The 57,671-nt window shown below is 70.9% G+C and carries 32 protein-coding genes (2 of these 32 running past the window's edge); 20 read left to right on the plus strand and 12 right to left on the minus strand.

What is annotated here, in order from left to right:
• Window positions 1-696: the end of an aminotransferase class I/II-fold pyridoxal phosphate-dependent enzyme gene (locus ACZ6ZQ_RS26350; protein WP_469770977.1), read on the plus strand. Its footprint begins 1,137 nt before the window's first position; only the last 696 of its 1,833 coding nucleotides appear in the window; the start codon falls outside the window, past its left edge; its stop codon occupies window positions 694-696.
• Window positions 696-1,262, plus strand: coding sequence for an NUDIX hydrolase (locus ACZ6ZQ_RS26355; protein WP_469770978.1), 567 nt, complete (start codon window positions 696-698; stop codon window positions 1,260-1,262). Before ACZ6ZQ_RS26350 ends, ACZ6ZQ_RS26355 begins: the two co-directional genes overlap by 1 nt.
• A 73-nt stretch (window positions 1,263-1,335) precedes the next feature.
• Here ACZ6ZQ_RS26355 and ACZ6ZQ_RS26360 read toward each other — a convergent pair whose 3' ends face one another.
• Complete coding sequence (locus ACZ6ZQ_RS26360; protein ID WP_469770979.1) at window positions 1,336-2,361, minus strand: TauD/TfdA family dioxygenase; 1,026 nt, start codon at window positions 2,359-2,361, stop codon at window positions 1,336-1,338.
• Window positions 2,362-2,622: 261 nt separating this feature from the next.
• Here ACZ6ZQ_RS26360 and dxr point away from each other — a divergent pair, with 261 nt between their 5' ends.
• Complete coding sequence (dxr, locus tag ACZ6ZQ_RS26365) at window positions 2,623-3,825, plus strand: 1-deoxy-D-xylulose-5-phosphate reductoisomerase (RefSeq protein WP_469770980.1); 1,203 nt, start codon at window positions 2,623-2,625, stop codon at window positions 3,823-3,825.
• 86 nt (window positions 3,826-3,911) lie between these two features.
• On the opposite strand, the gene ACZ6ZQ_RS26370 is transcribed toward dxr, so the two are convergent.
• From ACZ6ZQ_RS26370 to ACZ6ZQ_RS26395, 6 genes are all read right to left on the minus strand, one after another.
• Window positions 3,912-4,859, minus strand: a complete 948-nt coding sequence (locus ACZ6ZQ_RS26370) for a fatty acid desaturase family protein (RefSeq protein ID WP_469770981.1) — start codon at window positions 4,857-4,859, stop codon at window positions 3,912-3,914.
• Between the two features lie 110 nt (window positions 4,860-4,969).
• Window positions 4,970-6,235, minus strand: coding sequence for a lysine N(6)-hydroxylase/L-ornithine N(5)-oxygenase family protein (locus ACZ6ZQ_RS26375; RefSeq protein ID WP_469770982.1), 1,266 nt, complete (start codon window positions 6,233-6,235; stop codon window positions 4,970-4,972).
• A gap of 94 nt (window positions 6,236-6,329) precedes the next feature.
• Entirely contained in the window at window positions 6,330-7,538 is a 1,209-nt protein-coding gene (locus tag ACZ6ZQ_RS26380; RefSeq protein ID WP_469770983.1) for an ATP-grasp domain-containing protein, read from the minus strand.
• Entirely contained in the window at window positions 7,535-8,296 is a 762-nt protein-coding gene (locus ACZ6ZQ_RS26385; protein WP_469770984.1) for a hypothetical protein, read from the minus strand. Before ACZ6ZQ_RS26385 ends, ACZ6ZQ_RS26380 begins: the two co-directional genes overlap by 4 nt.
• Complete coding sequence (locus ACZ6ZQ_RS26390; RefSeq protein WP_469770985.1) at window positions 8,290-9,513, minus strand: argininosuccinate synthase-related protein; 1,224 nt, start codon at window positions 9,511-9,513, stop codon at window positions 8,290-8,292. The genes ACZ6ZQ_RS26385 and ACZ6ZQ_RS26390 overlap by 7 nt, the downstream gene beginning before the upstream one ends.
• A 76-nt stretch (window positions 9,514-9,589) precedes the next feature.
• Window positions 9,590-10,840 carry a hypothetical protein gene (locus ACZ6ZQ_RS26395; RefSeq protein WP_469770986.1) on the minus strand — a complete coding sequence of 417 codons (1,251 nt, stop codon included), beginning with the start codon at window positions 10,838-10,840 and terminating at the stop codon, window positions 9,590-9,592.
• A gap of 446 nt (window positions 10,841-11,286) precedes the next feature.
• On the opposite strand from ACZ6ZQ_RS26395, the gene gpmI reads away from it, so the two are divergent.
• The 11 genes from gpmI to ACZ6ZQ_RS26450 all read left to right on the plus strand — a co-directional run bounded on the left by gpmI (window position 11,287) and on the right by ACZ6ZQ_RS26450 (window position 29,619).
• Window positions 11,287-12,765 carry a 2,3-bisphosphoglycerate-independent phosphoglycerate mutase gene (gene gpmI, locus ACZ6ZQ_RS26400; protein WP_469771025.1) on the plus strand — a complete coding sequence of 493 codons (1,479 nt, stop codon included), beginning with the start codon at window positions 11,287-11,289 and terminating at the stop codon, window positions 12,763-12,765.
• Window positions 12,766-12,776: 11 nt separating this feature from the next.
• Entirely contained in the window at window positions 12,777-13,619 is an 843-nt protein-coding gene (locus ACZ6ZQ_RS26405) for a TauD/TfdA family dioxygenase (RefSeq protein WP_469770987.1), read from the plus strand.
• A 130-nt stretch (window positions 13,620-13,749) separates the two neighbouring features.
• Window positions 13,750-14,607: an isocitrate lyase/phosphoenolpyruvate mutase family protein gene (locus ACZ6ZQ_RS26410; RefSeq protein ID WP_469770988.1), complete on the plus strand. Its 858-nt coding sequence runs from the start codon at window positions 13,750-13,752 to the stop codon at window positions 14,605-14,607.
• Entirely contained in the window at window positions 14,604-15,728 is a 1,125-nt protein-coding gene (aepY, locus tag ACZ6ZQ_RS26415) for a phosphonopyruvate decarboxylase (RefSeq protein WP_469770989.1), read from the plus strand. The genes ACZ6ZQ_RS26410 and aepY overlap by 4 nt, the downstream gene beginning before the upstream one ends.
• Entirely contained in the window at window positions 15,718-16,872 is a 1,155-nt protein-coding gene (locus ACZ6ZQ_RS26420) for a phosphonoacetaldehyde reductase (protein WP_469770990.1), read from the plus strand. Before aepY ends, ACZ6ZQ_RS26420 begins: the two co-directional genes overlap by 11 nt.
• A complete protein-coding gene (locus ACZ6ZQ_RS26425) occupies window positions 16,872-21,902 on the plus strand; it encodes an amino acid adenylation domain-containing protein (protein ID WP_469770991.1) in 5,031 nt (1,676 codons plus the stop codon). Before ACZ6ZQ_RS26420 ends, ACZ6ZQ_RS26425 begins: the two co-directional genes overlap by 1 nt.
• 38 nt (window positions 21,903-21,940) lie before the next feature.
• On the plus strand, window positions 21,941-23,194 hold the full coding sequence (locus ACZ6ZQ_RS26430) for an ATP-binding protein (RefSeq protein WP_469770992.1): 1,254 nt from the start codon (window positions 21,941-21,943) through the stop codon (window positions 23,192-23,194).
• Between the two features lie 55 nt (window positions 23,195-23,249).
• Entirely contained in the window at window positions 23,250-24,152 is a 903-nt protein-coding gene (locus tag ACZ6ZQ_RS26435) for a hypothetical protein (RefSeq protein WP_469770993.1), read from the plus strand.
• Complete coding sequence (locus ACZ6ZQ_RS26440) at window positions 24,149-25,387, plus strand: MFS transporter (protein ID WP_469770994.1); 1,239 nt, start codon at window positions 24,149-24,151, stop codon at window positions 25,385-25,387. Before ACZ6ZQ_RS26435 ends, ACZ6ZQ_RS26440 begins: the two co-directional genes overlap by 4 nt.
• Window positions 25,388-25,637: 250 nt before the next feature.
• Window positions 25,638-27,167 (plus strand): lyase family protein, encoded by a 1,530-nt coding sequence (locus ACZ6ZQ_RS26445; protein WP_469770995.1) that lies wholly within the window; start codon window positions 25,638-25,640, stop codon window positions 27,165-27,167.
• A 190-nt stretch (window positions 27,168-27,357) separates the two neighbouring features.
• Window positions 27,358-29,619 carry a pyridoxal-phosphate dependent enzyme gene (locus ACZ6ZQ_RS26450; protein ID WP_469770996.1) on the plus strand — a complete coding sequence of 754 codons (2,262 nt, stop codon included), beginning with the start codon at window positions 27,358-27,360 and terminating at the stop codon, window positions 29,617-29,619.
• A gap of 152 nt (window positions 29,620-29,771) precedes the next feature.
• On the opposite strand, the gene ACZ6ZQ_RS26455 is transcribed toward ACZ6ZQ_RS26450, so the two are convergent.
• The 5 genes from ACZ6ZQ_RS26455 to ACZ6ZQ_RS26475 form a co-directional block, all read right to left on the minus strand.
• Window positions 29,772-30,797, minus strand: coding sequence for a MupA/Atu3671 family FMN-dependent luciferase-like monooxygenase (locus tag ACZ6ZQ_RS26455; protein WP_469770997.1), 1,026 nt, complete (start codon window positions 30,795-30,797; stop codon window positions 29,772-29,774).
• A gap of 61 nt (window positions 30,798-30,858) precedes the next feature.
• Window positions 30,859-31,887 carry an isocitrate/isopropylmalate dehydrogenase family protein gene (locus ACZ6ZQ_RS26460; protein ID WP_469770998.1) on the minus strand — a complete coding sequence of 343 codons (1,029 nt, stop codon included), beginning with the start codon at window positions 31,885-31,887 and terminating at the stop codon, window positions 30,859-30,861.
• Window positions 31,884-32,483 carry a 3-isopropylmalate dehydratase small subunit gene (gene leuD, locus ACZ6ZQ_RS26465; protein ID WP_469770999.1) on the minus strand — a complete coding sequence of 200 codons (600 nt, stop codon included), beginning with the start codon at window positions 32,481-32,483 and terminating at the stop codon, window positions 31,884-31,886. The genes ACZ6ZQ_RS26460 and leuD overlap by 4 nt, the downstream gene beginning before the upstream one ends.
• Window positions 32,484-32,516: 33 nt before the next feature.
• The gene (gene leuC / locus ACZ6ZQ_RS26470; RefSeq protein ID WP_469771000.1) at window positions 32,517-33,917 is read right to left on the minus strand and encodes a 3-isopropylmalate dehydratase large subunit; all 1,401 of its coding nucleotides are present in this window, start codon (window positions 33,915-33,917) and stop codon (window positions 32,517-32,519) included.
• On the minus strand, window positions 33,914-35,098 hold the full coding sequence (locus ACZ6ZQ_RS26475) for a LeuA family protein (RefSeq protein WP_469771001.1): 1,185 nt from the start codon (window positions 35,096-35,098) through the stop codon (window positions 33,914-33,916). The genes leuC and ACZ6ZQ_RS26475 overlap by 4 nt, the downstream gene beginning before the upstream one ends.
• Window positions 35,099-35,584: 486 nt before the next feature.
• Between ACZ6ZQ_RS26475 and ACZ6ZQ_RS26480 the strand changes: the two genes are divergently transcribed.
• From ACZ6ZQ_RS26480 to ACZ6ZQ_RS26505, 6 genes are all read left to right on the plus strand, one after another.
• Window positions 35,585-36,352: an ArsR/SmtB family transcription factor gene (locus ACZ6ZQ_RS26480; protein WP_469771002.1), complete on the plus strand. Its 768-nt coding sequence runs from the start codon at window positions 35,585-35,587 to the stop codon at window positions 36,350-36,352.
• Between the two features lie 211 nt (window positions 36,353-36,563).
• Window positions 36,564-38,351, plus strand: coding sequence for a fatty acyl-AMP ligase (locus ACZ6ZQ_RS26485; RefSeq protein ID WP_469771003.1), 1,788 nt, complete (start codon window positions 36,564-36,566; stop codon window positions 38,349-38,351).
• Complete coding sequence (locus tag ACZ6ZQ_RS26490) at window positions 38,348-40,057, plus strand: acyl-CoA dehydrogenase family protein (protein WP_469771004.1); 1,710 nt, start codon at window positions 38,348-38,350, stop codon at window positions 40,055-40,057. The genes ACZ6ZQ_RS26485 and ACZ6ZQ_RS26490 overlap by 4 nt, the downstream gene beginning before the upstream one ends.
• A complete protein-coding gene (locus tag ACZ6ZQ_RS26495; RefSeq protein WP_469771005.1) occupies window positions 40,054-41,769 on the plus strand; it encodes an acyl-CoA dehydrogenase in 1,716 nt (571 codons plus the stop codon). Before ACZ6ZQ_RS26490 ends, ACZ6ZQ_RS26495 begins: the two co-directional genes overlap by 4 nt.
• Before the next feature lie 25 nt (window positions 41,770-41,794).
• A complete protein-coding gene (locus ACZ6ZQ_RS26500; protein WP_469771006.1) occupies window positions 41,795-42,073 on the plus strand; it encodes an acyl carrier protein in 279 nt (92 codons plus the stop codon).
• A 32-nt stretch (window positions 42,074-42,105) separates the two neighbouring features.
• On the plus strand, window positions 42,106-57,671 hold part of the coding region annotated (locus ACZ6ZQ_RS26505; RefSeq protein ID WP_469771007.1) for an amino acid adenylation domain-containing protein (this coding region is incomplete at its 3' end). Its footprint extends 3,173 nt past the window's final position; 15,566 of 18,739 annotated nt are visible.

Below are 57,671 nucleotides of genomic sequence, written 5' to 3' on the forward strand. Positions count from 1 at the left end.
GCGTACGCGGCGTTCATCGAGGAATCCGGTGTGGACACCGCGGTCGTGGTTTCGCCGAACAACCCGACGTCAGTCGGCGTACCGCTCGCGGACCTGCGCCGTCTCGCCGAGCTCGTCGGGCCGGACGTCCTGCTCGTGATCGACGAGTCGTTCGTGGACTTCGCCGAGGCGCCTGTCGCGTCCATCGTGCCGCACCTCGACGAGCACCCCAACGTCCTCGTCCTCAAAAGCATCAGCAAGGTGTACGGGGTCGGCGGAATCCGCCTCGGGTATGCCGTGACCGCCGTCACGGAACTGGCTGCCGAAATGCGCCGGGAGCTGCCGATCTGGGACATCAACGGATTCGCCGAGGAATTCCTTCGGGTGCTGCCGCACTTCCGCTCGGATTTCGCGGACAGCTGCCGGCGGATGCAGGACAACACGCGGGCGCTGGCCGAGGGGCTTTCCGCTGTTCCCGGCATCCGGGTGGTACCGCCGGACGCCAATTTCATCTTCGTGGAGATAACCGCGCAGATCGATGCTCCGACATTGAGCCTCGAACTGTATCGACGGCACCGGATCCTGACGAAGGAATGCTCCGGAAAGTCGATGCCGGACGGCGCGCAGTACCTCCGCCTCTCCAGCCGCAGCATGGCGGAGAACGCGGTCGTCGTGGACGCGGTGGCGGGGATCCTGGCGGAAGCGCGAGGCGCCTGATGGCTCCGGACGACACCGAGCCGGGCCCGGGCACGGCTCGGTGGATCGGTCACGGCGAGCGCGAGGTGCACAAGAGCCGGTGGCTGACGCTCTCGGCCGCCCGGGTCGAATTGCCGGACGGCGAGTTCGTCGACCACCACTTCATCCGGACGCCGTCGGCCGCGATCGCCGTCGCGGCCGACGGGGAGAACCGGGTCCTGATGATGTGGCGCCATCGGTTCGTGCCGGATCTGTGGGGCTGGGAGCTGCCGGGCGGCCTGGTGGACGACGGCGAGGATCCGGCGGTCACGGCGGCGCGGGAGCTGGAGGAGGAGACGGGCTACCGGGCCGGGCGGGTCGAGCCGCTGCTGACGTACCAGCCCATGGCAGGCATGGTGGACGCTCCGCATCACGTCTATCTGGCGCGTGACATCCGCCGGGTGGGGCAGCCCGCGGATGCGAACGAAGCGGAGCGGACCGAGTGGATGACGCCTGAGCGGTGTGCGGAGATCGTGCACGGCGGGCGCACTCTCACCTCGGGCACCGCCATCGGCTTGCTGTCCTTCCTGTCACGCGTCGCACGCTGACAGCGCGGCCCCGCATATGCGGGTGCCACGCCGGATCCCCGGCGTGGCACCCGCGCTGACCGCAATGAGCAGGTCAGTCCTTCTGCTGGACGACGGCCGCTCGCTGCATGCCCCACCGGTGGGTGGACATGAACTCGGGGAACTCCCGGCCGTTCTCGACGTTGATCCACAGCCGCAGCAGGTGGCGGGTGGTGTCCGTGGCGCCGCCCTGGTCGTCGCTGTAGGCCGCGCGGCGGTGGACGGTGGTGTTGTCGTCGACGAGCTGCATGTCACCCGGCTCCAGCCGCATGGACACGTAGTTCTCCTCGCGCGCGGCGATGGCCTCGAACGTGTCAAGTGCCAGCTTCTCGGCCTCCGACTGGAAGAAGCCCAGCTTGGCGGGGGCCGAGTCGGCGAACTGGCGCAGGAAGTAGCGGCAGGTCAGCTTGCCGTCGAAGTAGCCGTAGATGGCGTTCTTGTACGCCGGCGGGGTGCCGGGCGGCTCCTCGCCGCGGTAGTCGTAGAAGACGCCGGCGTAGTAGAGGCCGAGCAGCTCGGGCGCTTCGGCCAGCAGGTCGTTGTAGATCTGCATGGCGCTGGCGACGTAGAACTCACCGCCGTGCTGTGCCTGCTGCAGACAGAGCAGGGCCGCGATGTCCGGGGCGTCGCTGTGGAAGGGGAGCGCCTCGTTCGTCTGGTAGCCCCGCACCGTCTTGCTGTTCAGGCGGCCGACGCCATGGTCCTTGATGGAGACGACGCGGTCGCCACGGCCGTTCTGCGGCACAGCCTTGCCCAGGTGCAGGCCGACGACACCGAAGACGGTCTGGGCCTCCTCGAGGGTCAGGCCCTCGATCGGGACGCCCTTGACCATGGCGAGGCCACGGCCGTTCTCCAACTGGTCGACGCATCGCGCGAAGAGGCCGGCGGATGCCTGGAGGGGAACGGAAGAGCGGTTCAGGGACCAGACGTCCTGGCCGTTCGCAGCGATCTTCTCGGCGGATTCCAGGATCTCGGCGCGCATCTTCTCATCGAGGATATACGTCCACTGCGATGCGTCCTCGACATCGCTGCGGCGCCAGACGCTGGGGCCGGTTACAGGGGTCTTCAATATCTCGACCACGAAGTTTCCTTTTCGATTTCTCTTGGGTCTCGCCATGGAGCCGAAAAGCAGGACTGCAATTGACCTTTTGATCAAGGCTTTCTCATTGATGATCACCTTGTCAAGGCTTCGGGGTTGAATAATTCGGACATCCTCGAAAATGGCCCGGTGTGCCGCATGATGCTCCTCACTCATATGGCGGGCGCCCCGGTTAACGTGGTGCAGGTCGGCGACTGCCAACGGGTGGAAGACTTTGCTGGATCCGAGTCCTACGATGGCCCTGTGACTGTCAACAACAGCGTGCCCAGCAACGTCGTCATCCTTGGATCCACCGGATCGATCGGCACCCAGGCCATCGACGTGATCCTGCGCAATCCCGACCGGTTTCGCGTACGGGCCCTCTCCGCAGGTGGCGGGAACCTGCGACTGCTCGCCCAACAGGCCTTGGACCTCGGTGTCGAGACGGTGGCCGTAGCCGCGCCGGAGGCGGAAGCCGGCCTCCGTGCCGCGCTGAAATCCGAGGCGGACGCGCGCGGCGGCGCGCATCCCATGCCTGAGCTCATCTCGGGTCCGGACGCGTCAACTCACCTCGCCGCACTGCCCTGTGACTCCGTACTCAACGGCATCACCGGCTCTGTCGGCCTCGCACCGACCCTCGCGGCCCTCGACGCGGGGAGCAGGCTTATCCTCGCCAACAAGGAGTCGCTGATCGTCGGTGGCCCGTTGGTCAAGCAGCGCGCCAAGCCCGGCCAGATCATCCCGGTCGACTCCGAGCACTCCGCCCTCTTCCAGTGCCTGCAGGGCAACAAGAGCGAGTCGGTGCGCCGACTGGTGCTCACCGCGAGCGGCGGCCCGTTCCGTGGCCGTACGCGCGAGGAGATGGCGGAGGTCACCCCTCAGGAGGCCCTGGCGCACCCGGTCTGGAACATGGGCCCCGTGGTGACGATCAACTGCGCGAACCTGGTGAACAAGGGCCTGGAAGTGATCGAGGCGCATCTGCTCTTCGACATCCCCTTCGACCGCATCGACGTGGTCGTTCACCCGCAGGTGATGGTGCACTCCATGGTCGAGTACGCCGACGGCTCGACGATCGCGCAGGTGAGCCCGCCCGACATGCGACTGCCCCTCTCCCTCGGGCTCGGGTGGCCGGACCGGGTCCCCGACGCCGCGCCGACGTGTGACTGGACCAAGGCCTCGACGTGGGAGTTCTATCCGGTGGACGACCGGGCCTTCCCGGCGGTGCGCCTGGCGTGCGAGGTCGGCGAGGCGGGCGGCACGATGCCCGCCGTCTTCAACGCGGCCAACGAGGAGTGCGTGGCGTCATTCACCGAAGGCAGGCTGAAGTTCAATGGAATCGTCGACACCCTGAAGCGCATCGTCGAGGAGCACGATCTCGTACCGGGCGAATCAATGACGCTGGAGGCCGTCGCCGACGCCGAGCGCTGGGCGCGCAAGCGGGCGCAGGAGCTGACCTCCTCGGCCTGAGCCTCGACAGGGCTACCTCGTTCGGTTGAACGACCGCGGCCTCCCAGCCCTGTTGGGCCAGGAGGCCGCCTGCCCGGTGCTCCGTCTCAGGACGAGGATCCCGCACCCGTGCGTCGCTGCCTGCTGTTGCGGTGGGCCTCGCGGAGGACCTTCAGATAGAAGCTCACGTAGCTGTCCTCGGTGTGCTCGGCAAGCTCCTTGGCCACGGGATGCCGCTCCGGGAGCCGGTTGATCGGTACGACCATCGACGCGTGGTGCTCGACGTGGAAGTTGTTCCCGTTGGTGTACCACTGGCTGAACCAACTGCCACTGATCGTACGGGTGTTGCGCAGCACATCGGTGCTGTTGTTCTCGCACAACACATGCTCCGGAAGCTCCAGGAGGAAGTGCATCGGTATGGAGAGCAGAAGCGGCAGGACCCACAACAGCAGGACGGCACGGCCTAAGCCGAGGGCTGACAGGGCCGCGCCGGCTACGACCGCGAGCGCGAACAGCCGGTACTCGGAGATGATCTGGCGCTTGGAACGGTCGCCGATCTGCCCCATGGTGTAGGTCCAGGTCCCGCGCCCGCTCCTGAGCATGTCCGCCCCCACCTGGAGCAGCCGCCCGGGGCTGAACGTGCCCTGCAGCAGAGCGCCCCACGTCAGCGGCCGACGGGTGTCGAAGCCGAAGAACTCGGAATCATCAGGGGTGCCGAGGTACTTGTGGTGCTGAAGGTGCTGGACCCTGTAGTGGCTGTAGCAGGAGAGCAGAGGCAGCCCGAGCAGGATGCCGACGGGCCGGTGCGGCGCACTGCGCCGGAAGGCGGAGTGGTGCAGACACTGATGCTGCAGCTCCACCATGTGTGTGTATATCGCGGCGAGCAGGAATACGCCGATCGACGCTCCGATCCATCCGCTCGTCAGCGCGAGGTACCCCCCGAGGCCGCTGACGAGCAGCGCCACTGACAGCTTCAGCAGGAATACCCGCTCGTCGGCCTGCGAGACTCTGGCCCGTTCGAACAGCACCCTGGCCGCGGCATTGCTGGTGTTCATGATCTCCCTCGAAGGCAAAGTCCATCCGGCCGAGCGACGCCTTCCCTCCATGCCGGGATGAGATGAGCGCAGTGGAGCGGCCGGCCACGGGGCCGGGTGCAGTCGGGGGCCTACTCCCAGGCCACCGTGCTCGTGCCGTTGCCGACTCGGTACACCTCGCGGCCAACGATGGAGTTGAGGATGCGAGCGCTGCGCCAAGACGCCAGACTGAGCAGACTGTCATTGATCCCGTGGCTGCTCTCCGCAAGGCTCTGGACGTATATGTGCAGATCCTCCGGTCCGTCGATCTCCAGGGAGTAGTCGGGCCTCACCTGGAACATGCCGTCCTTGACGGACAACTGGTCCTGGATCGGCTTCAGATACTCCGGAATCTCGTTCCGGTACCCGGTGCAAAAGATCACCAGGTCCGCCGGAAGGCGCTCGACGGCATCGTGATTGGCATCGTGCAGGTCGGCCACGAAGTGGGAACCGTCCTGTGTCAGGTCGACGGCCCGCCGGCACGGGAGCAGCCTGTGCCGCATTCCCGCACGAGCGACATGGTCAAGGTGGTAGAGCCGCCGGTATATGGAGTTCAGCAGGTCGTCGGTGATTCCGTCACCGCCGGCGTTCCGCTGCTCCTGTGCGATCTGCGCACGACGCTCGGCCGGAAGGCCGTTGAAGTACTCGACGAACGGCGCGGAGAACCACTCGTTGGTGAAGGGCGAATCGTCCAGCGGCTGGAACCCGATCCTGCTGGAGGTCCAGGTGAGGGAGGCGGGGAGGCTGTTGTCGTCGGAAAGCATGTGGTTGACGACCTCGGCGCCGCTCTGCCCCGCCCCGACCACGAGGACACGACGGCCCTTCCACTCGGGGCGGACCGTGGTCATCTCGCTGCTGTGCAGGACCTTGTCGCCCTGGAAGGGCTTCGCGAACGTCGGCACATGGGGCTCGGAACCCGAACCGAGCACCAGTGTGCGGGCCGTGCGCGAATCGCCGCCTCCACAGGTGACGCGGAAACCCTCATCGGCCAGGGCGATGGACTCCACCCGCTTGCCCCACTCGATCGCGGGGATCTGCGCCGCGACCCACTGGTAGTACTGCTCGAACTCGCGCCGGGAGCAGCCCATCCCGTTGGCTTCCAGGAACCTGAACGCCCTTCCCTCCTCCACCAGGAAGTTCAGGAAGGAGAACCTGCTCCTCGGGTCGACGAGTGTGACGAGGTCCCTGAAGTAGGTGACGGTCAGCTGGGAATCGGGAAGCATCAGGCCCGGGTGCCACCGGAACTCCGGCTTGGATTCCAGGAAATGCGAACGGATCCCGGCGATGGGCTGCGCCAGCGCCGCGAGGCTCAGGTTCGCCGGGCCCACGCCGATGCCGATCAGGTCAAAGTTGGTCATTCTGTATCTCTCGTTCCAGAGCCGAGGCGCTGATGTCGCATTCCATGGGCCGTCCTTCGCCGAAGCGGGCTCCGGGAGTACACCCCTGGTGTCGTCATCGCCAGTACTCGTCCTTGATGCAGGCGATCCGGCGCATGAGCTCGTCAGTGTCGGGAGCTTTGACCACGTAGGAGTCGAGGAAGTCCGTGGAGTGCCGGACGCCTCCGCGGCCGTTCCCCGCACCCCGGTGCGCCAGGTGCTCCACGACGCCCAGGGCCGGGAAGCGTTCGGCGTCGATCCCCCGGTACTCACCGCCCCCGGGATAGAACGCGATGAAGCCGCACGTCCCTCCGTCCAGCGACGCCGGGGCGCTTCCCAGCGAGACGTCGAGCCCCGCGTCGATACGGATCTGGGCCTCGACGATGTTGAACCCGTACTGCCACTGGATCACCGGCGGAATGATGCCGCCCGGCGGGCGCCCGGCGACCTCGCAGAAGACGAGCTCGTCGTCGGGGGTGTGGAAGACCTCCAGGTGCGTCGTGCCGTCCTGCAGCCCCAGTGCGCCGAGCACACGCGTGTTCAGGTCGGTGATGCGTTTCAGCAGTTCGCCCTCGTGGACGAGCACGGTGCCGAAGATTCCGCCGGGAGAGTAACTGGCGGGGTCGGTCAGGTACTTGCCCACGCTGCTGAACCTGATCCGAGCGTCCTGCACGACGGCGTCGCAGTGATAGATCTGGCCCTTGACGAACTCCTCGACCTCGTAGTGAGAGCCGGAGAGGTCCAGTCCGGCGACGATGCGCCGTGCGTCCTCAAGGGTGTCGGCCATGTAGAGGTCCTTGGCGGCCAGCCCTGTGCGGCTCTTGATGACCTTCCGTCCGGTGCTCCAGTCGACGCGTTCGAGGTCGTCCAGGCTGTCGAGCGCGGAGAACCCCGGGACCGACGCGGCACCTGCGGCTCGCACGGCCTCCTTCATCAGCACCTTGTCGCGGAAGCGCACCGCGGTCTCGTAGTCCATGCCGGGGAGGGAGAACTTGGAGCGCATCTCCGCCGCAAGCAGCACGGCCCGTTCGTGCACGGCGATGACCCGGCTGATGGGGTGGTTGCGCAGCGTCCACTCGCAGATCGCGCGCCAGCGGTCCTCCTTCTCGGCGTCGCACACCGAGACATGGTCGAGGGGATGGTCCGCGAACCCGCTGACCCCGCCGTGGAACTGGTTGCGGGTGATGAGGTGGATGTCGATCTCGGAGGTCGGAAGGATGTACCTGCCGCCACGGTTGAAGTGGGCGTACGAATGGTTGTTGATGAACAGCGCGGTTGGCTTCACCGTGCGCTCCTCTCCGCGGTCCGGGCGGAATCCGTGCAGTCCGTCCGGCCCAGCCCGAAGGGCCTGCCGAGCGCCCAGCGTGTCAGGTCGATGCCTGTCAGCCGGCGCACGAGTTCGGCGTCCTCGTCGCTGCCCGCATGGTGGTGGGACGCGGCGATCCGCACCGTGCCGTCGAGGATCCGGACGCGGGTCCTGGCGGGGCCGTTCTCCAGCCCGGCGGTGTCCAGGAACTCCGTCAGCGCCTTCTCCAGGGCGCTGTGCTCGTCGGGCGCCAGGCAGTGGGACGGCGCAATGTGCGGAGGCAGGGTCGGCGATGAGCCGTCCGTCACGACCGCCACCAGGTGATGGGCCCCGTCCGTGGTGAAGGTGTACGCGGTCAGTCCGCGTCCGCCGGAGTCCATGACACTGGACGCTTCGTCCGAAAGCCGCCGCACCACGTCAACCGGAGTGCCGGGCGTTTTGAGGAGGGAGTTCGCGAGGGCGGTCGGCAACAGCCCCGCCCTGCTGACGGAGACCACCGCCGTGGGGGCCAGGGGACGCAGCACCTCGTCGACGAAACTGGGGAACGCGTCGCTCGTGAAGTCCACCGAGTAGTAACCGGAGTGGTCGTCGACCAGGTCGTGCACGGGCGAGCCGGGCTGCTGTACGAAGACCGTGTGGCAGTCGATCGTGTGTGCGGTCCGTGCGGTGCGGGGGCTCGCGTCGATGACGACCAGGCGCCGGCGGGACCGGTTTGAGGTCCCGTTGTGCCCTACCACTGGCCGCCCCCGATTCCGCTCTCCGGCCTCTCGCCGTAGTGCGAGAGTTCCGCCCTGATGGAGGACTGCTCCCAGTCCTCGCGGTTGCGCACGTACCGAGGATTCGTCGCGACGATGGCGGTGGTGGAGGCTCGTCCGGCCGCCAGCCGCCAGCGGACCACTCCGGTCAGCGGCGCCGCCAGTTCCATGATGAAGGCCTGGCACGCGGCGCGGAGTTCGCCGAACCAGCGTCCTTCGAGCGCCTCACGGACCCAGACCTGCTCCACGTGCAGCTTCTCGCGGAGCGTCTCGGCGTCCAGGACCGCTGTCTCCAGGTGGCGGCGGGACGCCAGCAGCAGCGCGGCCGCGGGCATCTCGCGGACCTCGAGGACCTTCTCCCCGCCCGGAAGGTGCTCCAGGCCGGTGTAGCGGCCCATGCCGTGGGCTCCGACGGTCCAGTTCAGCTGCTCGATGATGTCGGTGAGCGGCAGCGCACGGCCGTTGACGGCGACGGGCAGCCCCGCTTCGAAGGCCACCTCGACGTCCTCCGTCGTCGGGACCTCTCGGTGGGCGGTCCATCGGTAGTAGGACTCGGGGACCGCGTGGTCCTCAGGGTCGTCCAGGATTCCGGACTCGAACTCCCTGCACCACACGTTGGAGTCCCCGCTGGCGGAACGCTCGGCCATCTCGTACAGGCCGATGGACTGCAGCTCCTTGATCTTCACCTCGCGGTCCACCGGGTCGAGGTCGTAGGGGCTGCCGAAGTGTCCCTGGAAGTCGAGGAGTTCCAGAGCCCCGTTCAGTCTGCGCAGTGTGTTCTGTGAACGATTGGCGGTGTGCAGGATCACCTGGGCGTCCAGTTCTCGCGCCGCTTCCACCGCCGTGCGGGCGATCAGCGGGCGGCTCAGCGAGGAACTGACCGGGTGAGTGTCCAGATATACGGCGTGCGCGGCGATCGCGGGCCGGACGAACTCCGCCACGAACGCGGCGCGCGCGTCGATGGCATGGAGCCGGACACCGAGCTTGTCGGCGATCCGCTGCACCTCGGACGTCTGCTCGTCGCCGCCCAGGCCGACGCTGATGGCGTGCACCTCGGTGGCTCCGGCCCGCACGAGCCGGTAGAGGAGGTAGGAGCTGTCCAAGCCCCCGCTGAACAGCGTCACGACGGGGCGCCGCACATCGACATCACCGTGAGTGATGTCACGAAAGGAACGGACGCCCTTTCCGCTTGTCTTCACACTGCACGTCCTTACGGTCCAGCTGGTCTTGGGGGTTGCTCACTGCTGTCGGTTCCGTGGCCGGATCCGGCCGTCGTCACGGCCCGGCGGGCGTCATGGCCGGGCTCTCGGAGCAGTCGCGCAGGAAGGAGAGCTTCGAGTAGAAATTGCGCTCGGCGGCAATGCCCAGCCTCGCGAGGTGTTCCTCCACCAGGACGGTCAGCCGGTTCAGCTCGGCGTCGATCGACGAGGCGTCCATGCCGGCGTGCCAGCGGGTTTCCAGGTACTCCATCTCGACCTGCCGCAGCCTCCGGGCATCGGTACCGTCAAGGGTGACCTCGTCCGTCTCGATGCCGAAGCAGTGCCCCGTGGCGACGGACTGGACATTGACGTCGAAACGCGTGCGCTTGAAGCCGGGCAGACGCCTGAAATGGAGACCGGGGAACTCCCTGGCCAGGTACTCCTCGAAATTCGCTCCCGGTACCTCGATGCCCTTGCGGAAGGTCTCCGCACGCCGCAGTGCGTCCGCCGCGAATCTCTTCATCTTGAGTTGGTACCTGCCGTCCGGATTCTCCTGGAAGGCGAAGTGTCCGAGCTCGTTGCCCGGTCCGAGCAGTTCGAAGTTGTGCTGTATGAAGTGCCACCGGGTGAGTTCGTACCCCGGATCGGTGATGAATCCCGGGAACCTGCCGTTCTCGACGGCCGTCCAGAGTTCCTTGGTGAGGCCCCAGATCGAGACCTCGTCGAGAAGATTCACCTTCTCCTCGATCTCGGTGCCCTTTTCATACGTGACGTAGGCGTTGCTCTCGATGCGGATGTTGTCCTGCAGCGAAGTGGAATGCTCGAGCGCGCATGCCACCAGACCGGCGATTGCGGTGTCAGCGGCATGACTGAATTGCCCCACGCGCACGAAGAGCGTCCCCGCGGTTCGCATACGGGCGCACATGAGGACTTCCGTGTACGGCTCCTGCTCCGCCGCGTGGGTCCGCAGGAGCATCAGTGGGCCGTGCGCGGTGAGGTCCGCGTCGAACTGCGCCCGCAGACAGGTCTCGAACTCGGTTGTGAACTGGGTGGAAGCCCAGGTCACAAGAGATTCGGCCGACGGCTTGAGGGCCTGGGCCGAGCCCGCCGCGTCGATCACCGAGACGGACCGCGCGGCGGTCTCCTCCCGGCGCAGGAACTCCATCGCCCGTGTTCCGCTCCCCGCTTCGGCCGCGAGCTCCGCCACGAGGAGCGGTGCGCCCCGGTCGGCTGTGACCGAGTACTGGTGAGCCATATCGGCGATGACGAGATACCTCGTGACCGCCGCAGTGGGATCTCCGCCGCTCGCGATCAATTGCGCACTCAATGCAACTCCTAGAGCAGTGCTCGGGGCACAAGCAGGTCTTTCGCCAGCCCGCGGCGCTGCTCAAGAAAGCGACCGAGGGGGACTGGCGGTGATGGCCAGGACTGTCGCACGCGATTGAAAGCCAGAGGACAGTTCTCTGCGGTGTACGAGTAGAGCTTCAGGACCACGACGGTCCGAGCGGGCGGGCCACCAGGATGATCAGAATGATCGAACGTAGGTTAAGCAGGCCTGTGTTGGGGAGTCAACAACGTTTGCCGAGGGCTGATACACCCACCATATTCCACTTCCCATACGCATAATTTCTGGACAACCTGCCTCAAGTCAGGCAAATCCCTGTCGGGACAATCACTCGAAAGTTAACCTCTTGACGGTTAGCGTTCACTCGGTAAGGCTGACGGTGATCTTGCTGGGGTGGTTCGAACGCTCCGGCTGACACCTGGGGGATGATGGTGGGTAACACAAAGCAGCGCGTTCTCCTGCTTGTGCTGGACGGGTACGGATGGGCGCCTGACGGCACGCACAATCCCTTAGTGGAAGCCGCTATTCCATTTCTTTCCGGGCTGGCCGCTAAAACCCCTCCGGCTCTGCTCGAAGCCTCCGGTGCGGTGGTCGGACTCCCCCCGGGGCAGGTGGGCAACTCCGAGGTCGGACACCTCACCATCGGCACGGGGCGCACCGTCCCCCAGGCCGCTGTGGTCATCGACCGGACGATCACCGAGGACGGCCTGCACAGCCGCCCCGAACTGGCCGGCGTTTTCGCCAGATCACGCGCTGCGGACACCGACGTCCATGTGATCGGCATCGCCTCGACGGGTGGCGCGCACGGCCACATCGGCCACATCGGCGCCGTACTGGATGTGGCGCACGAGTACGGGTGGGCGCATCGAACCTACGTCCACGCGGTCAGCGACGGCCGTGACGTCCCCGCCCGGTCGGCACTCCACGACCTGGCACAACTGGAGGAGAATGGCGCCCGGATCGCCACGGTCGTCGGGCGCAGATTCGCCATGGACCGGTCCGGGCGCACGGAGCGCACCGCGCTGGTCGTCGCGGCGCTCAGAGGCGAAACGCCCGGGCCGGTGACGGACTGGCGGGCAGCGATTTCGGAGCAGTACGACGCCGCCGTCACGGACGAGCACCTGCAGCCGATCGTGCTCGCGGCGCCCCGTATCGCGCCGGGGGACGAGGTCATCATGACCAACTTCCGTCCCGACGGCCTGCGTCAGCTCGCGACCGAGCTCGCCGGATCCGGCCAGCCGCTGACCACGATGACGAAGTACGGCGACGGTGTCCCCGCCCGCCCGGTCTTCGATCAGGGCGAGATCGAAGGCACACTGGCCCAGGCGGTCGCCGAGGCGGGCCTCTCGCAGGTCCATGTGGCCGAGCGGGAGAAGTTCGGGCACGTCACCTACCTCCTCAACGGCTACACCCAGAAGCTCCAGCCGGGTGAGCGGCACATCCTGATCGACAGCAGAACCGATGTGCCGGGCTTCGACCAGGTCCCCGAGATGTCTGCGCGCGAGATCACGGCGGAACTCCTCCGCGAAATCGCCTCGGGGGAGGCCCAGTTCATGGTCGCCAACCTCGCCAACGTCGACACGGTCGGCCACACCGGCAACTACGACGCCGTGCGGCGGGCGGCGGAAGTGGTCGACGGATGTCTGAGCGACCTCGCAGAGGCCGCACAGAACCACGGTGTACGCATCGTGATCACCGCCGACCACGGCAACGGCGAATGCATGCGCGAGCCCGATGGCACAACTCCCCACACCCGGCACACCATGAATCCCGTGCCGCTGTGGGTGATCGGGGCGGACCGCCCGACGGTCCCCTCCGGAGACCTCCGCGACGTCGCGCCGACCTGTCTCCACCTCTTGGGCATCAAGCCCCCCGTGGCGATGTCCGGTCGAGTTCTGTTTCTGTGAAGGGCCATTCCATGACGAGGCACCACGCCTTCGACCCGGTGCGCTTCGAAGTGCCCGCGGACCTGACCAAGGGCGCGACGCGTGAGGCGCTCAGCGCCGAGCTCCTCCCGTACGCGCGTAGATGTCTGGACGGAGATCCCGGCTTCTTCGTACTCACCGGACTGCAGCACCTCGACCTGACGGAGTACCGCGAGTTCGCCCTCGCCGCCTCGGCCGCGCTGGGCGAGCTGCTGCCGCAGGACGGTGTCGAAACCCTCCTGCGCGAGGTCCGGTACCGCGGCGTGGAGCTCGGCGAGGGCGCCACGGGACGGTACTCGGACTCCCGCACAGGCGGCAGTCTGCACACCGACTCGCCCCATCGGCCCTCCACCGTTCCGGACTATTTCGCACTCGCCTGCGTCCATCAGGCCGCCATCGGCGGCGACTTGGTGCTCGTCCGGCTGCCCGACGTCGTCGAGCGGTTGAGGGACCGTCCCGAAGTGCTCGACACGCTGCGCCGGCCCGTGCACTTCGACACCCGGGACGACACCCCGGGCGCACCCCGCACCGTGCTCCGCCCCGTCCTTGAGTCCCGGAACGGCAAGGACCACGTGCACTATCTGCGGGAGTACATCGAAATCGGTCATCAACAGCGGGACACACCGCCGCTGACCGACGATCAGATCCATGCCTTCGACACCCTGGACGCCCTGCTCGACTCCCCGGACCTGCGGTCCCAGGACCGGCTCGGCGAAGGGGAAATGATCTTCATCGACAACCGGTGGACCCTGCACGGCAGGGTGGAGTTCCAAGACCTGGAAGGCGATCACCAGCGCTTGATGCTGCGCACCTGGATCGCCGCCCAGGACTCGTAACACACCGCACGCCACCTCGGAAGGCCACACCCCGCCCGCCCGGTCCTGTCTTCCCGCGCCGCGCGGCACTTCGACCTGCGGTCGGGGACGAGCATCCGCCTCTCCCCGCCGTGACCAACAAGGAGCAACGTTGACGTCCCACCGCATCTCTTTCCGCGAACTCATGGCACGAGGCGAACTGGTACGGGTCGCCGGTGCGCATGACGCTCTTGGCTCCAAGCTCGCCCAGGAGGCAGGCTTCCAGGCAGTCTGGGCGTCCAGCCTCGAGGTCTCGGCCTCCCGCTGCCTCCCCGACGCCAGCATCCTGACCATGACCGAGTACCTCACGGCCGCCGCGAACATGCAGAAGGCGATCGACATCCCGGTCGTCGCCGACGTGGACACCGGATACGGCAACAACCTCAACGTGGCCCACATGGTCCACGAGTACGAGGCGGCCGGTATCACGGCCGTCGCCATCGAGGACAAGGTCTATCCGAAGGTCAACAGCTTCGCCGCCACGTCTCACGACCTGCTGCCGGTGGTTGACTTCCAGCGCAAGCTGGAGACGGCCAAGTCCGCCCAGCGGCACGAGGACTTCTACGTCATCGCCCGCTGCGAGGCACTCATCAACAAGCTGGGGGTCGAGGAGGCCCTCAAGCGCTGCAACGCCTACACCGACGCCGGGGCGGACGCGATACTGATTCACTCCAAGAAGAAGGACGAGAGCGAGATCGTCGAGTTCCTCGACGGCTGGGACGGCAGGCGGCCCGTCGTCATCGTGCCGACCACCTACCCGCAGTGGTCCACGGCGGAGGCGCAGAAGCACGGGGTATCCGTCGTGATCTACGCCAACCAGGGCCTGCGGGCCACGGTCCAGGCGCTCCGCGACACCTTCCGCACCATCCACAACGACGGAACGTCTCTCGGCGTCGAGGACGAAATCGCACCCGTCTCCGACGTCTTCGCCCTGCAGAAGCTCGATGATTGGCTGGCGCTCGAAGCGTGATCTCCAACGACGATTTCTGCACGGCGCTGAGAGAGCGCGGCTTTGACTTCGTCGCCGGCGTCCCGTGTTCCTACTTCGGCGGTCCCATCGAGCGTCTGACGCGCGAGGGGACCTACCTTCCGGCCGCGAACGAGGGCGCCGCGCTGGCGGCAGCCGCGGGCGCCCGGGTGGCCGGACACCGTTCGGCGGTCATTGCCCAGAACTCCGGGCTCGGCAACCTCATCAACCCACTCACGTCTCTCACCCAGACGTACGGAATTCCCGTCCTGGTGTTCATGAGCCTGCGCGGATGGCCCGACCCCTCGCAGGACGAGCCCCAGCACGCCGTCATGGGCACCGCGACCCACAAGCTCCTCGACGCGGTCGGCGTTCCCCATGTGACGGTACCCGCCACGGCCGGCGCCGCCGATTTCGGCATCGCCCTCGACCGTGCCGACGCGGAACTGGCCGCGGGCAGAAGCGTGTTCGTACTGACGCAGAAGGGAGCCATAGAGAAACACCAGCCCACCGCGCCCCGCGAAGCGCCGGCCGGCGTCAGCCGTGTTGAAGTCCTGCGAGCGATCGCACCGGTCCTCGAAACCGCCGCCGTCGTCTCGACGACCGGCTACACCTCACGCGAGCTGTTCGGCGTCACCGGCTCGAAGAACCACTTCTACATGCAGGGTTCGATGGGGCACGCGGCCGCGTTCGGCCTCGGGGTCGCCCTGCGCGCCCCCAGCACCCCGGTCGTCGTACTCGATGGCGACGGCGCGGCCATCATGCACCTGGGCACGCTGTCGTCCGTGGGGGCCGCGGCGCCGGCAAACCTGGTCCACCTACTGTTCGACAACGGCACCTACGAGTCCACCGGCGGGCAGGCGACCACCTCGCACTCCACGGACTTCGCCGGAGTGGCCCGGGCCGCCGGCTACGCATCGGCCCGTCTGTGCCACTCCGTCGAGCAGATCGAGGCCGCACTCACCACGGCGCTCCAGGGCAACGGCCCCCATCTCGTCGTCGCACGAGTGGTGAGCGGAGGCACCTCCGGCTTCTCCCGTGCGACGGCCGCCATGACCACGACCGGCATCCGCGAGGGCTTCGCGGAACGGCTACGGGTTCAGGAGTACTCCCTTGGCGGATGACACACGAGAATGTGACGGCGGCCCGGGCGTGCTGTTCGGAGCCGGCGCGGTCGGCCGGCTCGAAAGCCTGGTGGACGGATTCGGGCCCCGGCGCGTGCTGGTCGTTGCCACCCGGAGCGGGCTGGCGCGCGCGGGGTTCAGCCACTGGCTGGACTCCCCGGACTACCGCCTGTTCTCGGATTTCCGGCCGAACCCGGACCTCGGGGACGTACTGGCCGGCTGCGCCCTGCGCGACAGCTGGCGACCCGATCTCGTCGTGGGTCTCGGTGGCGGCAGTGCCATGGACGTGGCCAAGCTGGTGCGTGCCCTGCCTGCCGACCGGGACGCCGCGCTGCGGTGCCTGTCCCAGGGAGCCGAGGGCCTGGCACCGGGCCTCCGCGCTCTGCTCCTGGTCCCCACCACGAGCGGCACCGGCAGCGAGGTCACCCAGTTCGCGACGGTCTTCGACGGCGAACGGAAATACTCCCTCGACCATCCGCTGACCGCCGCCACCCAGTCCGTCGTCGACCCGGAGCTCACCGCCGGCTGTCCCGCCGACGTCATGACGAGCTGCGCGATGGACGCGTTGTGCCACGCCGTCGAGTCACTGTGGGCCCGCCGCTCGGTTGACCAGTCGCGGGCCTACGCCCTGCGGGCACTGCACGGGCTGACCGGTCCGCTCGGCGAGGGCCTGAAGGACACCTCGCTCCCCGTGCGGGAGCAGTTGGCCCGCGCCGCGCTCGACGCGGGCCGGGCGATCAACGTCACCAGGACCACGGCGGCGCACGCGTTCGCCTACCGGCTGACCCGCCGCTACGGCGTCCCGCACGGGGTGGCCTGTCTGGTCAACCTCCAGTGGCTGTACGCGTACAACGCGGAGCACGTCGGCACTCACTGTGAGGACGGCCGCGGCCCGGTCCACGTCCGGTCCCAGCTGGAGGCCGTGGCGGCGGCCTGGGACGTCGACACCGACGATATGCGCCGCCACCTCGCGGGACTGCTTTCCGAGACGGGCTGGTCCCCGCGGCTCTCCGACTACGGGGTGACCGAGGAGGAGCTGCCGGGCTACGTGGAAGCGGGACTGGCGTCGACGGCGCGGGCCGGCAACAACCCCGTACGACTGGACGAATCGTTGGTGCTTCGGGCGCTGCGCACCATCCACTGATGGAGAAGAAAGTGGGCATGAGAGAGCCGGTTCCCTACGGTGCATGGAGTTCCCCCATCTCGGCGGCGGACGTCGCCGCCACGGACAGCCACCCCAACTGGCCGGGCTTCGTCGGCGACGAGATCTGGTGGTCGGAGCGGTTGTCCCACGAGGGCGGCCGCACGACGCTGATGCGGTGCTCCGTGGACGGCGGTCCCGGCCGCAGCGCCCTGCCGGCGCCGTGGAATGTACGCAGCCGGCTCATGGAGTACGGAGGCCGGGCCTGGGCGGGGACTCAGACCGACGCCGGTCCTCTGCTCGTCTTCGTCCACGCGGAGGACCAGCGCCTGTACCGGTACGAGCCCCAAGCCACGGACGCGGTGCCGCAGCCGCTCACGCCCCCTTCCTCACCCGGCCTAGGACTCTGTTTCGCCGACCAGGTGCTGCCGCCGCCCGTCCACGACGAGGACAGAGCGGCGGAGGTGTGGTGCGTGCGGGAAAGCACCGGTGCCGACGGCGTTCCCGTGCGGGACCTGGTGGCCGTGCCACTGGACGGCAGTGCCGCCGACGACGTCACCGCCATCCGGTCCCTCACCGCAGGCCATGACTTCCTGACCGGTCCGCGCATCTCCCCCGACGGCCGCCGCGTCGCCTGGATCGGCTGGGATCACCCGGCCATGCCGTGGGACGCCGGCCAGGCGTGCCTCGCGGAGATCCTGCCGGACGGCACCCTGTCCGCCGTCCGCACCGTCGCGGGCGGGCCCGAGGAGTCCGTCGCCCAGGTCGAGTGGACGGACGACGGCAACCTGTACGCGGTCACCGACCGGTCGGGCTGGTGGAACGTGCACAGGGTCCCGCTCGACGGGGCCGAACCACAGAACGTATGCCCGCGTGAGGAGGAGTTCGCCGGAGCCCTCACCAAACTGGGGCTCACCTGGTGCGCGCCCCTGCCCGGAGGCCGCCTCGCAGTCCTCCACGGCACCCATGCCATGCAGCTCTCCATCCTCGACCCGGATTCCGGCGAACTGACCTCCCTGCCCTGCCCGTTCACGGAGTGGGCGCCGCTGCTCGCCGCCGGCGGACACCAGCTGATCGCGGTCGGCGCGAGCGCCCTGAGCGACTTCACCGCTCTGCGCATCGACACCGCCACCGGCGCGTACACCGCCCTGTCCACGCCGCGCGCCACCGCCGACGTCGCGCTGCTGCCCCGCCCTGAGGGAAGGACGTTCGAAGGACCCGGCGGGCGTCCCGTGCACGCCGTCGTCTTCCCGCCCCGCAACCCCGGCTTCACCGGCCTGCCCGGCGAGCTGCCCCCCTATGTGGTGTTCGCGCACAGCGGGCCGACAGGCCGTTTCCCCATGGCCTACGACCTGCAGGTCGCCTTCCTCACCAGCCGCGGCATCGGGGTCGTCGGGGTCAACTACAGCGGTTCGACCGGGTACGGCAGGAGCTACCGCGACCGGCTGCGGCACGCCTGGGGCGTCGCCGATGTCGAGGACTGCGCCGCCGTCGCCCGGGCGCTCGCCGCGGAGGGCAGCGCGGACCCGGACCGGCTCGCGATCCGCGGGGCGAGCGCCGGCGGCTGGACGGCGGCCGTGTCCCTGACCACGCTGGACACCTACTGCTGCGCGGCCCTGCACTACCCTGTGCTGGATCCGGTGGCCTGGCGGGAGTCGCAGAACGGCGGGTTCGAGGCGTTCTACCTGGACACGCTCATCGGTCCCTGGCCGCGGACCAGGGACCGGTACCTCGAGCGCTCGCCCGCCCACGCCGCGGCACGCGTCGACGTCCCGTTCCTGCTGCTGCAAGGCAGGGCTGACCCGATCTGCCCGCCCGCCCAGGCGGAGAACTTCCTGTCCGGCGTGCGGGCCGATGTGGCTCCGTACCGCCATCTGGTCTTCGAAGGCGAACGGCACGGCTTCAAGCGGAGCACCACCATCATCGAGTGCGTCGAGGAAGAACTGGCGCTGTACCGCCGTGCCTTCGGTGTGGAGGCGGACCCCGGGCCCGCCTCCGCTCCCGACACACAGGACCTGATCCATGAATTGGTGCGGGCCCAGGCGCTCCGCACCCCCGACCGCATCGCCGTCCGGGACGAGACGGGCACCTGCTCCTACACCGAACTCCTCGCGCGTGCCGAGGAGCTGGGCGGGCGGCTGCGCGCGGCCGGTGCGCGCCCCGGCGACCGGGTCGGCATCCACCTGGACCGCTCCCGCGACCTGGTGGCCGGCGTGCTCGCGGCCCTGCTGGCCGGCTGCTCCTACCTGCCGTTGGACCCGGAGTATCCGGAGGACCGGCTGCGCTTCATGATCGACGACGCCCGTCCCGTGGCCGTGCTCACCCGGCGTGGCATCGCCACGCCACCGCACGGTGCGCAGCAGCGGCTCGTATACGTCGACGAGGAGTACGCGCCCGCCTCCGAGGCCGGCCCGGAGCCGGTGGCCGGCAAACCGTCGGACGCCGCCTTCGTCATCTACACATCGGGCTCCACGGGCACGCCCAAAGGGGCCGTGCTCGCCCACCGGGGCATCGCCAACATCCTGAGGCACAGCAGGGACGACTTCGGGTTCACCGAGGACGACTCGGTACTCGCCCTGGCGGCGTTCTCCTTCGACTTCGCCCAGCTGGAGATCTGGCTGCCGCTGATCAGCGGTGGCACGGTGCATCTGGTGGGCCGGGAAGCGGCGCGCGACCCGGAACTGCTCGACGCTGCGCTCGACGCGCGCGGGGCCACGTTCGTGATGGGCACCCCGTCCATGTTCAGCGCACTCACGTCGTTCGGCTGGCGCCCGCCGCGCCATCTTCGCATCGTCTCGGGAGGGGAGAGCCTGACCCCAGCCGTCGCCGACGCCCTCGGCTCCGCCGACGCGCTATGGAACATCTACGGCCCCACCGAGACCTCGATCTACTCTCTGTCAGAGAAAGTGCGGTCCCCCGGGGGCCGCGCGGCGGCTGACGGCGCAGGGCAGGACATCACCATCGGCCGGCCCGTGTCCCGCACGGTCATCGAGATCCTCCGGGACGGCCGGCGCTGCGCCGACGACGAGACCGGCGAGATCCACATCGGCGGACACGGCCTGGCGATCGGGTACCTCGACCGGCCGGCGCTGACGGCCGAGCGCTTCATCGCCGACCCGTTCCGGCCGGGTGAACGCCTGTACCGGACGGGCGACCTGGCCCGACGCCGGCCCGACGGCCGGATCGCCTACGAGGGCCGTGCCGACGATCAGGTCAAGGTCCGCGGGCACCGGATCGAACCGGGCGAGGTGGAGGAGCGGCTGACCCGCCACCACAGCGTCCGTGCGGCGGCCGTCGTGGCGGAACAGGGGCACCACTCCCTGCGCCTGGTCGCCTATGTCGTGCCCGCCGACGGGCAGACGGACACCGCGGAGCTGCGCGCCCACCTGGCCCGCTCCCTGCCCGCGTACGCCCTGCCCCACCGGATCGTCGCGATCCCCGAGATCCCGCTCAGCCCCAACGGGAAGACGGACCGCCGGGCACTGCGCGAGCTGGCTCTGCCCCGGTCCGACGGAGCCGAGGGCCTTGCCGGGGTGTGGCGCGATGTGCTCCGGCTCTCCTCGATCGCCCCCACGGACAACTTCTTCGGCCTGGGCGGTGACAGCCTCAGCGCCATGGAGGTGGCGATCAGGGCACGAGACCTCGGCATCCGCATCCGCCCGGCCGACCTGTACCGCACCAGCACGTTCGGGGAACTGACGGAACTCGCCGAGGCGCGGGGCGCCGAGGACCGGACTCCTTCGCCGTCCGCCGTCCTGCCGACTTCCCTGTCCCCGGCCCAGCACCGCTTCCTGGAGTGGGACTACAAGGACGCGGACCACTACAACGTCTCGCTGCTCCTGGACGTGGCCGGCACGGTCGACAAGGAGGCCCTCGGCCGGGCCCTGACACTGCTGGCCGAGCGCCATCCCGCGTTGCGGCTCCGGCTGACCGGCCCGGCCTCCTCACCGGAGCCGTTCACGGACCGGGCGCCGGACACCCCTCTGTCGTGGCACCGACTGCCGGAGGGGACCGACGAGGAGGAGACCCGCGCCTTCCTCGCGGAGGCGGACCTCCTGCAGCGGTCCCTGAGTCTGCGGGACGGCCCCGTCTGGCGGGCGGCCTTCTTCTCCGGGCGCGCCGGCAACCGGCTGCTGATGGCGTTCCACCACTTCATCGCCGACGGCATGTCCCTGAAGATCATTGCCAGGGACCTGAGCGCACTGTACGACGGCATTGTCACGCCGTCGCCTTCGGACCGCCCCCGTGCCGCCGCCGCGTCCTGGGCCGAGCACGCCGGCACGCTGCGCCGGTTCATCAACGGCCCGTTGGGTGAGCTGTTCCTGCGCCGCTGGGAGACCCTGCCGTGGCAGTCCCTGCGGCCCCTGCCCGCCGACCGGCCGGCCGGCAGCATGCACATCAGCCACGTCAGATCCTTCCGGACCGTGACACCGCTGCCCGCCGGGACCGGTGCGCTCCGCCTGGAGGAGCTGCTGGTCTCGTCGCTGGCGGCGGCCGTCGCCGAGGAGACGGGCAGCGGCGCCGGCGCCGTCGACGTGTGCCGGCACGGCCGCAGCGACCTGAGCGGCGGACCCGGCTTCTTCGACACGGTGGGCTGGCTCAACAGCATCGCTCCCTATGTGCTGGCCCTGCCCCAGCAGGCGTCGGACTCTCGGGCAGCGGCCGCCCTGCGGCACCAGATCACGGAGATCCGGGACATCGAGCAGACCTGGGGCGCGCTGCGCCATCTGCACGACGACGAGGTCGTGCGCCGCCGGATCGCCGCGCTGCCCGCGCCGGACGTCTATCTGAACTTCCTGGGGTCCCGCATGCACGACCTCGACCTCTCCGGCCCCTTCCGGCTGCTCGACGGCGAGGCCGGCATCGAGATGACCCCCGAGCGCACCCAGCCGTATCGGATCAAGGTTTACGCGGAGACCGGGCCGGAGGGCCTCCGGCTGCAGTGGCAGTACAGCTGCGACGTACACGACGAAGACCGGATCAGGCGTATCGCGCGGTCGTGCGGGCGCTGGATGGACCGGCTCGCCCGATGAACCCGACATCCGGGCGCCCCGCCCGGGCAGGAGACCCCATGCAGCACATACTCATCGCCAATCGTGCGGCCATCGCGGTACGTGCCGCCCAGACCTGCCGCAAGCTGGGCTTCGAGACGACCGCCCTGTCCGCGCTGACGGACACTCAGAACACGCACGTGGCGTGGGCTGACCGAGAGGTCACCGTCGAGGGCTGGGGTCTGCCCGACACCTACGACTCGGCCGAGCGGGTCCTCGACGCCGTGGACCGCAGCGGCGTCGACTGCGTGTACCCGGGCTACGGCTCCCTCGCCGAGAACGCCGACTTCGTGGCGGGTCTCGAGGCCAGGGGCGTGACCTTCGTCGGCCCCTCGTCGGCCGCCCTGCGCCTGGCGGGAAGCAAGGCCGCGGCCGTCGAGGCAGCGCACCGCAATGGGGTCCCCGTGCTGCCGCACGCCGTCGGCCGGGGGCGGGACGAAGTCCTGGCCCGTGTCGAAGAGATCGGCCTGCCGTGCGTGCTCAAGCCGGAGTTCGGCTACGGCGGCCAACAGGTGCGCATCGCCCACTCCGTGGCCGACGTGGAGGAGGCCGTAGCGGCGGGCCCCGCCACTACGGCTTGGTACATCGAGAAGTTCCTCCCGGTGAACCGGGTGGTCGGCGTCACCATCGCCGTGGACCACGAAGGCACAGTGATTCCGCTCGGTGAGCGCGAGAGCCTGCTGGTCGCCGACGGCCTCAAGCTGCTGGAGGCGTCACCGGTCGAGGGCGTCGGCGGCGAGACGCTCGCGGCGATGCGCGCGGACGCGGCCCGGGTCGCGGGGGCGTTCGGCCTGCGCAACGTCATGACGGTGGAGTTCATCGCCGGGCCGGACCGCTACTACTTCCTCGAGGTCAACGGCAGACTCCCGCTGGCCTACCAGATGTCCGAGAGCCAGACGGGCACCGACCTCGTGGAGCTCCAGCTCCGCATCGCCCGGGGGGAGTCCGTGTCCCCCGACGGGACGGTCGTCGACCGTGCACGGCACTGCCTGGAGGCCCGGCTCTTCGTGCACCCGCAGGAGCTGGGCGGGTTCCCTGAGGTAGGTACCCTCTCGCGTCTCGAACTCGCGGACGCCGAAGGGGTCTCGTACACCTGGTCGGTGGACCCGGCGCGCCCCGTCACCTACGAACTCATCCTCGCCCAGGCCCTGGCGACCGGCACCGACCGGTCCGCGGCAGCCCGCCTGGTGCGCAAGGGCATCGAGGCGTCCCGCGTCGAGGGGCTGCGGTGCTACGTGGAGGAGATCACCCGACGGCTGAACGACACATGCTGAGGGCGCCCTCGCCCCGCACGCAGTGACCACCCGCTGGAACTCAGGAGAAACGAACATGCATCAGGGTCTGACCGTCGCCTTCCTGGGCATCGACGGCATCGGCAAGAGCACGCTGTGCCGCGCCTTCGAGAAGCGCGTACGGGAGAGCGGCCAGGAGGTGGTGACCGTCACCTGGCGGTCCGCCCTCGAGGAGACCACCGCTCCATGGCCCGCGGTGCCGCTCCAGCAGCTGTGGCTGGAGTCCTTCCGCACCCTGTACGGAGCGGGGCTGCGCGGCGACCGGCCGCTGGACATCCCGCGTGGGTACGACGAGTGGCGGGACGGGGACTGGGAGCGCCACCTGGCGTCGGAGCCCGTCATGCGCAACAAGGCGTCCGGCGCCCTCGCCGCCGCGTTCGTGGAGATCGCCGGCAATGTCCTGCTGGCCTCGGAGGTGACCCACCGCGCGCTGGCCAGGGGCGCCGTCGTCGTCCAGGAGTCGTATCCGATCAAGCACGTCCTCAAGGAGCTCGCGGTGGCCGAGCGGCTGGCCGCCGAGGGGGCGGGCGCCGGCGGGGACGACCCGGCGGCCCCCGCTTTGGGTGAACTGGTCCGCACCGTCCGCGGCATCCTCGACCTGGTCTTCGGCTCCGCGCTGCTCCGCCCGGACATCGGCATCCTCGTCGACGGACCGTCGTCCTACGCGTACCGCTGGCGCACCGCGCAGAACGGCGCGGTCGGCGCACTGGAGGACTATGGGCCCGCCGGTGAGCGCAGCGAGGAGTCGTTCAGCCGGATGCAGGACGAGACGGCCAAGCTCTTCCGTGAGTACGCCGACCTGTGGGGCTGGATCGTCCACGAGGTGGACGACAGCGGGGTGGAGGCCAACACGGCGCGCGGACTTGAGGCGCTCTGCTCCCACCCCGAGCTGGCCCGTCGCCTCGGGGGCGCGGCGCGACGCGACGGTGGGAGCGAGTGACGGCGTCCACCTCCGCGCCGGCGGACGCCACGCCGTCGCCGGCGGACGCACGTGTGCTCCGCGTGCTGATCACGTCGTCGATGCTGTCGAAGGTCGCGGACTGGCAGTTGGGGATCGTGATCCCGCTTGCCGTGCTCGCGGAGTCGGACTCCGTCGCCATGTCCCTCGTCTCCTTCGCGCTGCGGGGCGTCACCTACGTGGGGTCGCCGTTCCTCGGTGCGCTCATCGACCGCTTCGACAAGCGGGCGGTCTTCGTGCTGGCTCAGGTGCAGCAGGCCCTCTGCCTGGTCCTGCTGGCGGCTCTCCTGTCCAGTCAGGTGTCGGTCGCCGTTCTGGTGCTGCTCTCGGGGGTCGGTGGTGTGGCGAGCACCATCACGGGACAGTTCGTACTCATCCCGAAACTGATCAGCGTGCCGGCCCGCCCCGTAGCGGTGGCCAAGCTGAACGCGGCGATCGAGCTCTCCAAGGTCATTGGCCTGATCCTGGGAGGCGTCGCCTTCACCGTGCTGGGCGCCTTCCCCGCCGCGCTGTGCATCGCCGGTCTGTACCTGCTCGCGGGCCTCATGGCCATGCTGCTGCCCGAGGCGCCGTCGGGCCACGAGAAGCTGGACATCCGGCGGGACCTCTCGATCGGGTTCCGCTGGGTCCTCAAGCCGGAGATCCTCTGGCTCGTGGTGACGATGTCGCTGACGAACCTCTCCATCGGCCAGCTGGAGCCTGCGCTGATCACCGAGTTGGGGCAGCGGGACATCAACGCCGGGCTGATCTCCGTGGTGATCGCGGTGGGCCTGTTCATGGGCGCGGTGGCGAGCCGCCTCGCCCCGGGCATCCTCCCCTCGTGGAGTCCCGAACGGCGCATCCTGCTCTACCAGTTGGTCGCCTTCGCGGGCCTCGCCCTGGTCGCCACCCCGGTCACGGGCGTGCGGCTCCTCGGCTACATGGTGGAGTGCTTCGCGGTCGCCGCGAGCAACGTGGCCTCCATCACCTACCGCCAGGAGACGATCCCCGTCGAGGTCGCCGGCCGGGCCAACGCGACCATCCGCATGTTCATCACGGGCGCAACCCCCTTGTCGGGCTTCCTCTTCGCCTGGGCGAGCGGCCTCGACGGCTACCGGTTCTGGCTGCCCTCCCTGTGCATCTGGGCCGTCGCGATCATCATCTGGGCCGCCTACACCCACCGCACTGAACGCGCCCTGGCGACCGACCCCCTGGAGGAGGAGTTCACCGCCGGGTGAGCTGCCGGGGGCAGAGCGGGTGAAAGTGGGCGAAGACACCCCATCATGGATGGCCGAACCGCTGCCTCCGAAAGGGGGGAGCGAATCACGTTGACAGGCGGGACGGCCGCGGGTGATCTTTCCGGCTGCCGGACGAACAGACGCCGACCATCGAACGAAGGGCCAAGCTCCGCTGCGGGCGCGAAAGTCGGGACCTCTCAGAGCCATGACCGAGCGTATGGGCGGCCCTCGCAGAGAAAGCGAGACGAACGTGACTGAGAACACCGGTTCAGGAGCAGGGGAGCCCGGTCACGAACCGGCTCCGCTCAGCGGTCGGGTCGCGGGCAGCCCCAGCGCCCTGTGGCACGAGGAGGTCCTCGGCCCGCACTTCCAGTACGAGGTCACACATCTGCTGCCCTGGTACATCGTGATCGAGAAGGTGCTGGCCGCCGAGTACGCGCGGATGGGCGTGGTCACCGACGCGGAGGCCGGGGAGCTGGGGCAGGCGCTGCACACCGCGGACGCCGAGGCACTCGTGGCCGATCCGGCGGCCAACATGTCGGACATCACGTTCGCTCTGGAGCGGTACGTCGAACAGCGGCTGCCCCGCCCGATTCCGTCCTGGCACGTGGATCGGAGCCGCAACGACCTCCAAGCCACCGCGCAGCTGATGTTCGGGCGGCACGAGCTGACCGGCATCGGACGCATGCTGCTGGACTTCGGCATGGCCGTGCACCGGCTGGCCGAGTCCGGCCGCGAGCTGCCCATGCCGGGACACACCCACTTCCAGGCGGCGCAGATCATCACCCCCGGGTACTACCTGGCGGCCGTCTCGGAGCAGGTGCTGCACACGCTGCGCCGGCTGCTGTCGACGTACGACGGCCTGGACGCCTGCCCTCTGGGCTCGGGGGCCATGGCCGGTCAAGAACTGGCCTGGGACCGCGACCGGATGGCGCGGCTGCTGGGCTTCCAGCGGCCCCAGCCGGTCGCGCTGACCGGGGTGGCCTCACGCGGGTGGGTGGCCGAGGTGACCGCGGACATGGGGGTCCTCGGTGTTGCGCTGAGCCGGTTCGCCACTGATCTGCTGACGTGGGGGAGCAGCGAGTTCGGCTTCATCGACCTGCCGGACGAGCTGTGCGGAATCTCCTCGGCCATGCCGCAGAAGAAGAACTACCCGGTGCTGGAACGCATCCGGGGCCGTACGGCGCACCTGTCCACGTACCACCTCGACGCGGTGCTCGGCCAGCGGAACACTCCGTACACCAACCTCGTGGAGGTGGGGAAGGAGGCCGGGGCGAACCTGGCGACCGCCTACGGCACGCTGCGCAGTGTGCTGCGGCTGTTCACGGAGGTCGCCGGCCGGCTGACCTTCCGTGCCGACCGGATGCGGGCCGCGTGCGAGCGGGAGTACCTCGGCGGCTTCGGTCTCGCCAATGCCCTGACCCTCGGGGAGGGCGTGCCGTGGCGGCGCGCGCAGGTGGTGGCCGGAGCGTACATCGTCGCGGCGATGGAGGCGGGTCTGTCGCCGGACAAGCCCGACGCCGAGCTGCTGCGGCGGGTCGCGGACGAGCGCGGGTTCGCCCTCGCCGACCCCGCCGCGGCGCTGACCGCCGTGCAGGACGTCGACGCGGGTCTGCGGCGGCCGGCCTCGGCCGGCTCCGCGCACCCGGATGCCACCGCTGCCGTCCTGCGCGAACAGGAGGGCGAGTACGAGCGGCTGCGCGCGGAATGGGCGCGGCGGGCCGCCCTCGTCAGCACCGGCCTGGCGGAGACGGACGGTCTGCTCGGGATCGGGCAGTGAACCGCCTCGCCGGTGCGGTCCCTCACCCCGCCAGGTTCGCCGGGCCGCGAACAGAGGACGGCCCCGTGCTGTCCGAGAACGTCGAGCACATACGCGCGGTACGCGCACCGCTGCGGGGAACGGTCCGTGTTCCCCGCCCGCTCGGTGAGAGCAGCGAGTGGAACGCCGCCGCGAAAACGGGAGGGAAACCGTGATCTACGGCAGCATGCACGAGGCCATCGGGCGGACTCCGCTCGTCCGGCTGCGGATGGACGCGCCGACGGGCGTCGAGGTGTACGCCAAACTGGAGTTGGCCAACCCGTTCGCCATGAAGGACCGGGTGGCCCGCCACATCATCCTCAGAGCCCGGCGCCAGGGGGTGCTGCGTCCCGGAGCCCCGATCGTGGAGAGCTCCTCCGGCACGATGGCGCTCGGCATCGCGCTGGTCGGCAGGGGACTGGGGCACGAGGTGCACATCGTCACAGACCCGCGGATCGACACGGTCACCAGAGCCAAGCTGCGGTCCTTGGGCTGTGAACTGCACGTGGTGTCCGCGATGACGTCACAGGGCTGGCAGGGCGCACGGCTGGAACGGCTCGACGAACTGATGCGTGACCTGCCCGGGGCCTTCTGGCCGCAGCAGTACAGCAACCCGGACAACCCCGGTGCGTACCGGGAGTTGGCCGACGAGCTCCGTGCGGACCTGGGCCGGATCGACACACTGGTGGGCGCGGTCGGCTCCGGCGGCTCGCTGTGCGGTTCGGTACGAGCGCTGCGCCGCACCCTGCCTGAGCTCTGGGCGGTCGGGGTGGACTGCGTGGGCAGCGCTCTGTTCGAGCAGCCCGACGAACCGAAGCGCCTCCAGAGCGGCCTCGGCAACAGTCTGTTGCCGAAGAACCTCGACCGGCGGGTCATCGACGAGGTGCACTGGCTCAACGACCGCGAGGCCTTCGAGGCGACCGTCGCCCTCGCGGCCGAGCAGCAGATCTTCGCGGGAAACACCTCCGGGTCGGTCTACCGGGTCCTCGGTGACGTGGCCGCACGAGCCCGGCCGGGCAGCCGGATCGTGGGCATCTTCCCCGACCGCGGCGACCGCTACGCGGACACCGTGCACGACCCGGACTACCGGTCCGCGCAGCGGCTCCACGAGCTGGAATCGTCCCTCTCGCCGGAGGCGGTCGACTACGGGACGCCCGTCCGGTCGTGGTCGCGCGCGGTCACCAAAGGCACCGTCGACAAGGACCGGCACCTGCTGTTCATCGAGTCCAACACAACCGGGACCGGCATGATGGCCCTGCGCTCGTCGGCCGGACTCGACCTGCGGCCGGTGCTGCTGACCGGCGATCCGGATCGCTATGCCGGCGTCGAGGAGACCGGCTGCGAGATCCTGTTGTGCGACACCAACTCGGCGAACGCGCTCCGGTCGGCCATCCAGGAGCGCTTCACACGTGAGGAGATCGCGGGTGTCACCACCACCAGCGACTTCTATGTGCCGGCCGTGGCCGACATCGCGGAATGGCTGGGGCTCCCCGGGAACCCGGTGGACGCCGTGACCGCCTGCCGCAACAAGGCGCTGCTGCGCGCGGCACTTGCCAAGGGCGGTGTGGGGCAGCCCGGCTACGCAGTCGTGACCGACCCGGACGAGGTGGCGGGCGCCGTGGCCTCGGTGGGCCTCCCCTGTGTGGTCAAGCCGGCCGACGACTCGGGTTCCCAGAACGTGCTGCTCTGCCACACCCTGGAAGAGGCGGCCGCACAGGCCGGGCTGATTCTCGGCATCCACACCAACGTCCGCGGTATGCCGACCGCCAGGACGGTGCTCGTCGAGGAGTTCGTGGACGCTCCCGAGTTCAGTGTGGAGATGTTCAGCCGTGACGGCGTGGCGGAATGCGTGGGCATCACTGCCAAGCGGGTCGGAGGGGTACCGCACTTCGTGGAGAGCAGGCACGTCTTCCCGGCCGAGCTGCCGGCGGACGCCCGCACCGCGGTCGTCGACACCGTGGTGGCGGCGCTGGCCGCCTGCGGTGTGGGGCTGGGCCCCACACACACCGAGGTCAGGCTGACCGCGGACGGGCCGGTGATCATCGAGATCAACCCGCGTCTGGCCGGCGGGATGATTCCGGAACTGATCAGGCTGGCCACCGGAGTCGACCTGCTGGAGCAGCAGTTGCGGGCAGCGGTGGGTCTGCCGCCCGTTCTCGTTCCGACCCGTGACACATATGCGGGAATCCAGTTCCTGATCGCGGACCGGGAGGGCGTGCTGACGGAGGTCGACGGCGTACCGGCCGCCACACAGGTCGCCGGTGTCGAGCGGGTGAGGGTCACCGGGCGGACCGGATCCCGGGTACGCCCGGCGCGCAGCGCCTATGACCGGCTGGGCCATGTGATCGCGAGCGCGGCGAGCCCCGCAGCGGTGGATGGCGCCCTCGACGCCGCCCTCGCCGCCGTCCGGCTGGAGGTGGCGGACAGGCCATAGGCGTATTGCCCTGTGACGGTCCGGTGCGGACGGGGGGCCGCCCCGCGTCCGTACCGCCGGCGGCGGCGGGCGCACGAAGGCTCCTGGTGGAAGGGGCCCTTCAGGGGGCGGTCCACCAGGAGCCTTCGTCGTTACCTACCGCAGTCGGGCGTTCAAGCCCAGGCGCGGCGCAGCCGGTCCAGGTGCTCCAGTCCGCCCAGCACGGTGTCGGCGTCATCGATGAAGTCGATCAGGCAGGCCACCTCGTCGACGCCGGCCTCCCGCACGCTCCGCAGCAGCTCCTCGTTCTCCTCGACGGTGCCGAAGAGCCCGCCCGTATCGAAGTACCGGTCGAAGCCGAGAGAGACCAGGAAGTCCATGTCCTCGGGTGTGAGGTCCTCCGGGTCCAGATCGGGCATGATGTCGCCCGCGGCCTTGAGGAGCAGCCCGAGCGAGTTCCGCAGGTAGGCGCTGAATGGTTCGCGCACGATCTCGCGGACCGCCTCCCGGTCGGTACCGAGGAAGGTGTGGAGCATCAGCACCACATGGCCGGGACGGTCCGCAGGCAGCGCCTCACGATAGACGGCGATCTTTGCCGCGAGCTCCTCGACGGACTGCCCGAGCAGATGGGTCAGCAGCCCGACGCCCATCTCGCCCGCCTCGCGGAACGTCTCGGGGTTGCCCGCCGCCGTCAGCCAGACCGGCAGCTCCGGACGTACCGGCGCCGGGTAGGTGCGCAGCTTGCGCGTCTCGCCGTCACCGTCGGGCACGGCGAGGGCGCCACCGCGCCACAGCTCCTGTACGTCCGCGATGGTCCGTGCCAGCACTTCCTTGCGGTCGGCGTAGTTGTGCGGGGCCAGGGCGAAGTCCGCGGCGTGCCAGCCGGACGCGAAGGAGAGGCCGACCCGGCCGCCGGACAGGTTGTCGACGACGGACCACTCCTCGGCGATCCGCAGGGGGTGGTGCAGCGGTGCCACCACACTGCCCGAGCGGATCTGGACGTGCTCGGTCACCGCCGCCACGGCCGCACTGGTGACGGCCGGGTTGGGGTAGGCGCCACCGAAGGCGTGGAAGTGCCGCTCGGGCGTCCACACGGAGGTGAATCCATGGGTGTCGGCGAAGCGGGCTCCGTCGAGCAGCAGGCGGTAGCCGTCCGTGCCGGCCGAGTTGTTGGCGAAGTAGAACAGGCCGAAATCCACCGGTTTCCTCTTGTCTGTGTGCGGCTCTGATCAGGACTGGGGCCGTCGTTCCGGCCCTCCGTCAGGACAGTTCGTCGAGTACCGCGGTGCCGGTCTGCGAGGTGCTGAGCGAGCCGCCGAGGTCGGGGGTGCAGAGCCGCTTCGCGATGGTCCGGCCGACCGCGTCCCGTACCGCTGTGGCTTCCGTGGTCCGCGATGCGCAGTCCAGCAGCAAGGCGGCGCTGAGGATGGCCGCCAGCGGGTTCGCCGTGCCGGTGCCGGCGAGGTCAGGGGCCGACCCGTGGACCGGCTCGCAGAGGGCGAACCCGGTCTCCGGGTTGAGGTTTGCCGAGGCCGCGGTCCCCATGCCGCCCGCCAGCTGGGCGGTGAGGTCGCTCAGCACATCGCCGTGCGAGTTGTTGGCGACGATCATGTCGAACGCCGTCGGGTCGTCCACGAGGTGCATCACCGCGGCGTCGACGTAGAGATGCCGTGTCGCCAGATCGGGGTGGCGGGCCGACGCCTCGCGGAGACAGCGCTGCCACAGCGATCCGTTGTTGGGTACGGCGTTGGCCTTGTCGACCAGGCAGACCGATGTGGTGGCGTGGGCGAACGCGAACTCCATCGCCCGGCTCACCCCGCGGTGGGTGCTCAGCTCGGTGTCGATGGCCGTCTCGTGCTCGGTTCCGGCGCGCAGCGAACCGCCGATGCCCGCGTACAGGCCCTCGGTGTTCTCGCGTACCACCGTGCAGTCGATGGCCCTGCGCTCCGGGTCGCGCAGCGGGCTGAGCCGGTCGTGCAGCAGCTTCGCCGGGCGATGGTTGACGTAGAGGTCGAGCTCGAACCGCAGACGCAGCAGAACGTCCCGCGCGTAGTCGGGGTTGGTGACCCGCGGGTCACCAACCGCCCCGAGGAGTGCGCCGTCGCTGTCGGCGACCCGGGCGAAGTCCTCGTCGGACAGGGCCGGGCCGCCGGCCAGGTACGTGTCGGCGTTGACGTGGTCGAGGACGTCGGTCTCCAGATCGGGGGCCACCGCCTTCAGGACGCGCAGTGCCTCCGCGGTGACCTCCGGCCCGATCCCGTCCCCGGGCAGGACGGCAATGCGCTTCACAGTTCGCCTCCGGACGGCTTGGGCATCCAGCGAGGCCTGGTCTCTTCGTAACGTGCGATCACTTCATGGGACTTCAGCGTCACCTCGATGTCGTCGAGGCCGTTGAGCAGGAGCTTGCGGGCACGGGCTGCCACCTCGAACGACCACTGTCGCTCACCGTCGACGACCCGCTGCTCGCGCAGATCGACCGTCAGGGCGAACGAGGGCGACGCCTCGGCACGGTCCAGCAGCCCATCCACGGCCTCGATCGGAAGCCGCACGGCGAGCAGCCCGTTGCGCAGTGCGTTGCGCAGAAAGATGTCGCCGAAGCTGGGTGCGACCACGGCCCGGAATCCCCAGTCCCGCAGTGCCCACACCGCGTGCTCGCGGGACGATCCGGTGCCGAAGTTGGGGCCTGCCAGCAGGATGCTCGCCCCCGCGCGCTCGGGCTCGTTCAGTACGAACCCGGGATCCTTGCGCCAGCGGTTGAACAGCGCGTCCGCGAAACCCGTCTTGGTGAGTTTGCGGCAGTGCCGGGCCGGGATGATCTGGTCGGTGTCCACGTCGCTGCGGCGCAGCGGCACACACGTGCCGGTGTGCTCGGTGAGCGCGTCCATGCGTTCCTCGTTCCTGTTGCCTGTCCGCAGCGGTCAGTCGAGATCGGCGGGGGAGGAGAGTCGCCCCGCGAGGGCCGTCGCGGCCGCCATGGCGGGGGAGACGAGATGGGTGCGTGCCCCCGTGCCCTGGCGGCCTTCGTAGTTGCGGTTGGAGGTGGAGGCGCAGCGCTGTGCGGCGTTCAGCCGGTCCGGGTTCATGCCGAGACACATCGAACAGCCGGAGAAGCGCCACTGCGCGCCCGCCTCGGTGAACACCGTGTCCAGCCCCTCCGCCTCCGCGGCCCGCCGGACCTCCATCGAACCGGGTACGACGAGCATGTCGACGCCGGGGGAGATAACACGGCCACGCAGCACGTCGGCGGCTGCCCTGAGGTCCTCGAGCCGGCCGTTGGTGCAGGAGCCGAGGAAGACGGAGTCGACCGAGATGTCCCGCATGAGCGTTCCGGGAGTCAGGCCCATGTAGTCCAGCGCCTTGCGGGCGACGGCGCGTTCCACCGGGTCGGCGAGGGCCTCGGGGTCGGGCACGCGGCCGTCGATGCCCACGGCCTGGCCCGGGTTGGTGCCCCAGGTGACGTGCGGCGTCAGGGACGAGGCGTCGATCACCACCGTACGGTCGAAGGACGCACCCTCGTCGGTGCGCAGCCCGTTCCAATAGGACACGGCCTCATCCCAGTCCGCGCCCCGCGGGCTCTCCGGGCGGCTGCGCAGGTAGTCGAGCGTCGTCTCGTCCGGCGCGACGACACCGGCCCGGGCCCCCGCCTCGACGCTCATGTTGCACAGGGTCATACGGCCCTCGACGGAGAGCGCGCGCACCGCTTCGCCGCGGTACTCCAGGACGTGTCCGTGCGCGCCGTTGGCGCCGAGCTCGGCCAGGAGGGCCAGGGCGAGGTCCTTGGCGGTGACGTCATCGCGCGGGGTGCCGACGAACTCGGCCGCCATCGTCCGGGGCCGCTGCAGCGCGAGCACCTGGGTGGCGAGCACATGCTCGACGTCGCTGGTGCCGACACCGAACGCCAGGGCGCCGAACGCGCCGTGCGTCGAGGTGTGGCTGTCCCCGCAGGTGACCGTCATGCCGGGCAGAACGACCCCCAGCTCGGGGCCCACCACATGGACGATGCCCTGCTGGTCGTCACCGTGGCTGAAGAGCCGGATGCCCTGCTCGGCACAGTTGCGCCGCAAGGTCTCCACCTGGAGGGAAGCCACCGGATCGCTGATGGTCAGGGAATCGGTGGGGACGTTGTGGTCCTCGACCGCCAGTGTGAGATCGGGCCGTCGGACGCGGCGGCCCGCCTGGGCCAGTCCGTCGAACGCCTGCGCGGAGGTGGCCTCGTGGACGAGGTGCAGGTCCACGTAGAGCAGGTCGGCCCCGTCCTCCTCCTGTTTGACGACATGGGCGTCCCACAGCTTGTCGACGAGTGTCGAGGGTGCGCTCATGCCTTCGCCGCCTCGGCGAAGCGGTTCGCGATCCGCTGGGCCAGATCGTTCAGTTCGTCGCATTCGCCGGCCGGCCGCGACGCCACGAACTCCTCGTAGAGCGCCTCGACCAGCTCATCCTCTGCGGGGATGTCCATGCGGTCGAGCAGGTAGCGGAGGATCGACCTGCCGGAGTGCCGCCCCACGAGGAGGGACCGATCGCGCCCGAACAGGTGCGGGTTCAGGTATTCGTAGTTGATCGGATTCTTCAGAATTCCAGCCTGATGAATTCCGGCCTCCGTCGCGAATGCGTTGATCCCGAACACCGCCTTGTTGCGGGACGGTGCCAGCGCGATGGTCTCCGAGAGAAGAAGGTAGGCTGGGTAAAGGCCGTTCAGCTCCACATCGATGGTGGCGCCGAATTGGTCGCCTTTGTGCGTCAGTACGGACGCGAGCTCTTCCAGCGGGGTGTTGCCCGCCCGTTCGCCGATTCCGCCGAGTGTGGCCTGCACCTCGTTGGCGCCCGCCTGGATTCCGGCGAGCGCATTGGCGAGAGAAAGCCCCATATCGTCATGGCAATGCGTGGAGAGGACGACTTCGTCCGGTATCCACGAGCGCACGGCCGCGCAGAGGTCACCATACTCCTGCGGAGTGGCACACCCTGTCGTGTCGGCGAGGATCACCGTGGTTGCACCGTCTTCGACGGCGGCCGTGACGAGGGCCTCGATGTGGTCCTTGCTGCCACGACTGGCGTCCTCGACGCCGAAGGAGATATCCGTCGCTCCCAGATCGACGGCGAGCCGGATCGCGTCGCGCACCTCCTGGACGGATTCGGCGCGAGTAATGCCCCTCTTGTGCTCCAGGTGCAGGTCGCTGCCGGTGCCGCAGATCTGTACCTGGTGGTTCGGGCGGGCACCGCCGGCGGCCATGGAGGCCCGGACGTCGGAGGTGGACGCACGGTTGAAGGTCGCGAAGCGGGCGCTCGTCAGTGACTCGGCGATCAGCCGGGTCGCCTCGGCGTCCGCGGGGGACGAGCCGGGGAAGCCGGCCTCCACGATGTCCGCGCCGTACGCCTCGGCTGCCAGCGCCAGCGGCAGTTTCTGTTCCGGCAGCATGGCATTGCCAGGTGCTTGTTCTCCGTCGCGCAATGTGGCATCGAATACTGAAATCCGGCGTTGGCGGTATGCGCTGTCGATAGTCACCTGGTCGCCCCCTGGACGGTGTTGAGTGCCGTTTTTCGGGTGGGTGGGCCGCACTGGCTCGGCCTGCTCCGATTTTGCACGGGGGGAAATAGTAATTCGGCCGGAAGCGGCCTGGGCAGGTTTTCATGCTCGGTTGAAAGTCCCTGCAGTGTGAATGGAGTTCGCGAAGTGGCAACTGTCCGGCGTCATCCGGTTACTCTGCGTGCTCCGCGAGCGGGGGCGGTCGCATCATTCGCCTTGATCTAAAACTCATTGCAGCACCGCAGTTGCCGGACGATACTCCATGAGCCAGGTCGAGCTCGCCGACTGGCTCGAATTTCGTCCATGATCTGGGGGAGATCAGTGCAGCGGATTCATTTCACCGTCCAGGATCTGACGCGTATTACCATCGCGCCGGCCGGTGATCCGGCGGTGGAGACGGCATTGGCCGCCGATCTCCTTCGCCGTAGGAGCGGGGGTACGATTTTCGGCCGCTGGCGGGATCTGGTGAGTCAGGCGGCGAACTTCCGTCTGCCGCCGAGGCCGTCGGTGCCGGACCATCTCAAGCTGCTCGCGCAGGCCAGTGGCGCGGCTGTGCTGCAGGACTGGACGGGAAACCGTGAGGCCGCCGTCGACAGTGACTTCTACCAGTGCGTGGTGGCCCCGTACTGGGAGCGCATCAACGCCTATCTCCGGGCCGACGCCGAACATCGCAGCCGTATCTTCCTCGGTGGCGGAGTGGAGGCCCTGCTCGGCACGCTGCACGCACGCATCGAGTGGAACTCCCCGCTGCTCGAGCTGGACAACGGCCTCGACGGGGACACCCGTCCGGAGGGCGCGGGCCTGATGATCGTGCCCTCGCTGTTCCTGCACAGCAGGCCTGTGGTGTACAGCGGTTCGGGCTCCGGGAACACCCCGCCCGTCCTGGTGTACCCGGTTCCGCTGGACGCGGTGACGGCGGCCGCGATGTGGGACGAGCCGGAGCAGCAGGACAGGGCCCTCGGTGCGCTCATGGGCCGCACCCGCGCCAGCGTCCTGCTCGCCCTGACGGAGAGCTGCACCACCACCGAGCTCGGGCGCCGGCTGGGTATCTCGGCCGCTGCGGCGAGTCAGCACACAACGGTGCTGCGCGCGGCCGGACTCATCACCAGCCGTCGCAAGCTCAACGCGGTGCTGCACTCCCTCACCGACCTGGGCATGACGCTGCTCAGGGAGAGCGAGGAGTTCCCCCTTGCGGCACCGGAGCGGTTCCCCGAGTGCTGCCGCGCCTCCTGATGTCTGCCCGGCGTCCTGCGTCGGCCGCTCGCAGCCGTTCAGCATTCCCGACAGACATCGCAGGAACGTTTCGCGCGGACTCCCGGCCGGCCATGTGCCGCCCGGAGTCCGCAGTGTGACGCCTACTTCCGTTTTGACGCGAAAGATCCGACGAACCGCCGAGGCGCTGCGTGGAACCCCGACAGGCGCCACCGGTACGGAGAGGCATTCAGTGGGCAACGAGATGACCGAGAACATCAGAAATGCGGCCTCGTTGGGCGCCCTTCTGCGCGAGCACGTGCGCGACCGGGCGGACCAGGAGGCCGTGGTGTTCGTGCGCGACCCGCAGACGGGCGCCGCGGACACGCTCAATTACGCGCAGTTCGACCGGCGGGCCGGGGCCATCGCCGAGGTCCTGCGCACGCACGCTGCGCCGGGCGACCGGGTACTGCTGCTGTACCCGCAGGGCACGGAGTGCGTAGCGGCCTTCGCGGGCTGCCTGTACGCCGGAATGCTGGCGGTGGTGGCCCCGATGCCGGGCAGCTACCAGCAGGACCGCAAGCGGGTCACCTCGATCGTCTCCGATGCCCGGATCTCGGTGGTGTTGACGGACACCGCGAACCTCGCGGCGGTCCAGGAGTGGGTCGACGCCAGCGCGCTGCCCGGCCTGCGCGTCCTGGCCAGCGACACCTTCGACGACAGCGAGGGCGGCCTCGTGCCGCTCGCGCCGGCCGACCGTTCGACGACGGCGATGCTCCAGTACACCTCGGGCTCCACGAGCGACCCCAAGGGCGTCGAGGTCACACACGGCAATCTGCTGTACGACATCGCGTCGTTCGTCGATGCCCTCGGTGCCGAGGAGCCGGTCAGGACCGGCGGCTGGGCCCCGCTCTATCACGACCTGGGTCTCATCCTGCAAACACTCGCGCCGCTGGCCATGGGCAGCACGGTGGTCCTGATGTCGGCCGTGACCTTCGTGAAGCGGCCCGTCCAGTGGCTGAAGCTGATCGACAGGTACGACCTGGCGTTCTCCGCCGCGCCGAACTTCGCCCATGAGCTCTGTACCGAGAAGGTCACCGACGAGCAGCTGGCCTCCCTCGATCTGTCCCGGTGGCGGTACGCCCTCAGCGGCGCCGAGCCGGTGCAGGTGTCGACCATGCGCAGGTTCACCCGGCGCTTCGCCGCGGCAGGACTGAAGCCCGAGGCGTTCGGCGCCTGTTACGGCCTTGCCGAGTGCACCGTCTTCGTCTCCGGATCGCCCGGGCGTGAGCAGGTCGTGGCCGACCTCGACCCGGCGCTGCTCGAGCGCGGACTGCTGCGGCGGGTGACGGGGGACGCCCAGGGGCGGCCGATGCCCAGCAACGGCTTGGTGCGCGATGTGGAGGCGCGGATCGTCGACCCGGACACCGGCGAGGAGCTGCCCGCCGGATCGGTCGGGGAGATCTGGCTGCGCGGCGAGAGCGTCGCCCGTGGCTACTGGGGCAACCCGGAGGCGACCGCCGAGACGTTCCACGCCTGCACCAAGGGCGGTGACGGGCCGTTCCTGCGCACCGGCGACCTGGGCGGGTTCCTGGACGGGGAGCTCTACATCACCGGGCGGCGCAAGGACCTGATGATCATCAACGGGCGCAACCTGCACCCTCAGGACGTCGAACACGCCCTGCGCGACCGGCACGCCGAACTGGACGGGCTGCCGGGCGCGGTCTTCACCGTACCGGCGGACGGCAGCGACGGCTCGACCGACGACGCTCTCATCGTGCTGCAGGAAGTACGCGGGCGCCCCTCGCAGGACAGCGCTCAAACGCTCGTGCGCACCATGCGCGACACGGTCTCCAGGGAGTTCGGCGTACGTGCCGCAGGCGTTCTGCTCGTCCGCAGGGCCGGAGTCCGGCGCACCACGAGCGGCAAGATCCAGCGTGCGGCCATGCGGGAGCTGTTCCTCTCCGGCGCGGTGGAGCCGTTGTTCGCGGAGTTCGACTCCCAGTACGCCGGATTTGCAGGACAGGGGCGTACGGCATGACGAGTCCCGTCACCGGGCTCGGCGCGGCACGACTCGACGACCTGCTGACGCGTGCCGCCGGACCGGGCGGTGCGTTCGACCCCGCCGAGCTCGCGCGGCTGGACGAGGCGGAGGAGTTCCCCGAGGCCGCGCATCGGCTGATCAACGAAGCAGGGATGGGCGCGCACTACGTCCCGGAGCGCCACGGCGGCCTGTTGCACGGCCTGGACGGTGCGATGGCCGCGCTGCGGACCGTCGCCCGCCGCGACCTCACCGTCGCCATCGCCCACGGCAAGACCTTCCTCGGCGCCATGCCCGTCTGGGTCGCGGGCGACGAGAAGCAGGCCGAGCTGCTCGCCCATGAGATCCGCTCCGGTGCCGAGGTGTGCTGGGGGCTGACCGAGCGCGGCAGCGGCAGCGACCTCCTCGCCGGCCGTCTGAGCGCGCGCCCCGTCGCCGGCGGCCTCGAGCTCGACGGCGAGAAGTGGCTGATCAACAACGCCACCCGAGCCAGGTTCGCCTGCGTACTGGCCCGCACCCGGCCCGAAGGCGGCCCGCGCGGCTTCGGCTTCGTCCTGGTCGACAAGGACACCCTCCCCGAGGGCGCGTACCGCACGCTCCGCAAGGAGCTCACCCACGGCGTGCGCGGCGCGGACATCAGCGGCATCGCCTTCACCGGCGCGCGTGTGCCGGACTCGGCACTCGTCGGGCCGGACGGCTCCGGCTTCGAGGTGGTGCTCAAGTCGCTCCAGCTCACCCGGATCTTCGCCACCTCGCTCTCCCTGGGCGCCTCGGACCGCGCGCTGCCGATGGCCGTACGCTTCCTCACCGATCGTCATCTGTACGGGCAGCAGCTCGCCGACCTGCCGCGGATCCGCCGAGCCCTGGGCGACGCCGCTGCGGCGATGCTGCTCGCCGAGGCGGTCGCGGTGCTGGCCGGGCGGACCGCCCAGACGCTCACCGGTGAGCTCGGGGTGATCTCCGCCGTGACGAAGGCGTTCGTCCCGACGACCGTGCAGCGCTCGGTGGACGCCCTGGCCGAGCTGCTCGGCGTGCGTGGCTTCCTCACCGGAGTCCTGGAGCACGGGGCGTTCGCCAAGCTCGACCGCGACCACCGCATCGTGGCCGTCTTCGACGGCAGTACGGCCGTCAACCGGCACGCGCTGATCACCGCCTTCCCGCTGCTCGTCCGCGCGCACGCCACGGGGGCCTGCGACGAGCCGGGCCTGCTGGCCGCGGCCAGGACGGGTACCGCGCAGCCGCCGCTGGACCCGGCCCGGCTCTCCCTGGTCAGCGGTGGCGGGTGCAGCGTCGTGCAGTCGCTGTCGGCAGCGGCCGAACTGGCTGCCCTGCGCGGCCATGAGGAGGTCGCCGCCGGCGCCCGCGCCCTGGCCGAGGAGTCGGCGCGGCTGCACGAGGAGATCGCCGGACGCCGCGAGGCCCCCGGGGCCGCCTCCGCCGAGGCGTTCGAACTCGCCAAGCGCTACGAACTCTGCTTCGCGGGCGCGTCCTGCCTCGCGCTGTGGCTGCACAACGAGCCCGGACCCGGCGCCCGGTGGTGGCGCGACGCCCTGTGGGTGCGCGCCTGTCTCACCGTCGTTCTCACCCGGCTCGGCCTCGAACCGCCCGCCGGACCCGATGCCCGCGACCTGCTCTGCGACGAACTGCTCTCCGCGGACCTCGTCGAGGGGGAATTCTCGCTGCTCTCCGGCCTGGAGGCCTCATGACCATCGACCACTCCCGCGTCGGAGAGCTGGAGCGTCACCTCGGAGACCCCTTTGACGAGACCAACCCGGTCGGCTTCGCCGCGCTGTTGAGGGCGGACGAGCGCGGGGAGATGTCCGCCGAGGGCGAGCGGGCCCTTGACGAGTACGGCTTCAACGCCGAGTTCGTGCCGGTGGAACTGGGCGGCAGGCTGTCCCGGCTCGATGATGCCGTGGCCGCACTGCGTGCCCTGTACCGCCGGGACCCCTCCCTCGGACTCGGCTACGGCATGAGCTCGTTCATCTCCTCGGTCAACGTCTGGCTCGCCGGCGACGAACAACAGCGTCGTACCGCCGCCGGCCTGCTGCTCGGCAACCACCGCATCGCAGCGGCCTACCACGAACTGGCCCACGGCAACGACATGGCCGGTGCGGAGTGCGCCGTCGTCGAGGTCGACGGTGAGCCCGTTCTGCGCGGACGCAAGGAAGTCGTCACCAACGTGCGCCGCGCGCAGGGGCTGGTCGTCTTCGCGCGCACCGACGAGCGCCCCGGCAGCCGCAGCCACTCCCAGGTTCTGCTGGACAAGCGCACCCTCGACCGGAAACTGCTGCGTGACCTGCCCCGCTTTCCGAGCTCGGGGATGCGCGGAGTGCAGTTGCACGGCATCGAGTTCGAGGACTGCCCGGTGCCGCCGCACAGCATCCTCGGACGCGCCGGTGACGGTCTGGAGACGGCGATGCGCTCGTTCCAGATCACCAGGACCATCCTTCCCGCCGTGATGTGCGGACCGGTGGAGACCGGGCTACGGGTGGCGCTGAACCACCTGACCAGCAGGCAGCTCTACGGAGGTACGGCCGCGGAGCTGCCGTACCTGCGCTCCGCGCTCGCCGCTGTCTTCGCCGACCTGCTGCTCGTCGAGTGCTTCGGCGCCGCCGCGATCAGGGCCGTGCACGTGCTGCCCGGCGAGGCGAGCGTGCTGTCGTCCGTGTTCAAGCACTTCGGGTCGGCGGTGCTGCTCGACGCCATGAACGCCTTGTCCGAACTGCTCGGCGCCCACTTCTACGTACGGACCGGCCCCACGGCGATCTTCCAGAAGCTGCTGCGTGACGTACGGCTGGTCGGCTTCGGCCACGCCGCCCGGGCCGCCTGCGAGTCGGCGGTGCTTCCGCAGCTCCCGGTGCTCGCCCGGCGTTCCTGGGCGGCACCGCAGTCGGCCGACGCCCCGGCGGAGCTCTTCGACCTCGCCGCCGGTCTCGGGCCGCTGGAATTCCACCGGCTGAGGCTCTCGTCCGGCGGGCGCGACCACCTGGGCGGTTCGCTCGCCGAGTCCGTCTCCCGGCTCAGCGGTCCCGCCGCCGCCCTCGGTGAACTGTTCCTCGCCGAGCACGCCGCACTGACGCGCGACTGCCGCGACCTCGCACCCGCGGACGTGACGGTCATGGCGGATGCCGACGCCTCACGCCTGGTGACCCGCACCGGACATGTGCTCGCGGCCGCCTCCGTCCTGGGCATCTGGCGGCACAACTTCGGCGGCGGCGGTCTGCCCGACGACCCCATCTGGCCGCTGGCCCTGCTGACCCGTCTCAACGGACGGCTGCAGGGGAGACCGACCGCGCTGCCCGCGGCCGCCGAGGCGGCGCTGTACTCCGAGCTGCTCGACCGGTTCCGCACCGGTCGTTCCTTCGATCTCGCCGCACGACCCCTGCCCGACGGGCGCGGGGCGGCGATGCCGTGACCCCCACCCACAGAAGGAGATCACCATGCCGGGTACCACCGAACAGACGGTTCTTCCGGTTCAGGCCGAGCTGCACGACTGGCTGACCACCGAGGTCGCCCAGCTTCTCGGCATACCGCCGGAGACCGTCGACCGCTCCGCCGGGTTCGGCGAATACGGGCTGGAGTCCATCTCCGGACTGACGCTCGCCGCCGCCATCGAGGACCACCTGGGAGTCGAGGTCGACCCCACCGTCGTCTGGGACCACCCCAGCATCGACGAACTCGCCGCATATCTCACCGAGGCCCAGGCCGCCACGTCCTGAGGGCCCGCCAACGCCGACCTGGAGCATGCACTGTGAACACTCGCCGCACGGGCTTCGTCCCCCTGCCCGCCACGGCCGCGCAGCGTGGCATCCGCGTCGCCGAGGAACTCGACGCGGATGCCACGGCCTTCCACTGCGCGGCCGTACTCGAACTCTCGGGGCCCGTCGACCCCGAGCTGCTCGGCCGGGCCGTGGCACGCGCCGTCGATGACGCCGAAGCACTGCGGGTGCGGTTCACCGAGCATGACGACCGGCTGATGCAGCACATCTTGTCCTCCGAGGAGGCACGGTCCGCACGCGAGCTGACGGTGGTCGACCTCGGCGGACACCCCGACCCGGCCGCCGCAGCCGACGCATGGGCGGCTGCGCGGCTGGCCGAGGCCCCGGCGATGCTCGGGTCGGCACCCCTCATCTCCCATGCGCTGCTGCACCTCGGGAGCCACCGCTTCCGGCTCTTCCTGAGCTACCACCACGCGCTGCTCGACGGCTTCGGCCAGAGCCTGCACACCGCGAGGATCGCCGAGATCTACACGGCGCTGGCCGCCGGGATGCCCGTCCCGCCGTCGACGGCGGGCACCCTCGCCGCACTCGTCGAGCAGGACCTCGCGTACGCCTCCTCCAGCAGCCGTGAGCGCGACCGGCGGTACTGGCTGGAGACGATGACCGGCCTGACCACCCCCCAGGCACGGTCACTCGGCGCCTCCAAGCCGGCCCTCCACAGCCGCGGACGCCTCAGTCAGGAGCAGACGCGCCCCCTCCGCGAAGCGGCGCGGGCGGCCGGCGTTCCGTGGACCGCCATGGCGATCGCGCTGGCCGTGGCGCACCGCAGGGCCACGACGGGCGAGGACGAGATCGTGCTCGGCCTGCCGGTGACCGCCCGGCTGGGCCGCACGGCGCTCACCACCCCCGGCATGCTCGCCAACGAGCTGCCGCTGCGCCTCACCGTCAGCCGCTGGACGACCCTCGACGAACTGGTCGGCGAGGTGAGGCGCTCGGTGGGCTCACTGCTGCGCCACCAGCGCTACCGCGGCGAGGACCTGCACCGTGAACTCGGCAGGTCGAGCGGGACCGGCGGATTCGGCGGTCTGATGCTCAACGTGATGACCTTCGCCCGGGGCATACGCTTCGGCGAGGCCGAGGCCGTCACCGACCAGCTGTCCACCGGGCCGGTGCGCGGACTGGCCGTCAACATCCACGGCGAGGCCGACGGCGACGGCGGCCTGGCCCTGGATCTGCACGCCGACGGGGACGCCTACCGCGAGGACGAACTGGCCGACCTCCGCGACAGCCTCACCCACTATCTTCAGCGCGCCGCCGCCGATCCCGGCCGCCGGCTGGGCTCCACCGACCCGCAGCCCGGTGGTACCCGCACCAAGCCGCTGCAGGGTGAGCCCGCCGTGCGCCCGGCCGGCATCGACGGCCTTGCCGGGGCCTTCGAGGAGCGGGCCGCGGGCGCGCCGGACGCGGTCGCCCTCGTCCACGGCACCCGCTCGATCACGGCCGGCGAACTGAACGCCGCCGCCAACCGGCTGGCCCGTCACCTCCGCGCACAGGGGGCGGGCCCCGAATCGGTGGTCGGCCTCTACCTGCCCCGCTCCCCGGAGCAGGTGACGGCGGTGCTCGCCGTCCTCAAGGCCGGAGCCGCCTACCTGCCGCTCGACCCGGCCTACCCGGCCGAGCGCACCGCCCACGTGCTGAGCGACGCACGGCCCCCGCTCGTCATCACCACCGCTCGGCTCGCCGGGGAACTCCCGGCCGGCTCCGCCCACGTCGTCGTCCTGGACGACGCCGAAGTGCTGGACACGCTGTCCACCGAGTCCACCGCCGACCTGGCCGGGCCGGAACGCCCGGCCGTCACCGCGGACTCGGCCGCCTACGTCATCCACACCTCCGGCTCCACCGGGCGGCCCAAGGGAGTGGTGGGCCTGCACGGCGGAGCGCTCAACCGCGTCCACTGGTTCGGCGCGGCCCACCCCCTCCCGGCCGGACGGTCCGTGCTCGGCAAGACCTCGCTGAGCTTCATCGACGGCACCACCGAACTGTTCGGCGCGCTCCTGCACGGCAACCCGCTCGTCCTCGCGTCCGACACTTCGCTGTCGGCGGCCGAGGACATCATCGAGCTGGTCGACCGGCACCGCGTAGGCCGCGTGAGCCTCGTACCGAGCCTGCTGTCGGCATTGCTCGACAGCGACCAGGCCCATCTGCTGCGCGCCTGCGAGGTGCTGGTGAGCAGTGGTGAGGCGCTGCCCGCCGAACTGGCCGCCCGGGTGGCCGAAGTCCTCCCCGACACCCGTCTGCTGAACCTCTACGGCTCGTCCGAGGCCACCGGCGACAGCCTGGCCGCCGTCTGCGCCGGGTCCGACGTCAGCCTCGGAACGCCCATCCACAACACCACGGCCCTGGCCCTCGATGACCAGCTCCGGCCGGTACGCGCCGGTGAGGTGGGAGAGCTCTACCTGGCCGGTGCGGGCCTTGCCCGTGGCTACCTGGGCCGTCCCGACCTGACCGCCGAGCGGTTCGTCGCCGGCGCCGGGGGCGCCCGGATGTACCGCACCGGCGACCGGGTGCGGATGCGCGCGGACGGCAACCTCACCTACGTGGGCCGTACCGACGCCCAGGTCAAGCTGCGCGGCAACCGCGTCGAACTGGCCGAGGTGGAGGCAGCGCTGAGGGGCGCGCCGGGAGTGGCCGAGGCGGCCGCCGTCGTGCACGGCACCGGCGGCGACGGGCAACTGGTCGGGTACGTCATCCCGGTGGCGGAGGCGGACCGGCCCGACCCGGCCGACGTCAGGCGGCACGCCGTCACCGTGCTGCCCGACTACGCGGTACCTGCCGCGGTCATGGTGCTGGACGCGTTCCCGCTCACGCCCAGCGGCAAGACCGACCGGCGTGCGCTGCCGGCCCCGGAGTTCACCACCGTGTCCGGACGCGCGCCCGTCGGGCGGGACGAGACGGTGCTGTGCGAACTGTTCGCCGAGGTACTGGGCCTCGACTCGGTCTCGGCCGAGGACGGTTTCCCCGACCTGGGCGGGGACAGCATCAAGGCCCTGCGCCTCGTCGGGCGGGCCCGCAAGGCCGGGATCGTGCTGAGCGCCCGGGACGTCTTCCAGCACCGCACCCCCGCCGCGCTCGCCGCCGTCGCGGCCGGGGGCGACGGCACCGAGGACCAGGTCGGCTCCGCCGTACTGCGTAACCCGCTGCCCGACGACGAGGCGGCCGCGCTCCTGGCGGAACGCGGCGAGGGCGAGATCCTGCCCGTGACCCCGCTCCAGGAGGGCCTGCTGTTCCTGGGCCTGCTGGACGGCCCCGACGCCTACGTGGTGCAGAGCTCCCTGGACCTCGAAGGCACGGTCGAGCCCGGCCGGATGCGTACCGCCGTCGCCCGGATCCTGGACCGCCACGCCAACCTGCGTGCCGCGTTCCTGCACGAGGGGCTCAGCACCCCCGTGGCGTTCTGCGCGCCCGGGGTACCCGTCCCGTGGCACCACAGCGACCTGTCCGCCCTCGCCGGACAGGAGCGCGAGGACGCCGCGCGGGACGCCGCCGAGGAGGACCGCACCGCGCCCTTCGACCCGGCCGTACCCCCTCTGCTGCGGATGCGCCTGGTCACCCTGGACGCCACGCACCACCGCCTGGTCCTCACCTACCACCATCTCCTGCTGGACGGCTGGTCCCTGCCCGTCCTGCTGCGCGAACTGCTGCACCTGTACGTCGCCGACGGCGACGCCACCCGCGAGCCCGCCCCGCCCGTTCCCTTCAGCGAACACCTCCGTCTGCTGGGCGCACGGGACCGGGACGCGGCAGCCGACGCCTGGCGCCAGGCCCTGACCGGGCCCGTGGAGCCCACGCTCGTCGCACCCGGCACCACCGGTGCCGAGCACCCGTCCGAGCAGGCCGAGATTCGCCTGACCCCCCGGCTCACGGAGCGGCTGGAGCAGCGCGCCCGTGCCGCCGGACTGACCGTCGCCTCCGTTGTGCACGGAGCCTGGGCACTGGTCCTCGGCCAGCTCACGGGCCGCACCGACGTCGTGTTCGGCAGTACTGTCGCCGGCCGCCCCGCCGAGCTGGAGGGGCATGCGGGCATGGTCGGCCTGTTCGCCAACACCGTGCCGGTGCGGGTGACCTGGACCCCCCGCGAAACACTGCTGGACCTCCTGGTCCGGACGCAGGCCGAACAGGGCGCGCTCCTCGCGCACCAGCACCTCGGGCTCGCGGAGATCCAGCGCACCGTGGACGTGGAGCGGCTGTTCGACACCCTCCTCGTGGTGGAGAACCAGCCGGCCGGACAGCGCGAACTGGCCTCCGCCGCCAACGCGGCGGGCGTACGCATCACCGGCACCGGCTTCCGCGACTCCACCCACTACCCCCTGGCCCTCACTGTCCTGCTCGGCGACGAACTCGTCCTCCAGCTCGAACGCCGCGCCGGCGAGGACGGGCCCGCCGCGGCCGCGACCGTCCTGGAACGTGTCGCCCAAGTGCTCGCCGCCATCGCCGAGACGCCTTCGCTGACGCTCGGCCGCCTCGGCGTCCTCACCCCGCGGGAACACCGGGACGCCATCGCCGCGGGCGACAACACCGAACACCCGCCGCTCGACCTCAACGTCGGCGAGCTGCTGGAACGGCAGGCCGCCGCCACTCCGGACGCCACCGCCCTGGTCGCCGAGGGCGAGCCGCCCCTGACGTTCGCCGCGCTGGACGCCCGGGCCAACCGTCTCGCCCGCCACCTGATCGCCCGGGGCGCCGGGCCCGGCACCGTCGTCGGCCTCCTGCTGCCCCGCCGCGCGGACCTGGTGGTGGCCCTGCTCGCGGTGCTGAAGTCGGGCGCGGCGTACCTGCCCATGGAGCCCGACCTTCCGCCGGCCCGGATCGAGCGCCTGCTGACGGAGACCGAACCCGTACTCGTCCTCACGGCGGGAACCGCCCACGACACCGGCGGCACCACCGTGGTCGACCTCCAGGACCCCGACACGCGGGCCGTCGTGGAACAGCAGGCGGACGACCCCGTCACCGACGCCGACCGCATCCGGCCCCTCACGCCCGCCGACGCCGCCTACGTGCTCTTCACCTCGGGATCCACCGGGCGCCCCAAGGGAGTCGTGATCGAGCACAGGGGCGTACGCAACCTCATCGCCCAGCACCACGAGGCACTTGCGGGCCCGCACGTCCAGCGGCCCCACGGACGCCCGCTGCGCTTCGTCCTCACCGCGCCGCTGTCCTTCGACACGTCGTGGGAGGCCCTGATCTGGATGCTGGCAGGGCACGAGCTGCACCTGCTCGGTGACGCCACCCGGCGCGACGCCGCCGCGGTCGTCGGCTACCTCCGGGCCACCGGCGCCGACGTCCTCGACGTCACCCCCTCCTACGCGGAGGTGCTGCTCGAAGAAGGGCTGCTCGACGGCCCCACCGCCCCCTCGATCCTGCTGCTCGGCGGCGAAGCCGCCGGTGAGCGGCTGTGGACCCGTCTGCGGTCGGTGCCGGGCCTGGAGGCGCACAACCTCTACGGACCCACCGAGTTCACCGTCGACGCGCTCGCCGCGGACCTCGCCGACGCCCGCCGCCCGGTCATCGGCCGGCCGGTGCGTGCCACCGGCGCCCACATCCTGGACCACGCCCTGCGCCCGGTCCCGGCGGGCGTGCCCGGGGAGCTGTACCTCGCCGGTGAGGGACTGGCCCGCGGCTACCTCGGCCGCCCCGACCTGACCGCCGATCGGTTCGTGGCCTGCCCGTTCGGACCGCCCGGCGCACGTGCCTACCGCACCGGCGACCTGGTGCGCCGCCGGCCCGACGGACTCGTGGAGTACCTGGGCCGGGTGGACAACCAGATCAACGTACGGGGCTTCCGCGTCGAGCCCGGCGAGGTCGAGGCCGTCCTGGGCGAGCACACCGGCGTCGCCCGGGCGGGCGTCACGGTACGGGACGACCGGCTGGTCGCCTACGTCGTCGTACGCGAAGACGGCGCCCCCGGCCCCGAGGAGCTGCGCGCCCACGCCCTGAAGTCACTGCCGCGCTACGCCGTCCCGCAGGCCTTCCAGCTCGTGCCCGACCTGCCCCTGTCGCCCAACGGCAAGCTGGACCTGAAGGCCCTGCCCGCCCCCGAGGCCGAGGCACGGCCCACCGGCCGGGCGCCGCGAGGCCACCGCGAGGAAGCCCTCTGCGCCCTGTTCGCCGAGCTGTTCGGCCTCGAATCCGTCGGGCCCGACGAAGGCTTCTTCGACCTGGGCGGCCACTCACTGATGGCCACCCGGCTCGTGGGCCGGGTCCGCAGCACCCTTGGCGTGCGGATCGGTGTCCGGGACGTCTTCGACGCCCCCACCCCGGCCGCGCTGGCCGCCGTGCTCGCCCGCGCCGAGTCCGTCGCGGCCGCGCCGGGCAGCCCCGCCGAGCGTCCCGACCGCATCCCGATGTCACACGCCCAGCGCCGCCTGTGGTTCCTGCACCAGCTCGAATCCTCCCGCACCACCTACAACATGCCGATGGCGCTGCGGGTCTCGGGCGCGCTGGACACCGGCGCACTCGCCGCCGCGCTCTCCGACATCGTCGCCCGACACGAGATCCTGCGCACGGAGTTCGCCCAGGACCACGACGGCCCCTACCAGGTCGTCCGGCCGCACACCCCCGGGCCGCTCCCGCTCACCCCGCTCGACGTGAGCGCCGAGGAGCTGGACGAGCGGCTGCGCGAGGAGGCACTGCGCCCCTTCACGCTCGCCGGTGAACGCCCCTTCCGGGCCGTCCTGTTCCGCCTCGGTCCCACGGAGCACGTGCTGCTGCTGGTGGCCCACCACATCGCGGGCGACGGCTGGTCCGTCGCCCCGCTGCTGGCCGACCTGGCGCACGCCTTCGCCGCCCGCCGGCGCTCCACCGCCCCCGTCTGGGCCGCCCCCGCCCCGCAGTACGCGGACCACACCCTCGCGCAGGCCGCCCTGCTCGGCAGCGAGGACGACCCGGACAGCGTCGCGTCCCGGCAGCTGGAGCACTGGCGCGACGCACTGGCCGGGCTGCCGGAGGAGATCCCGCTGCCGCTGGACCGGTCGCGCGGCTCCGCGGTGTCCGACCGCGGCGGCAAGGTGTCCTTCGCCGTACCCGAGGAGCCCTACCGGCAGCTGGCCGCGCTGGCCGCCGCCGCCAACACCACCCCGTTCGTCGCGCTCCAGACGGCCGCGGCCGTACTGCTGTCCCGCCTCGGCGGCGGCACCGACATCCCCGTGGGCGCCCCCGTGGCAGGCCGCACCGACGAGACGTACCACGGTGCCGTCGGCGCCTTCGTCAACACGGTCGTCCTGCGCACCGACCTCTCCGGCGCCCCCTCCTTCCGTGACCTGCTGGCCACCGGCCGGGAAACCAACCTGCGGGCCCTCGCCAACCAGGACCTCCCCTTCGAACGGCTGGTGGAGGTGCTGAGCCCGACCCGGTCGCTCTCCCGGCACCCGCTGTTCCAGGTGATGTTCACCTTCGACGACGCGCCCGCCCAAGCCGTCGTGGACTCGCTCACCGGGTTCGAGGACCTGGGCGTCACGGTGCAGGAGGTGCCCACCGGGCTCGCGAAGTTCGACCTCGGCTTCACCCTCGCCGAGGCCGGCCGGGGTGGCGGCCTGCACGGCGAACTCGACTACCGCGCCGACCTGTTCGACGAGGTCACCGCGCGTTCCGTCGCCGAACGCCTCGTCCGGGTCATCGGCGCCCTGGCCGCGCACCCCGACGCCCCCGTCGACACCGTCGACGTCCTCGGCGACCGGGAACGCGCCACCATCCTAGAGCAGTGGGGCGCCGGCACCCCCGGGCCCGGCCCGCACACCCTGCCCGAGCTGTTCGAGGCGCAGGCCGCCCAAGCGCCCGACGCCCCCGCCGTGGTGCAGGGCCTCGACGGCGAGACGCTCACCTACCGCGAGCTCAACGAGCGTGCCAACCGGCTGGCGCGCCACCTCGTCGCACTCGGTGCGGGCCCCGACCGTTTCGTCGGTGTCTCCCTGCCGCGCTCAGCAGAGTGGGTCGTGTCCTGGCTCGCTGTGGCCAAGGCCGGCGCCGCGTTCCTGCCCATCGACCCCGCCTACCCGGCGGAGCGCATCGGCTTCATGCTCGGCGACTGTGCGCCCCACCCCGTACTCACCCTGGCCGAACTGGCCCCGCCGCTGCGCGAGGCCGGAGCCGACTGCCTGCTCGTCGACAGCCCCGCACTCGCCGACACCCTGCGCGGCCTTCCGGCGGGCGACCTCACCGACGCCGACCGGGTGGCGCCGCTGCGGCACGACCACGCGGCCTACGTCATCTACACCTCCGGCTCCACCGGCGTACCCAAGGGAGTCGTCACCCCGCACACCGGCATCGCGGCGCTCTCCGCCCTCCAGCGGTCGGTGCTCGGCCTCGGCACCGGGAGCCGGGTCCTCCAGCTGGTGTCCACCAGCTTCGACACCTCGCTGTGGGACTCCTTCTGCGCACTGCTCTCCGGCGCGACCCTGGTGCTCGCCCCGAAGGACACCCCGCTCGGACAGGACCTCGCCGACTTCGTACGCGACGCTGCGGTCACCCATGTCGCGGTGCAGCCCGCCGTGGTCGCCGGCCTGCCCGACGACAGCCTGCCGGACGGCGTCACCCTCACCCTCAACGGCGACGTGCTGCCGCCCGGCCTGGTGCACCGCTGGCTGCCCGGCCGGCGGATACTCAACGGCTACGGCCCCACCGAAGCCACCGTCGGCGCGGCGATCTGGGACTGCGAGCAGCAGCCCGGATCCGGCCCCGTGCCCATCGGCCGGCCCTTCGACGGCAAGCGGCTGTACGTCCTGGACGAGCGCCTGCGCCCCGTGCCACCCGGTGTCCTGGGCGAGCTGTACATCGCCGGCGGCCTGGCCCGCGGCTACCACCAGCGGGCGGCGCTCTCCGCCGAACGCTTCGTCGCCTGCCCCTTCCCGGCGCCGGGCGAGCCCGCGCCGTCGGGCGAGCGGATGTACCGGACGGGCGACCGCGTGCGCTGGAACCAGCAGGGCGCGATCGAGTTCCTCGGCCGCACCGACGACCTGGTGAAGCTGCGGGGCTTCCGCATCGAGCTGGGCGAGGTCGAGACGGCACTCGCCGCCCACCCCGCCGTGGCGCAGACCGTGGCCGTCGTACGCGAGGACGTCCCCGGCGACCGGCGCCTGGTGGCGTACGCGGTGCCGGAGCAGGGCAAGACCGTCGACGCCGCGGAACTGCAGGGCTGGCTGGCCCAGCGACTGCCCGCCTACCTGCTGCCCTCCGCCTGCATGGTGCTCGACGCGCTGCCGCTGAACGTCAACGACAAGGTCGACCGGCGCGCCCTGCCGCGCCCGGAGACTTCCGCGTCCCGGGGGCGCGCACCGCGCGACGCCCGCGAGCAACTGCTGTGCGACCTGTTCGCCCAGGTGCTGTCCACCGGCCCGGTCGGTGCCGACGACGGCTTCTTCGACCTCGGCGGCGACAGCATCCTGTCCATCCAGCTGGTCAACGCGGCACGCAGGGCCGGACTCGCCCTCAGCACCCGGGACCTGTTCGAGAACCCCACTCCGGCCGCGCTCGCCGCACTCGTTCCCGCGCCGGTGGCCACGTCCTCGGGCCCGGACGTCGGTGACGTACCGCTGACGCCCGTCGTCCACCGGTGGCGCGAACTGGGCGGCCCCACCAGCACCTTCCACCAGTCCGTCGCCGTCCCCGTGCCCGCGGGGCTGGGGCTCGGTGAACTGACCGCCGCCGTCGCCGCGCTCGTCGACCACCACGACGCCCTGCGCCTGTCCCTGACGACCTCACCGGAGTGGCGGCTGCGGGTGCTGGCGCCCGGCACGCTCGACGCGCGGCGCCAAGTGCGCCGGGTCGACGCCGCCGGCGCCGGGGGCACCGTCCTGCGCGACCTCATCACCCGGGAGGCCGCCGAGGCCCGCGCCCGGCTCGCCCCCGAACGGGGCGAGGTGCTGCAGGCCGTCTGGTTCGACCGCGGTACCGAGCCGGGCCGACTGCTCCTCGTGGCCCACCACATCGCCGTCGACGGGGTGTCCTGGCGCATCCTGCTGCCCGACCTGGCCGAGGCGTGGCAGGCCCTGCGCGAGGGAGGCGAGGCGCGGCTCGCACCGGTGCCGACGTCGCTGCGCACCTGGGCGAACGGCCTGCGGGAGCTGGCCCTTGAACCGGCCCGCGAGGCGGAACTGGGCCCGTGGGTCCAGCGCGCCGACGCCGACCTCGTACCCGTCGGCGGTCGCGCCCTCGACCCCGCCCGCGATGTCCTCGGGACAGCGGGACGGCTCGTACTGACCTTGCCGCCCGACGTCACCGCGCCGCTCCTGGACGCGACGGGCCGGCTGCGCTGCGACCCGAACGAACTGCTGCTCGCGGGCCTGGTCCTCGCGGTGTCCGACTGGGACCGCGAGCGGCCCGGAGTGCTGGTCGAGGTCGAGAGCCACGGCCGCGCCGAAGCCGTCCTGCCCGGCGCGGACCTCTCCAGGACCGTCGGCTGGTTCACTTCCCTGCATCCGCTCCTCCTGCCCGCGGGACGTGACCTGGACGAGGTCCTCACCGCGGTCAAGGAACGCGTACGGGACGTGCCCGACCAGGGCATCGGCCACGGGCTGCTGCGCCACCTCAACGCCGCCACCGGCGCCCGGCTGGCACGGCTCGCCCGCCCCGACTTCGGTTTCAACTACCTCGGCCGGGTGAGCGCGGCCCAGGACGGCTTCTGGACGTCCACCGCCGACGAGGGTGCCGCCCTGGACGAGCAGGATGCGGCCACCCCGCTGTCCCACGCCGTCGCGCTGGACGCGGTCGTCCTGGACGGCGAGGACGGCCCCAGCCTGACCGCCACCTGGACCTGGGCGGGAGAGCTGCTGGCAGCCGGAGCAGCACAGGACCTGGCGCAGCGGTGGTTCGCCGCCCTCCGCGAGCTCTCCTCCCACCAGGGTGTACTGACGACCCCGGACGTGTCCGCCCCCGGCATCACCGCCGGCGACCTCGCCACCCTGCGCGGGCTGTACCCGGACCTGGAGGACGTCCTGCCGCTCTCGCCGCTCCAGCAAGGGCTGTTCTTCCACCACGTGCACCACGGAGCCCTCGACGAGGACTACGTCGTGCAGTGTGCGGTGGACCTGGACGGGCCGCTGGACGTCGAGCGGTTCAAGGCGGCCGCCGAGGCCCTGCTGGACCGTCACACGAACCTGCGGGCCGGCTTCCGGCACGAGGGGCTCGACCGGCCCGTGCAGGTGCTGCCGGGGCGCGTCCCCGTGCCCTGGACGTACACCGACCTGACCGGGCTGTCTCCGGCCGACCGGGACAGCGCCCTGGAGAAGACCGCCCGCGGCGAGCGGGAGCAGGGCTTCTCCCTGACCCGGCCGCCGCTGCTGCGCTTCGCGCTGCTGCGGTCGGCGCAGAACCGGCACCGGCTCCTGCTGACCCTGCACCACATCCTGCTCGACGGCTGGTCGATGCCGGTGCTCTTCCACGACCTGCTCCAGCTGTACGGGACCGGCGGCCCGGGCGCGCTGCCCGCGGTACGGCCTTTCCGCGACCACCTGCGGTGGCTCGCGGGCCAGGACCGCAAGGCCGCCGCGGAGGCGTGGCGCACCGCCCTGGACGGGCTGCCCGGGCCGACCCTCCTGGTGCCCGGCCACACGTCCGCCGACCCCGCGCAGACGATCAGTGAACTGTCCGAGGAGGACACCGCCGCGGTGGCGCGGTTCGCGCGGGAGCGGGGTGTGACGGTCGGTGCCGTGGTGCAGGCCGCGTGGGCGGTGCTGCTGGGCGGTCTCGTGAATCGTGATGACGTGGTGTTCGGGGTGACGGTTTCGGGCCGTCCCGCCGAGCTCGACGGTGCCGAGTCGATGGTGGGCCTGTTCATCAACACGGTGCCGTTGCGGGTGCGGGTCGACCCGGCCGAGGGGCTGGGGGACCTGGTGGCGCGGGTGCAGGCGGAGCGTTCCGCCCTGCTGGCCCACGAGCACGTCGGGCTCGCCGAGATCCAGCGGATCGCCGGCCACGGCGAACTCTTCGACACCACCACGGTCTTCGAGAACTACCCGGTGGACGCGGACGCGCTCGCCGGCATCGCCGCCCGCAGCGGCCTGAGCCTGGGACCGGCGGACATCAGCAACGCCGGCCACTACCCCGTCACCCTCACCGTGGCACCCGGAGCCCGGCTGCGCTTCCAGCTCCGCCACCCATCCGGCGCCTACGACATCGACGAGGCCGGGGCCATCGCCGCCCGGCTGGCCCGGATCGTCCGGCTGACCGCGGCCGCACCGCGGACCCCCGTAGCACAGGCAGAACGTCCGGCAATGAACGAAAGGCAGCAGATCGTGGAGTGGAACGGCACGGCGGGCGAGACACCGAACGGCACCGTTGCCGACCTCTTCAGGAGCACGGTCGCCCGTGCGCCCCACTCCGTGGCCCTGGTCACCGGCCGCGGATCGCTGACCTTCGCCGAACTGGACGAGCGGGCCAACCGCCTCGCCCACGCGCTGATCGAGGCGGGCGCCGGCCCCGAGCGGTACGTCGCCGTGCTGCTGCCGCGTACCGAGGAGTGGATCGTCACGATCCTCGCGGTACTCAAGTCCGGTGCCGCGTACGTACCGGTCGACCCCGCCCAGCCCGCCGAGCGCACCGCGCGCATCCTGCGCGAGGCGGCCCCCTTCGCGATCGTCACCACCCGTGCCGGGGCGGACGGCTGTGACGTCGAGGATGCCGAGCTGATCGTGCTCGACGACCCGCGGACCGTTCGCGCCCTCGCGGACGCCGGCGCCGAGGACCCGGGTGAGCGCGGGGTGCGGACCGAACATCCTGCCTATGTCGTCTACACCTCCGGCTCGACCGGTGCGCCGAAGGGCGTCGTCGTCCCTCAGTCCGCCCTTGTCAACCTGTTCGCGGCACACAGCGAAGCCCTGTTCGTGCCGGGGCGGGAGCGGACCCTGCGGGTCGGCCACGTCAGCCCCGCCACGTTCGACGCCGCGTGGAACCCGCTGCTCTGGATGGTCGCCGGCCACGAACTGCACGTACTGGACGAGGCGACACGGACCGATCCGTACGCCGTCGTCGCCCACGTCGACGAGTTCCGCCTGGACTACGTACAGGTCACGCCGACCTACTTCGAACGGCTCGTGGACGCCGGCTTCCTGGGCGACGGCCACCACCCGGCCGTGATCGCGCTCGGCGGCGAGGAGATCGCGGCGCCCGCCTGGGAGGCGCTCGCCGCGTCCCGTGCGACCGCCTGGAACCTGTACGGCCCCACCGAGTGCACCGTCGACGCCACCGGCGCCACGATCGAGTCCGGCACCGCCCCCCACCTGGGCCGGCCGTTGCTCAACACCCGTGTCCACCTGCTCGACGCCGCCCTGCGGCCGGTCGGCCCCGGCGCCGTGGGCGAGCTCTACATCGCCGGTCCGCAGCTGGCCCGCGGCTACCTGAACAGGCCGGACCTCACCGCCGAACGCTTCGTCGCCGACCCGTTCGGAGCCCCCGGCGACCGGCTGTACCGCACCGGTGACCTGGCCAGGCGGCGCCCCGACGGCCGCATGGAGTTCGCCGGCCGGTCCGACCAGCAGGTGAAGCTCCGCGGATTCCGCATCGAGCCGCGCGAGGTGGAGGCCGCCCTGGAGACCCACCCGGCGGTCACGGCCGCGGTGGCCGTGGTGCGCGAGGACCGGCGGGGGGACCGGCGCCTGGTCGGCTACGCCGTGCTGTCGGGACCCGCCGACCAGGACCTGCGCGCCTACCTGGCCCAGCGGCTGCCCGACCACCTGGTGCCCGCCACGGTGGTCGCGTTGCCCGAGCTGCCGCTGACCAGCAGCGGCAAGCTCGACCGCACCGCGCTGCCCGCCCCGGAACAGGCCGCGGCCACCGGCTCCCGCGCCCCCCTCACCGAACAGGAGGCCCTGCTGCGGACGCTGTTCGCCGAGGTGCTCGGCGTCCCGGACGTCGGCGTCGAGGACGACTTCTTCGGCCTGGGCGGCGACAGCATCCTGTCCATGCAGCTCGTGGGCCGGGCCCGGCGGTCCGGACTGGCTCTGACCACCAGGGACGTCTTCGATCACCGCACCGTGGCCGCGCTCGCCGCCCACGCCGGGGAGCCCGCCGCCACCGAGCCCGAACCGAACGACGACGGGGTGGGCGAGATCCCCCTGACCCCGATCATGGTCAGGCTCGCCGAGTCCGGCGTACCCGTCGACGGCCACGCCCAGACGGTCGGCGTCCGCCTGCCCGCCGACATCGACCGGCGGCATGTCACCGGGGCGCTGCAGGACCTGCTCGACCACCACGACGCGCTGCGGCTCGTCCTGGACTCCGACGAGGCCGGCTGGGTGCCCGAAGTACGCCCGCGCGGCGCCGTCTTGGCCGAGTCCGTACTGGAGTGCGTCGACACCGGTGCGGGAGACGGCGACACCGAGGACATACGGGCGCTGGCCGCACGCGCCACGGCGCGGCTCTCCCCGGCCGACGGGACCGTCGTGCGGGCCGTCCTGCTCGACCGGGGGCCCGCGGAGCAGGGGCTCCTCGTCCTGGCCGTGCACCACCTCGCCGTGGACGGCGTCTCCTGGCGGATCCTCCTCTCCGACCTGGCCACGGCATGCCTGGCCCGGGCCAAGGGAGAGCAGCCCCGGTTGCCGCGCGTGGCGACCTCGCTGCGGACCTGGGCCCACCGCCTGACCGAACAGGCGGCGTCCCGGCGCGCCGAACTGCCGCTGTGGAAGGCCGTCCTGGAAGGCCCCGACCCGCTGCTCGGCGCCCGGCCGCTGGACCCCGAGGCCGACCTCGCGGCCACCGTCCGCCGCACCGAACTCGTCCTGCCGACGGACCTGTCCCGCGCCGTACTGGCCGCGGGCAGCCCCGACCACCTGATGCTCGCCGCGCTGGCCGTCGCCGTCGGACGCCGCCGTGCCGCGCGCGGCCACCGTCACGACTCCGGCCTCCTCGTGGACGTCGAGGGGCACGGGCGGGCGGAACACCTCGTCGAGGGCGCCGACCTATCCCGTACCGTCGGCTGGTTCACCAGCGTCCACCCGCTGCGGATCACCACCGGTGACCCGGACGCGCCGGACGCGGCCCACAGCGCGCTGCGCGGGGTCGCCGACGCCGTGACGGCCGTTCCCGACGGAGGCGTCGGCTACGGGCTGCTGCGCTACCTCAACCCGCGTACGGCACCCGTCCTGGCCCGTGCCGCAGAACCGCAGATCATGTTCAACTACCTCGGCCGCGTGGGCGCACCCGCCGACACCGACGGCTTCGTCCCCGAGGTGCTCGGCGTCGGTGACGACGACCTCGACGCCCCGCTCAGCCACGTCCTCGTCCTCGACGCCGTGGCGACCGAGGACGCCGACGGCCCCCGGCTCACCGCCACCTGGTCGTGCGCCGGCGAGCTGCTGACCGAACAGGACGTCAGGGAACTCACCGGGGCGTGGACCGAGGCCCTGCGGACCCTGACCGGCGGCACCGGCGGCACCGGCGGCGAGCCGGGCGGCGGCGAAGGCCCCGGTGGCGACGGCCCGGGCGGCGGGGGCGGCGACGCCCACCGCCCCGGCACCCCGCCCCAGGCCGGCCCGGCGCGGACCCTCCCGGTGGACACCGCGGACGTGACGCTCACCCCGGAGGAGCTGGACCACCTCAGGGCCACCGGGCC

The organism is Streptomyces sp. NPDC053673, from assembly GCF_055585225.1.

Excerpts from the sequence above, each read along its gene's own strand:
- ACZ6ZQ_RS26355 (WP_469770978.1), top strand. The coding sequence starts at position 696 with ATGGCTCCGGACGACACCGAGCCGGGCCCGGGCACGGCTCGGTGGATC.
- ACZ6ZQ_RS26370 (WP_469770981.1), bottom strand. The coding sequence starts at position 4,859 with ATGAACACCAGCAATGCCGCGGCCAGGGTGCTGTTCGAACGGGCCAGA.
- ACZ6ZQ_RS26375 (WP_469770982.1), bottom strand. The coding sequence starts at position 6,235 with ATGACCAACTTTGACCTGATCGGCATCGGCGTGGGCCCGGCGAACCTG.
- gpmI (WP_469771025.1), top strand. The coding sequence starts at position 11,287 with ATGGTGGGTAACACAAAGCAGCGCGTTCTCCTGCTTGTGCTGGACGGG.
- ACZ6ZQ_RS26405 (WP_469770987.1), top strand. The coding sequence starts at position 12,777 with ATGACGAGGCACCACGCCTTCGACCCGGTGCGCTTCGAAGTGCCCGCG.
- ACZ6ZQ_RS26425 (WP_469770991.1), top strand. The coding sequence starts at position 16,872 with ATGGAGAAGAAAGTGGGCATGAGAGAGCCGGTTCCCTACGGTGCATGG.
- ACZ6ZQ_RS26430 (WP_469770992.1), top strand. The coding sequence starts at position 21,941 with ATGCAGCACATACTCATCGCCAATCGTGCGGCCATCGCGGTACGTGCC.
- ACZ6ZQ_RS26435 (WP_469770993.1), top strand. The coding sequence starts at position 23,250 with ATGCATCAGGGTCTGACCGTCGCCTTCCTGGGCATCGACGGCATCGGC.
- leuD (WP_469770999.1), bottom strand. The coding sequence starts at position 32,483 with ATGGACGCGCTCACCGAGCACACCGGCACGTGTGTGCCGCTGCGCCGC.
- leuC (WP_469771000.1), bottom strand. The coding sequence starts at position 33,917 with ATGAGCGCACCCTCGACACTCGTCGACAAGCTGTGGGACGCCCATGTC.
- ACZ6ZQ_RS26490 (WP_469771004.1), top strand. The coding sequence starts at position 38,348 with ATGACGAGTCCCGTCACCGGGCTCGGCGCGGCACGACTCGACGACCTG.
- ACZ6ZQ_RS26495 (WP_469771005.1), top strand. The coding sequence starts at position 40,054 with ATGACCATCGACCACTCCCGCGTCGGAGAGCTGGAGCGTCACCTCGGA.
- ACZ6ZQ_RS26500 (WP_469771006.1), top strand. The coding sequence starts at position 41,795 with ATGCCGGGTACCACCGAACAGACGGTTCTTCCGGTTCAGGCCGAGCTG.